Origin of the sequence: Acidocella aromatica (assembly GCF_014201825.1) — a bacterium.
Classification (GTDB): Bacteria; Pseudomonadota; Alphaproteobacteria; order Acetobacterales; family Acetobacteraceae; genus Acidocella; species Acidocella aromatica.
This window is the reverse complement of the sequence record NZ_JACHFJ010000012.1, coordinates 1-55,316: the sequence shown is the minus strand read 5'-3', so window position 1 is coordinate 55,316 and position 55,316 is coordinate 1. Positions and strand designations below refer to the sequence as shown.

At 65.5% G+C, this 55,316-nt stretch carries 50 protein-coding genes, 1 tRNA gene and 1 pseudogene (1 of these 52 running past the window's edge); 29 read left to right on the top strand and 23 right to left on the bottom strand.

Translation table 11 applies throughout. The annotated features are described in order from the left end of the window. Both purN and purM read right to left on the bottom strand, forming a co-directional pair. A protein-coding gene (gene purN, locus HNP71_RS11740) for a phosphoribosylglycinamide formyltransferase (RefSeq protein WP_183267119.1) crosses the window boundary here: on the bottom strand, positions 1–347 show its 5' portion. Its footprint begins 259 nt before the window's first position; 347 of the gene's 606 nt are visible here — the first part of the coding sequence; it begins with the start codon at positions 345–347; its stop codon lies beyond the left edge, outside the window. Then, complete coding sequence (purM, locus tag HNP71_RS11735; protein ID WP_183267118.1) at positions 344–1,375, bottom strand: phosphoribosylformylglycinamidine cyclo-ligase; 1,032 nt, start codon at positions 1,373–1,375, stop codon at positions 344–346. The genes purN and purM overlap by 4 nt, the downstream gene beginning before the upstream one ends. A 107-nt stretch (positions 1,376–1,482) precedes the next feature. On the opposite strand from purM, the gene HNP71_RS11730 reads away from it, so the two are divergent. Genes HNP71_RS11730 through HNP71_RS11720 form a run of 3 tightly spaced genes read left to right on the top strand, consistent with a single transcriptional unit; the run spans position 1,483 to position 5,469 of the window. Further along, positions 1,483–2,586: an AI-2E family transporter gene (locus HNP71_RS11730; RefSeq protein WP_183267117.1), complete on the top strand. Its 1,104-nt coding sequence runs from the start codon at positions 1,483–1,485 to the stop codon at positions 2,584–2,586. A gap of 10 nt (positions 2,587–2,596) precedes the next feature. Continuing rightward, entirely contained in the window at positions 2,597–3,253 is a 657-nt protein-coding gene (locus HNP71_RS11725) for a P-loop NTPase family protein (protein WP_183267116.1), read from the top strand. A 53-nt stretch (positions 3,254–3,306) separates the two neighbouring features. Continuing rightward, positions 3,307–5,469, top strand: coding sequence for an RNA degradosome polyphosphate kinase (locus HNP71_RS11720; protein WP_183267115.1), 2,163 nt, complete (start codon positions 3,307–3,309; stop codon positions 5,467–5,469). A gap of 14 nt (positions 5,470–5,483) precedes the next feature. Here the strand turns inward: HNP71_RS11720 and HNP71_RS11715 are convergent, their stop codons facing one another. After that, the gene (locus HNP71_RS11715; RefSeq protein WP_183267114.1) at positions 5,484–5,741 is read right to left on the bottom strand and encodes an usg protein; all 258 of its coding nucleotides are present in this window, start codon (positions 5,739–5,741) and stop codon (positions 5,484–5,486) included. A 266-nt stretch (positions 5,742–6,007) separates the two neighbouring features. Between HNP71_RS11715 and groES the strand changes: the two genes are divergently transcribed. The 3 genes from groES (at position 6,008) to HNP71_RS11700 (ending at position 9,168) form a co-directional block, all read left to right on the top strand. Further along, positions 6,008–6,301, top strand: a complete 294-nt coding sequence (gene groES, locus HNP71_RS11710; protein ID WP_183267113.1) for a co-chaperone GroES — start codon at positions 6,008–6,010, stop codon at positions 6,299–6,301. An 82-nt stretch (positions 6,302–6,383) separates the two neighbouring features. Beyond that, complete coding sequence (gene groL, locus HNP71_RS11705; RefSeq protein ID WP_183267112.1) at positions 6,384–8,030, top strand: chaperonin GroEL; 1,647 nt, start codon at positions 6,384–6,386, stop codon at positions 8,028–8,030. Between the two features lie 103 nt (positions 8,031–8,133). Continuing rightward, positions 8,134–9,168, top strand: coding sequence for a hypothetical protein (locus tag HNP71_RS11700; protein WP_183267111.1), 1,035 nt, complete (start codon positions 8,134–8,136; stop codon positions 9,166–9,168). A gap of 70 nt (positions 9,169–9,238) precedes the next feature. Here the strand turns inward: HNP71_RS11700 and HNP71_RS11695 are convergent, their stop codons facing one another. The 4 genes from HNP71_RS11695 to HNP71_RS11680 all read right to left on the bottom strand — a co-directional run bounded on the left by HNP71_RS11695 (position 9,239) and on the right by HNP71_RS11680 (position 14,443). Then, on the bottom strand, positions 9,239–10,198 hold the full coding sequence (locus tag HNP71_RS11695) for a CobW family GTP-binding protein (protein WP_183267110.1): 960 nt from the start codon (positions 10,196–10,198) through the stop codon (positions 9,239–9,241). Between the two features lie 17 nt (positions 10,199–10,215). Continuing rightward, a complete protein-coding gene (locus HNP71_RS11690) occupies positions 10,216–11,277 on the bottom strand; it encodes a glycosyltransferase family 4 protein (RefSeq protein WP_183267109.1) in 1,062 nt (353 codons plus the stop codon). Then, positions 11,270–12,535, bottom strand: coding sequence for an O-antigen ligase family protein (locus HNP71_RS11685; protein ID WP_183267108.1), 1,266 nt, complete (start codon positions 12,533–12,535; stop codon positions 11,270–11,272). The genes HNP71_RS11690 and HNP71_RS11685 overlap by 8 nt, the downstream gene beginning before the upstream one ends. Before the next feature lie 108 nt (positions 12,536–12,643). Beyond that, a complete protein-coding gene (locus HNP71_RS11680) occupies positions 12,644–14,443 on the bottom strand; it encodes a PHA/PHB synthase family protein (protein ID WP_183267107.1) in 1,800 nt (599 codons plus the stop codon). A gap of 224 nt (positions 14,444–14,667) precedes the next feature. Here HNP71_RS11680 and HNP71_RS11675 point away from each other — a divergent pair, with 224 nt between their 5' ends. From HNP71_RS11675 to glpX, 4 genes are read left to right on the top strand one after another with little or no spacing between them, the layout of a single operon-like run. Beyond that, positions 14,668–15,174: an OmpA family protein gene (locus HNP71_RS11675; RefSeq protein ID WP_183267106.1), complete on the top strand. Its 507-nt coding sequence runs from the start codon at positions 14,668–14,670 to the stop codon at positions 15,172–15,174. Positions 15,175–15,206: 32 nt separating this feature from the next. Further along, complete coding sequence (locus HNP71_RS11670) at positions 15,207–16,421, top strand: LL-diaminopimelate aminotransferase (protein WP_183267105.1); 1,215 nt, start codon at positions 15,207–15,209, stop codon at positions 16,419–16,421. Beyond that, positions 16,421–17,710 (top strand): homoserine dehydrogenase, encoded by a 1,290-nt coding sequence (locus tag HNP71_RS11665; RefSeq protein WP_221246839.1) that lies wholly within the window; start codon positions 16,421–16,423, stop codon positions 17,708–17,710. The genes HNP71_RS11670 and HNP71_RS11665 overlap by 1 nt, the downstream gene beginning before the upstream one ends. 11 nt (positions 17,711–17,721) lie before the next feature. Beyond that, positions 17,722–18,708: a class II fructose-bisphosphatase gene (glpX, locus tag HNP71_RS11660; protein ID WP_183267104.1), complete on the top strand. Its 987-nt coding sequence runs from the start codon at positions 17,722–17,724 to the stop codon at positions 18,706–18,708. Positions 18,709–18,744: 36 nt separating this feature from the next. On the opposite strand, the gene mscL is transcribed toward glpX, so the two are convergent. Continuing rightward, entirely contained in the window at positions 18,745–19,200 is a 456-nt protein-coding gene (mscL, locus tag HNP71_RS11655) for a large conductance mechanosensitive channel protein MscL (RefSeq protein ID WP_183267103.1), read from the bottom strand. A 138-nt stretch (positions 19,201–19,338) separates the two neighbouring features. Here mscL and HNP71_RS11650 point away from each other — a divergent pair, with 138 nt between their 5' ends. Continuing rightward, positions 19,339–20,292 carry an acetyl-CoA carboxylase carboxyltransferase subunit alpha gene (locus HNP71_RS11650; protein WP_183267102.1) on the top strand — a complete coding sequence of 318 codons (954 nt, stop codon included), beginning with the start codon at positions 19,339–19,341 and terminating at the stop codon, positions 20,290–20,292. Here HNP71_RS11650 and HNP71_RS11645 read toward each other — a convergent pair. Further along, on the bottom strand, positions 20,289–20,675 hold the full coding sequence (locus HNP71_RS11645) for a hypothetical protein (protein WP_183267101.1): 387 nt from the start codon (positions 20,673–20,675) through the stop codon (positions 20,289–20,291). The genes HNP71_RS11650 and HNP71_RS11645 overlap by 4 nt on opposite strands. A gap of 87 nt (positions 20,676–20,762) precedes the next feature. Between HNP71_RS11645 and HNP71_RS11640 the strand changes: the two genes are divergently transcribed. The 3 genes from HNP71_RS11640 to ppdK are packed head-to-tail and all read left to right on the top strand — an operon-like array spanning position 20,763 to position 26,322. Beyond that, positions 20,763–21,635, top strand: coding sequence for a glycine--tRNA ligase subunit alpha (locus HNP71_RS11640; RefSeq protein ID WP_183267100.1), 873 nt, complete (start codon positions 20,763–20,765; stop codon positions 21,633–21,635). A 1-nt stretch (position 21,636) separates the two neighbouring features. Beyond that, positions 21,637–23,640 (top strand): glycine--tRNA ligase subunit beta, encoded by a 2,004-nt coding sequence (gene glyS / locus HNP71_RS11635; protein WP_183267099.1) that lies wholly within the window; start codon positions 21,637–21,639, stop codon positions 23,638–23,640. A 9-nt stretch (positions 23,641–23,649) separates the two neighbouring features. After that, entirely contained in the window at positions 23,650–26,322 is a 2,673-nt protein-coding gene (ppdK, locus tag HNP71_RS11630) for a pyruvate, phosphate dikinase (RefSeq protein WP_183267098.1), read from the top strand. A 58-nt stretch (positions 26,323–26,380) separates the two neighbouring features. On the opposite strand, the gene HNP71_RS11625 is transcribed toward ppdK, so the two are convergent. Further along, on the bottom strand, positions 26,381–27,142 hold the full coding sequence (locus HNP71_RS11625; RefSeq protein WP_183267097.1) for a DeoR/GlpR family DNA-binding transcription regulator: 762 nt from the start codon (positions 27,140–27,142) through the stop codon (positions 26,381–26,383). A gap of 107 nt (positions 27,143–27,249) precedes the next feature. Here HNP71_RS11625 and fabG point away from each other — a divergent pair, with 107 nt between their 5' ends. After that, positions 27,250–28,023: a 3-oxoacyl-ACP reductase FabG gene (gene fabG / locus HNP71_RS11620; RefSeq protein WP_183267096.1), complete on the top strand. Its 774-nt coding sequence runs from the start codon at positions 27,250–27,252 to the stop codon at positions 28,021–28,023. Here fabG and HNP71_RS11615 read toward each other — a convergent pair. Continuing rightward, entirely contained in the window at positions 28,020–29,201 is a 1,182-nt protein-coding gene (locus HNP71_RS11615) for an MFS transporter (RefSeq protein WP_183267095.1), read from the bottom strand. The genes fabG and HNP71_RS11615 overlap by 4 nt on opposite strands. Before the next feature lie 75 nt (positions 29,202–29,276). Beyond that, a complete protein-coding gene (locus HNP71_RS11610) occupies positions 29,277–29,831 on the bottom strand; it encodes a polysaccharide biosynthesis/export family protein (RefSeq protein WP_343062399.1) in 555 nt (184 codons plus the stop codon). A 108-nt stretch (positions 29,832–29,939) separates the two neighbouring features. On the opposite strand from HNP71_RS11610, the gene HNP71_RS11605 reads away from it, so the two are divergent. Both HNP71_RS11605 and HNP71_RS11600 read left to right on the top strand, forming a co-directional pair. Then, positions 29,940–30,797 (top strand): hypothetical protein, encoded by an 858-nt coding sequence (locus HNP71_RS11605; RefSeq protein WP_183267094.1) that lies wholly within the window; start codon positions 29,940–29,942, stop codon positions 30,795–30,797. Further along, positions 30,797–31,438 (top strand): class II aldolase/adducin family protein, encoded by a 642-nt coding sequence (locus HNP71_RS11600; RefSeq protein ID WP_183267093.1) that lies wholly within the window; start codon positions 30,797–30,799, stop codon positions 31,436–31,438. Before HNP71_RS11605 ends, HNP71_RS11600 begins: the two co-directional genes overlap by 1 nt. On the opposite strand, the gene HNP71_RS11595 is transcribed toward HNP71_RS11600, so the two are convergent. The 4 genes from HNP71_RS11595 to folP form a co-directional block, all read right to left on the bottom strand. Continuing rightward, complete coding sequence (locus HNP71_RS11595; protein ID WP_246344201.1) at positions 31,435–32,943, bottom strand: globin-coupled sensor protein; 1,509 nt, start codon at positions 32,941–32,943, stop codon at positions 31,435–31,437. The genes HNP71_RS11600 and HNP71_RS11595 overlap by 4 nt on opposite strands. A 65-nt stretch (positions 32,944–33,008) precedes the next feature. Further along, complete coding sequence (thiD, locus tag HNP71_RS11590) at positions 33,009–33,788, bottom strand: bifunctional hydroxymethylpyrimidine kinase/phosphomethylpyrimidine kinase (RefSeq protein ID WP_183267092.1); 780 nt, start codon at positions 33,786–33,788, stop codon at positions 33,009–33,011. Positions 33,789–33,831: 43 nt separating this feature from the next. After that, positions 33,832–35,199 (bottom strand): phosphoglucosamine mutase, encoded by a 1,368-nt coding sequence (gene glmM / locus HNP71_RS11585; RefSeq protein WP_183267091.1) that lies wholly within the window; start codon positions 35,197–35,199, stop codon positions 33,832–33,834. Then, positions 35,192–36,034 carry a dihydropteroate synthase gene (folP, locus tag HNP71_RS11580; protein ID WP_183267090.1) on the bottom strand — a complete coding sequence of 281 codons (843 nt, stop codon included), beginning with the start codon at positions 36,032–36,034 and terminating at the stop codon, positions 35,192–35,194. Before folP ends, glmM begins: the two co-directional genes overlap by 8 nt. A gap of 127 nt (positions 36,035–36,161) precedes the next feature. Here folP and HNP71_RS11575 point away from each other — a divergent pair, with 127 nt between their 5' ends. From HNP71_RS11575 to HNP71_RS14375, 6 genes are all read left to right on the top strand, one after another. Continuing rightward, on the top strand, positions 36,162–36,869 hold the full coding sequence (locus HNP71_RS11575; protein ID WP_183267089.1) for a hypothetical protein: 708 nt from the start codon (positions 36,162–36,164) through the stop codon (positions 36,867–36,869). A 66-nt stretch (positions 36,870–36,935) separates the two neighbouring features. Continuing rightward, entirely contained in the window at positions 36,936–37,592 is a 657-nt protein-coding gene (locus HNP71_RS11570; RefSeq protein WP_183267088.1) for a glutathione S-transferase, read from the top strand. After that, the gene (locus HNP71_RS11565; RefSeq protein ID WP_183267087.1) at positions 37,589–38,008 is read left to right on the top strand and encodes a copper chaperone PCu(A)C; all 420 of its coding nucleotides are present in this window, start codon (positions 37,589–37,591) and stop codon (positions 38,006–38,008) included. The genes HNP71_RS11570 and HNP71_RS11565 overlap by 4 nt, the downstream gene beginning before the upstream one ends. After that, positions 38,005–39,621, top strand: coding sequence for a glycosyltransferase family protein (locus HNP71_RS11560; RefSeq protein WP_183267086.1), 1,617 nt, complete (start codon positions 38,005–38,007; stop codon positions 39,619–39,621). Before HNP71_RS11565 ends, HNP71_RS11560 begins: the two co-directional genes overlap by 4 nt. Then, positions 39,618–40,877, top strand: coding sequence for a glycosyltransferase family 4 protein (locus tag HNP71_RS11555; RefSeq protein WP_183267085.1), 1,260 nt, complete (start codon positions 39,618–39,620; stop codon positions 40,875–40,877). The genes HNP71_RS11560 and HNP71_RS11555 overlap by 4 nt, the downstream gene beginning before the upstream one ends. Continuing rightward, positions 40,878–42,857: a glycosyltransferase 61 family protein gene (locus tag HNP71_RS14375; protein WP_183267084.1), complete on the top strand. Its 1,980-nt coding sequence runs from the start codon at positions 40,878–40,880 to the stop codon at positions 42,855–42,857. It abuts the gene before it with no gap. Positions 42,858–43,124: 267 nt separating this feature from the next. Here the strand turns inward: HNP71_RS14375 and HNP71_RS11545 are convergent, their stop codons facing one another. From HNP71_RS11545 to HNP71_RS11535, 3 genes are read right to left on the bottom strand one after another with little or no spacing between them, the layout of a single operon-like run. Beyond that, positions 43,125–43,799 carry a TVP38/TMEM64 family protein gene (locus HNP71_RS11545; protein ID WP_183267083.1) on the bottom strand — a complete coding sequence of 225 codons (675 nt, stop codon included), beginning with the start codon at positions 43,797–43,799 and terminating at the stop codon, positions 43,125–43,127. Continuing rightward, positions 43,796–44,569, bottom strand: a complete 774-nt coding sequence (locus HNP71_RS11540) for a glycosyltransferase family 2 protein (protein ID WP_183267082.1) — start codon at positions 44,567–44,569, stop codon at positions 43,796–43,798. Before HNP71_RS11540 ends, HNP71_RS11545 begins: the two co-directional genes overlap by 4 nt. A gap of 4 nt (positions 44,570–44,573) precedes the next feature. Continuing rightward, positions 44,574–45,653, bottom strand: a complete 1,080-nt coding sequence (locus HNP71_RS11535) for a nucleotide-binding domain containing protein (protein ID WP_183267081.1) — start codon at positions 45,651–45,653, stop codon at positions 44,574–44,576. 207 nt (positions 45,654–45,860) lie between these two features. On the opposite strand from HNP71_RS11535, the gene dksA reads away from it, so the two are divergent. Further along, complete coding sequence (dksA, locus tag HNP71_RS11530) at positions 45,861–46,277, top strand: RNA polymerase-binding protein DksA (protein ID WP_183267080.1); 417 nt, start codon at positions 45,861–45,863, stop codon at positions 46,275–46,277. 33 nt (positions 46,278–46,310) lie between these two features. On the opposite strand, the gene rpoH is transcribed toward dksA, so the two are convergent. Then, positions 46,311–47,213: an RNA polymerase sigma factor RpoH gene (rpoH, locus tag HNP71_RS11525; RefSeq protein WP_183267079.1), complete on the bottom strand. Its 903-nt coding sequence runs from the start codon at positions 47,211–47,213 to the stop codon at positions 46,311–46,313. Positions 47,214–47,449: 236 nt separating this feature from the next. Then, positions 47,450–48,436: an RluA family pseudouridine synthase gene (locus HNP71_RS11520; RefSeq protein ID WP_183267078.1), complete on the bottom strand. Its 987-nt coding sequence runs from the start codon at positions 48,434–48,436 to the stop codon at positions 47,450–47,452. Here HNP71_RS11520 and HNP71_RS11515 point away from each other — a divergent pair. Then, positions 48,421–48,786, top strand: coding sequence for a hypothetical protein (locus HNP71_RS11515; protein ID WP_183267077.1), 366 nt, complete (start codon positions 48,421–48,423; stop codon positions 48,784–48,786). The two genes, HNP71_RS11520 and HNP71_RS11515, sit on opposite strands and share 16 nt — an antisense overlap. Positions 48,787–48,859: 73 nt before the next feature. Further along, positions 48,860–48,935 (top strand) — tRNA-Glu (locus HNP71_RS11510). Positions 48,936–49,464: 529 nt separating this feature from the next. Here the strand turns inward: HNP71_RS11510 and HNP71_RS11505 are convergent. Next, positions 49,465–51,459, bottom strand: a complete 1,995-nt coding sequence (locus HNP71_RS11505; RefSeq protein ID WP_183267076.1) for an FUSC family protein — start codon at positions 51,457–51,459, stop codon at positions 49,465–49,467. A gap of 165 nt (positions 51,460–51,624) precedes the next feature. Beyond that, positions 51,625–52,395, bottom strand: coding sequence for an SDR family NAD(P)-dependent oxidoreductase (locus HNP71_RS11500; protein WP_221246837.1), 771 nt, complete (start codon positions 52,393–52,395; stop codon positions 51,625–51,627). 305 nt (positions 52,396–52,700) lie between these two features. On the opposite strand from HNP71_RS11500, the gene HNP71_RS11495 reads away from it, so the two are divergent. The 3 genes and pseudogenes from HNP71_RS11495 (at position 52,701) to HNP71_RS11490 (ending at position 55,124) form a co-directional block, all read left to right on the top strand. Continuing rightward, positions 52,701–53,723: a zinc-binding dehydrogenase gene (locus HNP71_RS11495; protein WP_183267074.1), complete on the top strand. Its 1,023-nt coding sequence runs from the start codon at positions 52,701–52,703 to the stop codon at positions 53,721–53,723. A gap of 73 nt (positions 53,724–53,796) precedes the next feature. Next, positions 53,797–53,939, top strand: a pseudogene (locus tag HNP71_RS14245) (cytosine deaminase); the annotation flags it as partial. A gap of 246 nt (positions 53,940–54,185) precedes the next feature. Next, positions 54,186–55,124 (top strand): ParB/RepB/Spo0J family partition protein, encoded by a 939-nt coding sequence (locus HNP71_RS11490; protein WP_183267073.1) that lies wholly within the window; start codon positions 54,186–54,188, stop codon positions 55,122–55,124. Positions 55,125–55,316 lie beyond the last annotated feature (192 nt).

The window sequence follows — 55,316 nt, the reverse complement described above, 5'->3', positions numbered from 1 at the left end:
AGCAGGCTGGGGTGGATGTTGAGCATCCGCCCGGCCCAGCGGTTGACCAGATACGGGGTGAGCAACCGCATATAGCCGGCGAGGCAGACGATCTCGACGCCCGCCTCTTGCAGCTTGGCGTCCAGCGCGCGCTCATGGGCCTCGCGGTCCTTGCCGAAGGGCTTGGCGGGCACGGCTTCCGCCGCCACGCCGAGGGCGCGGGCAATCTCCAGCCCCGCCGCCTCGGGCTTGTTGGAGAGCACGAGTACGATCTCGGCCGGGAAATCCGGGGCTTTCGCCGCCTTGATCAGCGCCTCCATGTTGGAGCCGCGGCCCGAGATGAGTACGCCGACGCGGGGTTTGCTCATGCGAAGAGTTTTTCCGTGCCCTCGATGACGATGCCCGGCTTATCCGACACATGGCCGAGCAGGAAGGGCTGCTCGCCCGCCTCGCGCAGCACCTTGGTGGCGGCTTCGGCGTCGGAGACGATCAGCGTCATGCCCACGCCGCAGTTGAACACGCGGAGCATTTCCTCGGGCGCGACATTCGCGGTCTTCGCCAGGAAGGGGAAGATTTCCGGCATCGCCCAGGGGCCGGTGAGGGCGGCGCCGGTGCCTTCGGGCAGGGCGCGCGGCAAATTGCCGGGCAGGCCGCCGCCGGTGATGTGCGCCGCCCCCTTGAGCAGCCCGGCCTTGTGCAGGGCCAGCATCGGGCGGACATAGATGCGCGTCGGCGTCATCAGCACATCGGCGGCGCGCTTGCCGCCCAGGATCTCGGAGTCCCAGGAGAGCCCGGCATCGGCGAAGATGCGGCGGACCAAAGAGAAGCCGTTGGAATGCACGCCGGAGGAGGGCAGGGCCAGGATGGCGTCGCCAGGGCGGACATTGGCGGGCAGCAGGTTGTTGCGCTCCGCCGCACCCACCGAGAACCCGGCGAGGTCGTAATCGCCATGCGCGTACATGCCGGGCATTTCGGCGGTCTCGCCGCCCACCAGGGCGCAATCGGCCTGTTTGCAGCCCTCGGCGATGCCCGCGATGATCCGCTTGGCGGCATCCACATCCAGCGCGCCGGTGGCGAAGTAATCCAGGAAGAACAGCGGGGCCGCGCCCTGCACCACGAGGTCGTTGACGCACATGGCCACGAGGTCGATGCCGACATAGTCGTGAATGCCGGTCTCGATGGCGATCTTCAGCTTGGTGCCGACGCCATCGGTGGTGGAGACCAGCACGGGGTCGGTGAAGCCCGCCGCTTTCAGGTCGAACAGCGCGCCGAAGCCGCCCAGGCCGCCCATGACTCCGGCGCGGGTCGTGGCCTTGGCCAGCGGCTTGATCGCCTCGACGAGCGCATCCCCTGCCTCGATATCAACCCCGGCATCCCGGTATGTCACGCTAGTCATATAAGCCCCCGATGCGCTAAGCCATGAGTCATGGCGTTGCTCTGTCCTCAAACACCGTCGCGTTTCATCACAGGCGGTTGCCCCGTGCAATCGCCGAAGGCACGGCAATGAGCGAATTTGGCGTAGATAGGCGCCGCGCCACCCGTGTGCACTGGCAGCGCCTGGGGCTGCTGGGGGCGTTTCTGGTCGGGCTGTGGCTGTTCTTCCATCTGTTCTCGCCGATTCTGCTGCCCTTCGTGGTGGCGGCGGGGCTGGCCTATTTCCTCGATCCGGCGGTGAGCCGCCTGGAGCAGTTGGGCGTGCGGCGCTGGCTTGGCACGCTGGTGCTGCTGTTTGCGCTTGGCATCCTCGTGGTATTGTTCATCCTGCAGCTTTACCCCGTCATCGCCGATCAGGCGGCGGCGCTGGCGCAGAGCCTGCCCGGCTATATCGGTACGGCGCAGAAGGATTTCGGGCATCTGATCAACGATTTGCAGGAGCGGCTCGGGCCTGGGCAGGTGAGCGCCAAGCTGCGTGACATTGCCGCCAATCAGGCCGGGGCGATTGTCTCCTTCGCTGGAACGGCGGTGACGAACATCATCGGCAGCGGATTTGCCGTGGTGAACGTGCTGACGCTGCTGATCGTCACCCCCATCGTCACCTTTTACCTACTGCGCGACTGGCCCTCGATCATCCGCCATGTGGATAACTGGCTGCCGCGCCCGTATGAGGCGGTGATCCGCGCCCAGGCGATGGAGGTGAACCGCGTGCTGGCCGCCTGGATTCGCGGGCAGGCGATCTGCTGCCTCGTGCTGGCGCTGGTCTATGCCCTGGGGCTGACGCTGGTGGGGCTGGATTTCGGGCTGATCGTCGGCCTCGCGGCGGGGCTGCTTTCCTTTATCCCCTATGTTGGCACGCTGCTGGGGGGCATTACCGCCATCCTCATCTCGCTCAACCAGAATCCGGGCTGGCACGGCATTCTCATGGTGCTCATCGTGTTCGGCTGCGGGCAGGCGTTCAACGACTACGTCATCCAGCCGCGCTTTCTGGGCGACCGCCTCGGCCTGCCCGCCGTGTGGGTGATCTTCTCGCTGTTCGCGGGCGGGGCGGTGTTCGGGTTCCTCGGCATCATGCTGGCGGTGCCGGTGACCGCCACGCTGGGCGCGCTCACGCGCTTCTGGCTGCGGCGCTACCTGCAATCGCCGCTCTACCTCGACCCCGCGCCGGAGTGAGCTGGGCCGCATGAAGCAATTATCGCTGCCGTTTGTTGAGGAGCAGGATTTCGCTCCCGAGGATTTCTGCCCGGCCCCTTCCAACGCCCAGGCGCGGGAATGGCTCGCCCGCCCGGACGCCTGGAGCAATGGCCGCCTTGTACTCTGGGGCGAGGCGGGCTGCGGCAAGACGCATCTGCTGCATCTCTGGGCCAAGGCGAATGGCGCGACCATCGTGGAGGGAGCGCGGCTGCAAGGGCTGATCCGCCCCACCGGGCCGGTGGCGGTGGACGATGCCGAGCTGGTGCCGGAGCCGCGCGCGCTGCTGCACCTGCTCAACGCCGCCGCCGAGGCGGGGTTTCCGGTGCTGATGGCCTCGCGCCTGCCGCCGATGCGCATGTCCTACAAGCTGGCCGACCTCACCAGCCGGTTGCGCGCCGCGCAGAGCGTGGAGATCATGCCGCCCGAGGACGAACTGCTGGAAATGCTGCTGAGCCGGCTCTGTGCTGCGCGCCAGCTCCAACTCAGCGTGCCGGTGCGTAATTTATTGTTACTCTATCTGCCCCGCGCCCCGGCCTATTACCGCGAAGCCGTGGCCAGGCTTGACCGCGCGGCGCTGGACAAGGGAGCGCGCATCACCCGTGTGCTGGTCATGGAGATACTGGAGGGCTTGGCCGAAGACGAGTAACTGTTGCAAACTCGTCACGCAGGGCAGACTGCGTTACTGCTAAGGAGCACGGCATGGACCAGATTCATTCGGCGGAAGTGCCGCATATCGGCCTGGATGACCCGGCCCGCTTCATCAACCGCGAACTTTCCTGGCTGGATTTCAATTTCCGCGTGGTCGGCGAGGCTTGCAACCCCCGCCATCCGCTGCTGGAGCGGCTGCGCTTCGTCTCCATCAGCGCCTCCAACCTCGATGAATTCTACTCCGTGCGCGTGGCTGGACTCATCGGCCAGGAACGCGCGGGCGTGCTGGAGCGCTCGGCCGATGGGCTGAGCCCGGCGCAGCAGCTTCATGCCATAAACACCCATGCGCGCGAGCTGATCGGCGCACAGCAGGCGGCCTATGCCGAGCTGCGAGGGCTGCTGGCCCAGGCCGGGCTGGTGGTATGCACCGCCGCCGAGCTGACCTCGGACGATGCCACCTTCCTCGATTCCTATTTTATGGAGCGTGTGTTCCCGGTGCTCACCCCGCTGGCGGTGGACCCGGCACATCCCTTCCCGTTCATCCCCAATATGGGGCTGGTGATGGCGCTCACCCTCTCGCGCGATGACGACAAGGGCCAGATGTCCGCGCTGATCCCGCTGCCCAGCCAGATCGAGCGTTTCGTGCGCCTGCCCGCGGGTGCGGGGCCGATCCGCTTCATCATGCTCGAAGAGTTGGTGGCGATGAACATGGGCCGCCTGTTCCCCGGTTTCACCGTGGAGGGCTCGGGCCTGTTCCGTGTGATCCGCGATACCGATGTGGAGTTCGAGGAAGAGGCGGAAGACCTCGTCCGCTCCTACGAGACCGCGCTGAAGCGCCGTCGCCGTGGTGTGGCCATCCAGCTCACCATCCAGGCGGACATGCCGGCGGATCTGCGCGAGCTGGTGATCGACGCGATCGAGGCCCCGGTGGACGAGGTGTTCAGCGAGAGCGGTTTTGTCGGGCTGGTGGATGTGAAGCAGCTGATCGTCGATGACCGGCCGGATTTGCTGTTCACCCCCTACACCCCGCGCTTCCCCGAGCGCATCCGCGACTTCGCGGGGGATTGCTTCGCCGCCATCCGCGCCAAGGACATTCTGGTCCACCACCCGTTCGAGAGCTTCGACGTGGTGGTGCAGTTCCTGCGTCAAGCGGCCATGGACCCGGCGGTGGTGGCGATTAAGCAGACGCTCTACCGCACCAGCCGCGACTCACCCATCGTGGGGGCGCTGATCGAGGCGGCCGAGGCGGGCAAATCCGTCACCGCCATGGTGGAGTTGCGCGCGCGCTTCGACGAGGAGGCCAATATCCGCCTCGCCCGTGCGCTGGAAGCCGCTGGCGTGCAGGTGGTCTATGGTTTCGTGGGGCTCAAGACCCATGCCAAGGTGAGCTACGTGGTCCGCCGCGAGGCCAGCGCCCTGCGCGCCTATGTGCATTTCGGCACCGGCAACTACCATCCGATTACAGCGCGCATCTATACCGATCTCAGCTTCTTCACTTGCGACCCGGCGCTGACGCGCGATGCGGCGCGGCTGTTCAACTACATGACCGGCTATGCCCGGCCGGAGGCGATGGAGCAGCTCGCCTTCTCGCCGCTGACCACGCGCAAGACCATCGGCACGCTGATCGACACCGAGATCGCCAACGCCAAGCATGGCAAGCCCTCGGGCATATGGCTGAAGATGAACTCGCTGGTCGATGACAAGCTGATCGACCATCTTTACGAGGCCTCTCGCGCGGGCGTGCCTGTTTCCATCGTGGTGCGCGGCATTTGCTGCCTGCGCCCGGGCGTGCCGGGGCTTTCCGAGCATATCCGGGTGAAGTCCATCGTTGGGCGCTTCCTGGAGCATGCGCGCGTCTGCGTGTTTGCCGATGGGCATCCACTGCCCTCGCGCGAGAACAAGGTGTTCATCTCCAGCGCCGACTGGATGGGGCGCAACATGGATTACCGGGTGGAGACCTTCGTGCCCATCCATAACCCCACGGTGCATGCGCAGATCCTCGACCAGATCATGGTCGTGAACCTGCGTGACGACGCGCAAAGCTCCGTGCTGCACCCCGACGGCACTTGGCATCGCGTGCAGCCCGGCGATCCGCCGGCCTCGGCGCATGACTATTTCATGACCAACCCGTCCCTCTCGGGCCGCGGCTCCGCCCTGCATGGAGGGTTGGCGGCCGAGCGGCCCAAGCCGAAATACAAGCGCCGGGTGGATTGACCCGGCGCAGTCTCTCAGTTGAGCGTGTACAGCGTGCCTGCTTTCCATTGCGCCGGAGTGATGATGTCCGCCGCGCCGACGCGCACGGAATGGAGCTTGCCGTCCAGGTTGTGCTCCCAGAAATCCAGGAACTTATGCAGCGCTGGGAATTTCGGCGCGAGGTCCAGCTCCTGCCAGATATAGGTCTGCAGCAGGCCCGGATGGTCCGGCATATGGTAGAGGATCTCCGCCGTGGTCAGGCGGTAGTCGCGCATTTGCAAGGCTAGATTCATGCTGGGCTCCTCCTTCTACAAGAACGGTCCGGCCCCGGGGTTTCATCAGATTGCCATCAAACGCGGCGGCAAAAGCAAGATATAAATGAGGGATTCCAGCAACTTGGCACTCGGCCCCGGGGAGTGCTGCGTTTTCTTGACTTCACGCTCCGCCGCCGCTACACCCGTGGCACTCCCGCCATGGGAGTGCTAACAGCCGCGGTGCCGCGTGCCGGGCCGGACAGGCTGGAAAGCTTTTAAGACTGTAACGTTTAGGAGCGATCATCATGGCGAATTTCCGCCCCCTGCACGACCGCGTCGTCGTCCGCCGCATCACCGCCGAGGAAAAGACCGCGGGCGGCATCATCATCCCCGACACCGCCAAGGAAAAGCCGCAGGAAGGTGAAGTTGTCGCTGCTGGCCCCGGTGCTCGCAACGAAGCCGGCGCCCTGGTGGCCCTGGATGTGAAGGCTGGCGACCGCGTGCTGTTCGGCAAGTGGTCCGGCACCGAGGTCAAGATCGGCGGCGAAGACCTGCTGATCATGAAGGAATCCGACATTCTCGGCATCATCGCCGCCTAATTGCCGCGCCCCGATGACGGAGCGGCTTTAGCCGCGAAGTCTGAATCGGGCCGCTCAAACATCATTTTAAGGAGCTACACACATGGCTGCTAAAGAAGTCCGCTTCGGCTCTGACGCCCGCGACCGCATGCTGCGCGGCGTCGACACCCTCGCCAACGCCGTCAAGGTGACCCTGGGCCCGAAGGGCCGTAACGTCGTCATCGAGAAGTCCTTCGGCGCGCCGCGCATCACCAAGGACGGCGTGTCCGTCGCCAAGGAAATCGAGCTGTCCGACAAGTTCGAGAACCTGGGCGCGCAGCTGATCCGCGAAGTCGCTTCCAAGACCAACGACCTGGCCGGTGACGGCACCACCACCGCGACCGTGCTGGCCCAGGCCATCGTGCGCGAGGGCGTGAAGGCCGTTGCTGCTGGCCTGAACCCGATGGACCTGCGCCGCGGCATCGACAAGGCCGTGCAGGCCGTTGTCGAGGAGCTGAAGGGCCGCGCCAAGAAGATCACCACCCCGGCCGAGACCGCCCAGGTTGGCACCATCTCCGCCAATGGCGAGTCCGAGATCGGCGCGATGATCTCCGAAGCCATGGGCAAGGTTGGCAACGAGGGCGTGATCACGGTTGAGGAAGCCAAGGGCATCCAGACCGAGCTGAACGTGGTCGAGGGCATGCAGTTCGACCGCGGCTACGTCTCCCCGTACTTCATCACCAACCCGGAGAAGATGGTTGCGGACCTCGACAGCCCGTACATCCTGATCTTCGAGAAGAAGCTCTCCCAGCTGCAGCCGCTGCTGCCGCTGCTGGAAGCCGTGGTGCAGACCGGCAAGCCGCTGCTGATCATCGCCGAGGACGTTGAGGGCGAGGCCCTGGCGACCCTGGTTGTGAACAAGCTGCGTGGCGGCCTGAAGATCGCCGCCGTGAAGGCTCCGGGCTTCGGCGACCGCCGCAAGGCCATGCTGGAAGACATCGCCATCCTCACCGGTGGTCAGGTCATCTCCGAGGATCTGGGCATCAAGCTCGACACCGTGACCCTGCCGATGCTGGGCCGTGCGAAGCGCGTGCTCATCGAGAAGGAAAACACCACGATCATCGAGGGTGTGGGCGCCGCCGACGACATCAAGGGCCGCGTCAACCAGATCCGCGCGCAGATCGAGGAGACCACCTCCGACTACGACCGTGAGAAGCTGCAGGAGCGTCTGGCCAAGCTGGCTGGCGGTGTTGCCGTGATCCGCGTTGGCGGGGCTTCCGAGGTTGAGGTGAAGGAGCGCAAGGACCGCGTGGACGACGCGCTGCACGCGACCCGCGCCGCCGTTGAGGAAGGCATTGTGCCGGGTGGCGGTGTCGCCCTGGCCCGCGCCTCACTGATCCTGGCCAACCTGAAGGCCGAGAACAACGACCAGCAGACCGGTATCGAGATCATCCGCCGCGCCATCCAGGTGCCGCTGCGCCAGATCTCCGAGAACGCCGGTGAAGACGGCGCCGTGATCGCGGGCAAGGTGCTCGACAACGGCACCTACACCTTCGGCTTCGATGCCCAGTCCGGCGAGTTCAAGGACATGGTCCAGGCTGGCATCATCGACCCGGCGAAGGTCGTGCGCACCGCCCTGCAGGACGCCGCTTCCGTGGCCTCTCTGATCATCACCACCGAGGCTGGTGTGACCGAGAAGCCGGAGAAGAAGGCTGCCATGGGCGCCCCCGACATGGGCGGCATGGGTGGCATGGGCGGCATGGATTTCTAATCCAGGCCCTTCAGCCAAACGAAAGAGGCCCCGGGGGAAACCCCGGGGCTTTTTTGTTGGGCCGCGCCATAAAGCCACCGCAAAGACTGGGGAAATAGTTGGTATGTATAGTGAATCGGATCTCGACGCGGCTGTGGCCGCGGGCAAGTTGAATGCGGAGGAGGCGGCGAAGTTCCGCGCCTTCATCGCGGCGCAGAAGACCGCTCCGGCGGTGGACGAGGAATATGTCCGCCTGCTGACCGGGTTTAATGATATTTTCGTCAGTATCGCGCTGGTGCTGGTGCTGGTGGCGCTGGGCTTTTTGGCGGCACCCACGGGGGCGTCCGGCCTGTGCGTGGCGGCGGCGAGCTGGGGGCTAGCGGAGTATTTCACCCGCAAGCGGCGCATGGCGCTGCCGAGTATTTTGCTCCTGGTGTTCTACACGGTTGGCGTCAGCTCCAGCCTGATCTGGATGATCGGCCTGAATTTCGGCACCGGGCTCGCGCTGGCGGCGGGGAATTTCGTGCCGGGGGCGGTCTCGGGCACGCTGCTGCTCTGTCCGGCGCTGATCGGGGCGGCGGCCTACCTGCATTGGCGGCGCTTTCATGTGCCCATTACGCCTGCTGCCGGGGCGGGGGGCATCATCTTCTTCGGCATGGCCATGCTGATGGGGCTGGTGCCGAGCCTGCGGCCGTTCTGGTCCTGGCTGTTGCTGGGCTCCGGGCTGGGCGTGTTCGCCCTGGGGCTGCGCTGGGATATCTCGGACCTCGCCCGCACCACGCGGCGCACCGATGTCGCCTTCTGGCTGCATCTGCTGGCAGCACCGCTGATCGTGCATCCGCTGTTCCACATGCTCGGGCTGCTGAATGGCGGCGCTGGCGGCGGCGGCGCGATCGTGGCGATTGGCGTGTATCTGGCGCTGGGCGTGGTGGCGCTGCTGGTGGACAGGCGCGCGCTGCTGGTCTCGGCGCTGGGCTATGTGATCTACGCGCTGTCCTTCGTGCTGAAGCACTCGGGCGTTATCGGCTCGGATCTGTCCTACACCGCGCTGGTGGCGGGCATGGCGCTGCTGATGCTCTCGGCCTTTTGGCATAAGGCGCGTGAGGGCTTGCTGGCACTGACGCCGCTTGGTGTCCGCCAAGCGCTGCCGCCAGTCTAGGCGGAAACGAATAGAAGTTTTTGCGGGTGTGGGGGCTTTTTCCAAAAAGCCCCCACATTGCTTTTGGCCCTTAAGCCGCGCAGCTCTCAAACCCGCGCCGCAGTTGCGGGCGGTTGAGGTCGCGCCCGATGAACACGATGCGGCTGACGCGCTTCTCGCCGTCCTTCCAAGGGGCGAGGAAATCGCCATCGGCGATCATGTGCACGGCCTGGAAGCCGAAGCGCTTGTCCTCGCCTTTGTAAGCCAGGATGCCCTTGGTGCGCAGGATGTTCTGGCCCTGGGTTTGCAGGATATGCCCGATCCAGGCGTTGAACTTCTCGGCGGCCAGTTCTTTGTCCGTGGAGAGGCTGATGCTGGTCAGGTGCTCGTTATGGGTGTGGGAGTCTTCCTCCAGGAAGTCCGGCACGTTCTCCAGCACGCGCTTGAGGTCGAAGGCGTTCAGGCCCAGCAGCTGGTCGGCGGGGATGTCGCCGCGCGTGGCCTTGTGGATGACGGCGTAGGGGTTGATCGACTTGATCTTCGCCTCCACCGCCGCGACCTCCTCGGGCGTGGCGAGGTCGAGCTTGTTCAGCACGATCACATCCGCGAAGGCGACCTGATCGGCGGCTTCGGGGGAGTCTTCCAGCCGGGTGAGGAAGTGCTTGGCGTCCACCAAGGTCACGATGGCGTCCAGACGCGTCTTGGCCTTCACGTCCTCGTCCACGAAGAAAGTCTGCGCCACCGGGGCCGGGTTGGCGAGGCCGGTGGTCTCCACGATGATGCCATCCAGCTTGCCGGCGCGCTTCATCAACCCGCTGATGATGCGGATGAGGTCGCCGCGCACCGTGCAGCAGATGCAACCATTGTTCATCTCGAACACTTCCTCGTCGGAATCCACCACGAGGTCGTTATCCACCCCCAGCTCGCCGAACTCGTTGATCACCACGGCGTATTTCTTGCCGTGGGTGCCGGTGAGCAGGTGGTTGAGCAGGGTGGTCTTGCCGGCGCCAAGATAGCCGGTGAGGACGGTGACGGGAATCAGATCGGGCATTGAGTTATCCATTGGAACTATTTGGAGACAGGATTTAGCGATCCCGCCTCGCCCCGCAAGGCCTGGAGCTGGGCGGCGAGCAATGGCGTGTCGAAACCGCTCGCTCTCGCCCGCCCGGCTTCGCTCAGCGCCGCGCGGGCGGCGTCATCGCGTGCCAGATGCAGGATCGCGTTGGTCAGGGCCGCGGGATCGTTGGGTGGGACATAGAGCGCCGCCTCGCCCGAGACCTCGCACAGGCCGCCCTGGCCGGTGCTGATCAGCGCGGCGCCACTGGCCAGCGCCTCTAATGCCGTGAGGCCAAAGGGTTCCGCCCACCGGCTCGGCACCACCACGATGGCGGCGCGCGCCATGGTCTCCAGCACCTCGTGGTGTGAGCGGACGCCCCGGAACTCCACCCCTGCCACCGCCGCTGCCGCGCGCATGGCGGCAACGAAGCAGGTTTCCGGGCTGTCGGGGCCGAAGCGGTCGCCGCCGATCATCCGGGCCGACCAGCCTGGGAGCTGGGGCAAGGCGGCCGCGCACGCGGCGATGAAGACATCCGGCGCCTTGGTCTCGACGACCCGCCCCACGAACAGGATCAGTTGCTCCTTGGGGCAGGGGGGCGGCAGTTCGGACAGGGTGAGCGGGTTGTGCAGGAATTCCGGTGTCTGGCGCAGCCCGGTGGCGTAGCGGTCCCGCAAATGGGCCGAAACGCAGACCACGCGATGCATGCGCTCCAGGGCAAGGGCGCGGGCGGCGGCGGATTTCAGGCCGCGCATGGTCAACGGGTCGTTGTGCAGGAACAGCTGCACCCGCGCCTGGGGGAACAGATAGGTGAGGGCCAGCGCCAGCCGGGGGCGCTGGTGGACGTCGATGACCTGCGGGCGCAGCGTTGCCAAGGCCCGGATGATGGCCCACGCCTCGCGCGCCTCGATGAATGGTATGCCCGGAAAGCGGTTGCTCCCGCCCTGGCCAAGCACCACGCTGCCCGGCACTGCCAGGGCGAAGCGCCGTGCCACCATGGCGATGGCGCCTGCCGCTTCCGGCGAGAAGGTCTCGCCCCGTGGCAGGACGATGGCGGTGCGGAGCGGTTCAGCCATGCCGCGTCCTGCCCGGCGCCAGCGCCAGACCGAAGCCGAGCAGCAGGAACAGCCAGCCCAGCATGTAGAGGGTGGGAAAAGCGTCGGTGGAGCCGATGGGCCAGAGATAGGTGAGCACGGCGATGAACAGCCCGAGGCGCAGCGGCTCCGGCTGATGCCACAGACCCGTGCCCAAAGCGCGCAGCCAGCTCAGGGCCATGGCCACGAAGAGCAGCAGGCCGGGGAAGCCGGAATCGGTGAGGGCCTGCATGTAGTAGTTATGCGGGTGCAGGTTGCACGCCCCCAGCCCAAGCTGGGTGGGCGCAATGCCGAGGGAGGGGAAGCCGCCATCGAAGCGCGGCAGGGAGCAGGCCGTCCGGAAACCGTTATAGCCCCAGCCATGCCAGGGCGATTGCAGGGTCATCGCGGCCGCGCGGGTGTAGAGTTCGCCGTAGGGGCTGAGCAGGAAGTGGTCGAGATTCTTCGCCGTCTCCTGCACCAGCTTGGCGTAGGTGGGCGGCGAGATGACCGGCGTGAGCGCCACCGCCAGCGCCGCCACGGCGAAGGTGGCTATGGCGATGCCGCGCAACTGCCGCACGAACAGTGCCGCCACGGCAAGGCCGAAGCCGGTGAGCGCCACCCCCATGCGCTGGCCGATGAGCACCGAAGTGAGCACGCCCAAAACCGCCAGGGCCAAGCCGCCCAGCCGCGCGGCGCGGCCGGGGCGGGTGAGCAGGGCCAACACCGGCGGCAGCAAGGCGGGGTAGAGCAGATGCATGTAGAGCGCCCCGGCGCGGGGCTTCCAGAACGGGCCGGTGAGCGCGCCGTCGGCCCAGCGCGGGTCGCCGAAGATATTCCGCCCGGTGAGATATTGCTGCCAGCTCTCCAGCCCGATCCACGCCGCGCAGAGCGCCAGCGCCCACCAGGCGGCGCGCTGGGCGCCTTGTGTGGTCAGCACCCAGTTTTGCAGCGCGGCGGTGAACAGCAGCAGGCGGATGATGACGAAAGCCTGCACAAACCCATTGCCCCAGCCCGCCACGCCGAACCCGGCGAGCGGCAGCGGCGTGGAGCACAGCAGCAGCCAGCCCCACCAGAGCAGGGCCAGTACCACCCAGCCTTGGCGCATCCAGGCGAAGTCCCGCCGCCGGGCGCATTCGGCGAGGAAGAGCACATCGACCGCGCCGATGCCGATTTCCGCCAGCACGAAGGCATGCAGCAGCCCCAGCGGCACCAGCAGTGCCGCCGCCAGCGCGATCTGGCGCGGGCGCTCAGCCCGCATGCTGGGCCGGGGTGAGGGTATGAAAGCCGTGCATGACGAAACTCCGAGCGTACAAACTCAACCAGAAAGCGAGGAGGATTAAGCCTGAACGCCCGATGGCGCCAAGAGTTAGATTCTTACCTTTACATAAGATCCAGGCGCGTCTTCGATCATCTTGATCCCCCGCGCCTTGCCGGGGATGCGGGCGGGAACCTGCGTGGCGTCGAAGCCCGTGGCCCAGCGCTGCCAGTCCAGCCACCAGGAGCCCGCCACCTCGGTCGCGCCCTCGAACCATTGCTCGGGGGTTTCCGGCATCTCGGTGTTGATGAAATGGTTGTACTTACCGCCAGGCGGGTTGATCACCCCGGCGATATGCCCTGAAGCCGCGAGCACGAAGCGCACCGGCCCGCCGAAATTCTTCGCGCCCTTATAGGTGCTGGTCCAGGGGGCGATATGGTCCTCGCGGCAGGAGAGGAAGTAGCAGGGGATTTTCACCTGGCGCAGGTCGATGGGCACGCCCTTCATCGTGATCCCGCCTGGCTGGGCCAGCAGGTTCTTCTGGTACATGTTGCGCAGGTAGAAGCTGTGCATGGCGGGCGGCATGCGCGTGGCGTCCGAGTTCCAGTACAGCAGGTCGAACGGGAAGGGCTCCTGGCCCAGCAGGTAGTTGTTGACGACGAAGCTCCAGATGAGGTCGTTGGCGCGGAGCATGTTGAAGGTGGTGGCCATGTCCGTGCCTTCGAGGAAGCCGCGCCGGTGCATCCTCTCCTCCAGCGCGCTCAGCTGTTCCTCATCGATGAACACGCCCAGCTCCCCGGAATCGGTGAAATCCGTGAGCGTGACGAAGAAGGTGGCGGATTTGATGCGGTCATCGCCTTTGGCCGCCATGTAGCCCAACGTGGAGGCCAGCAGCGTGCCGCCCAGGCAGTAGCCGATGGCATTCACCTCGCGCTGGCCGGTCGCCTTCTCGATGGCCTCCAGCGCGGCGAACACGCCCTCGACCATGTAGTCGTCGAAATTCTTCGAGGCGAGGTTCTCATCCGGGTTGACCCAGCTCACCATGAACACCGTGTGCCCCTGGGAGACGAGGTAGCGCACCCAGGAGTTCTTGGGCCGCAGATCTAGGATGTAGAATTTGTTGATCCAGGGCGGCAGGATCAGCACCGGGCGGGCGTACACGTTTTCGGTCGCCGGGCTGTACTGGATGAGCTGCATCAACTCGTTCTGGTAGATCACCTTGCCCTCGGAGACGGCGATGTTTTCGCCGACCTTGAAGGCGTCCGTATCGGTCATCTTGATGCGCAGATTGCCGCGCCCATGCTCCAGGTCCGCCAGCAGATTGCTCAGGCCCTTCACCAGATTCTCGCCGCCGGTCTCGCGGGTTTTGCGCAGCACCTCGGGGTTGGTGAGGGCGAAATTGCTGGGGCTGAGGGCGTTGATGAACTGGCGGGCGTAGAAATCCACCTTCTGCGCGGTCTTGGGCTCCAGCCCGTCCACGTGGGTCACCACGTCGTTGATGTAGCGCGCGGAGAGGAGATAGGACTGCTTGATGAAGTCGAACACCTCATTCTGCTTCCAGGCCGGGTCGGCGAAGCGCTTGTCCTTGGGGTCATGGGCGATGACCGGCGCCGGTTCCTCGCCGGACCAGATGCGCCGGGCGGTGTTCTGCCAAAGAGTGAGGTAGTCCCGCCACAGGCCGAACTGCGCCTCGACCAGATGCCCCGGGTTGGAGAGCAGTTTGGCGGTCATCTCGATGAAGGCGTTGCCCACGTTCAGCGGGTCCATGTCCACGCCCTCGCTCGCCTGGCGCTTCAGCCAATCGGTGACGATGCGCTGGCTGCGCGCCGCGATATCGGCCATCGAGCGGCCGATCAGCTCGGCATCGGGCAGCTTGATATCGGGTTCCTTGGGCGACTCGGCTTGCGACATACTGGACGATCCTTTCCGTGGCGGCAGTTCTCAGGCAAACAGGCTCTGGCCGGAGAAGCCGGCAGATTCTGGAGGCGGGTTTGATGTTACGGCGGCGTTGCGGAGCGGCATTCTCGGTGGTCTTGGCGTTTTCTCTTTGTGGCTGTTCTGCGCCGGTTGGCCTGTATCACAGTTTCGAAGGTGGCGCGATTGCGCAGAACCGGCAAGCCCCTCCCGGAGCAAACTTGCCGTATCCCAACCTGGCCGATGTGCCAGCCGCCACCCAAGCCACCCCGGCAGGGGCGCAGGAGGCCATCGCGGCCCAGGCGCATACGGGCGTTTCCGCGCCCTCGCCCGGCGCGCTGGCGGGGCTGACCCTGCCCGCTGCCGCGCCGCCCGTGCCCAGCGTGCCGGGGCTGAGCCTCACCGCCCCGCCGCCTGCCGCCGCGGCGCCCGCGCCGGTTGCTCCCGCCCCCGCGCCCAAGCCGCCCGGCCCGCCGCAGGACGTGGCCTTCCGGCCAAGCTCGGCCTTGCTGCCGCCGGAGCAGGCCAAGCTGCTCAAGACATTCGCCGCCAAGCGCGCCGGAGCGCAGGTCCGCGTGGTTGGGTTCGGCGAGGGCAACCTGCCCCTGGCCCTCTCCCGCGCCCGGCGCATCGCCGACGCGCTGACCGCCGACGGCGTGCCGTCCGCCGATATCCGCGTCGCCGCCCAGGCGTCAGGTTCTGGCGGCTTCGCGCAATTGGTATATTAAGCCTGCATCGTCCACCCGAGTCCGAGTTGAAAATGTCCGAAGAATTTCATCGCATCCGCCGCCTGCCCCCTTACGTCTTCGCCGAGGTGAATGCCGCCAAGGCCAAGGCGCGCGCCGCGGCTGAGGATATTATCGACCTCGGCATGGGCAACCCGGACAGCCCCACCCCGCCGCACATCGTGGCCAAGCTGGTGGAAACCGTGCAGGACCCGCGCAGCCACCGCTATTCCACCAGCCGTGGCATCCCCGGCCTGCGCCGCGCCCAGGCGGCGTATTACGAGCGCCGGTTCGGCGTGAAGCTGGACCCGGAGACCGAGGTGATCGCGACCCTCGGCTCCAAGGAAGGCCTCGCCAACCTCGCCGCCGCCATCACCTCGCCGGGCGACACCATTCTGGTGCCAAACCCGTCCTACCCGATCCACCAGTTCGGCTTCATCATCGCGGGAGCGTCCGTGCGCTCCATCCCGGCGCATCCGGGCGAGGACATGCTGCGCGCCATCGACCAAGCGGTGCGCCACTCCGTGCCCAAGCCGACCGCGCTGATCGTGAACTTCCCCAGCAACCCCACCGCCTACATGGCCGACCTTGATTTCTACAAGGAGCTGGTGGCGCTGGCGAGGAAGAACGAGATCTTCATCATCTCGGACATCGCCTATGCGGAGATCTACTTCGACGGCAATCCGCCGCCTTCCGTGCTGCAGGTGGAAGGGGCGAAGGATATCGCCATCGAGTTCACCTCGATGTCCAAGACCTATTCCATGCCCGGCTGGCGCATGGGTTTTGGCGTGGGCAATCCGCGCCTTGTGAAGGCGCTGGCGCGGATGAAGTCTTATCTGGACTACGGCGCGTTCACGCCGATCCAGGTGGCGGCCACGGCGGCGCTGAATGGCCCGCAGGATTGCGTCGAGGAAATGCGCAATCTCTACCGCGAGCGGCGCGATGTGCTGATCAAGGGCCTGCACGCGGCCGGGTGGGATGTGCCGTCCCCCAACGGCTCGATGTTCGCCTGGGCGCCGATCCCCGAGCGTTACCGACATCTTGGCAGTCTGGAATTCTCCAAGCTGCTGATGGCCAAGGCCAAGGTGGCCGTGGCGCCGGGCGTCGGCTTCGGCGAATATGGCGACGGCCATGTGCGTATCGCCCTGGTTGAGAACACCCACCGGCTGCGTCAGGCGCTGCGGAATATCCGCACCTTCCTGGCGGCCGATAATGCCGCCCCGGCGGAAGACGATCTGGAGAGCAAATAATGAAACCGTTGCGCGTCGGCATTGCCGGGCTGGGCACCGTTGGTGCCGGTGTGGTCAAGCTTCTGGCCCAGCAGGCGGAGCTAATCACCGCCCGCGCCGGCCGGCCGATCACCGTGACCGCCGTTTCCGCCCGCGACCGCAACCGCGACCGTGGGGTCTCGCTGGACGGGCTGATCTGGCACGACGACCCGCTGGCCCTGGCCTGGGACGAGAATGTGGACGTGGTGGTGGAGTTGATCGGCGGGTCGGACGGCCCGGCCAAGGCCCTGGCCGAGAAGGCGCTGGCCGCAGGCCGCCCGCTGGTGACCGCCAACAAGGCACTGCTGGCCCTGCACGGCACGGCGCTGGCCCAGGCGGCGGAAGATGCCTCCCTGCCGCTGGCTTATGAGGCGGCGGTGGCCGGTGGCATCCCCGTGATCAAGGTGCTGCGCGAGGGGCTGGCGGCGAACCGCGTGTCCCGCGTCGCCGGTATCCTCAACGGCACCTGCAATTACATTCTTACCATCATGCGCGAGGAGAAGCGCGACTTCGGCGACGTGCTGGCCGACGCCCAGCGTCTGGGCTACGCCGAGGCCGATCCCTCCTTCGATATCGACGGCGTGGACGCCGCGCATAAGCTCGCCATCCTGGCGGGGCTGGCGTTCGGGCAGAAGATCGACTTTTCCTCGCTCCATGTGGAGGGCATCCGCCGCATCTCCGCGCTGGACATCGTCTTTGCCCAGGAGCTGGGCTATCGCATAAAGCTGCTGGGCATCGCCGAGCGCACCGAGGCGGGGATTTCGCTCCGCGTGCATCCGGCCATGGTGCCGGTGAGCAAGCCCATCGCCACTGTGGACGGCGTGTTCAACGCCGTGCTGCTGGAGGGCGATTTCTCCGGCCCGGTGTTCCTGCAAGGCCGTGGCGCGGGCGAGGGGCCGACGGCCTCCGCCGTGGTGGCTGACCTCATCGACATCGCCCGTGGCAACCAGATCCCGGTCTGGGGCATGGCGCAGAGCAAGCTGGCCGAGGCCCGCGTGGTGCCGATGGCGCATCTCACAAGCGCCTATTTCCTCCGCCTGATGGTGGTGGACCAGCCGGGTGTGCTGGCGGATGTCACCGCCATTCTGCGCGACCACGGCATCTCGCTTGAATCCATGCTCCAGCACGGGCGCAAGCCGGGCGAGGCCGTGCCCATCGTGCTGGTGACCCATGAGACAAGGGAGGACGCGGTGAACGCCGCGCTCGCCCGCATCTCCATGCTGGAATCCGTGCTGGAAGCCCCGGCGCTGATCCGTATCGAACCCAAGTAAGGACGAATCCCATGCCTGAATCCCGCCGCCTCGGCGAAGTTTCCGACCGCAACCTGGCGCTGGAGCTGGTCCGCGTGACCGAGGCCGCCGCCATCGCCGCCGCGCGCTGGATCGGCCGCGGCAAGAAGAACGACGCCGACGGCGCCGCCGTGGAAGCCATGCGCAAGGCCTTCGACACCGTGGCCATCGACGGCACGGTGGTGATTGGCGAGGGCGAGATGGACGAGGCGCCGATGCTCTATATCGGCGAGAAAGTGGGCTGCGGCGGCCCGGCGATGGATATCGCCGTGGACCCGCTGGAGGGCACCTCCATCACCGCCAAGGGCGGGGCGAACTCCATCGCCACCGTGGCGCTGGCCGAGCGCGGCAACTTCCTGCACGCGCCGGATATCTACATGGAGAAGATCGCCGTCGGCGGCGGGCTGCCGGAGGGTGTGGTCTCGCTCGACGCGCCGGTGAAGGAGAACCTCAGGAACCTCGCTCTGGCCAAGGGGCTGGAGGTTGAGGAGCTGATGGTTTGCATGCTGGACCGTGACCGCCATGCCGAGATGATCGCCAAGATCCGCGAAGCCGGGGCGCGTATCATGCTCATCGGCGATGGTGACGTGGCGGGCGTGATTGCCGCCAGCCAGCCCAATACGGGCGTGGACATGTATCTCGGCTCCGGCGGCGCGCCCGAGGGCGTGCTTTCCGCCGCGGCGCTGCGCTGCATCGGTGGGCAGATGCAGGGCAAGCTGCTGTTCGAGGATGACGCGCAGATTGAGCGCGCGCGCACCATGGGCATCACCGACCCGAACCGTATCTACAGCATCGAGGAAATGGCCAAGGGCGACGTGATGTTCGCCGCCACGGGCGTGACCTCCGGCCCGATGCTGAACGGCGTGCGCCGTGTGGGCCATGGGGCGGTGACGCATTCCATCGTGATGCGCTCCAAATCCGGCACGGTGCGCTATATCGAGGCGCACCATAACTTCGCCAAGAAGAACCTGGACGCCTGATAAAAAGACCGGGGCCTTTTGGCCCCGGTTTTCGTTTCAGCCCTTGGCCTTCAGCAGATCGCGGATTTCGGCCAGCAGCGTCTCGCTGGCCGTGGGCGCGGGGGCAGCGGCGGCGGGGGCTTTGTGGAGCTTTTCGAGCAGCCGCACCATCCAGAAGATCGCCGCGGCGATGATCAGGAAGTTGATCACGGCGTTGAGGAATACGCCGTAATTGATGGTCACATCTCCGGCCTTCTGCGCGTCCGCCAGCGTGGCCGCCGCCGTGCCCTTGAGGATGAGGAAGTGGTTGGAGAAATCCACACCGCCGGTAATCAGCCCGATGACCGGGGTGATGATGTCCTTCACCAGCGAGTTGACGATGCCGGTGAAGGCCGCGCCGATGACCACACCGACCGCCAGATCGACGACATTGCCGCGCATGACGAAGGCCTTGAAATCGTCGAGCCAGCCCGGCTTTTTCAGGGTGAGCGGGGATTTCAGCAGGTCGGACATTTGTGTCTCCTCAGGGGTTTAGGGCGATCCTAGAATCCCCTTCCGGCTTCGCCAACAGGTTTGTTCCGGGGAGCTGTGTATCCGGCGTGCCGGGCGCGGCCTTTTCTCGGCGCGGATATGTGCTAAAGGCCAATGCCCATGCGCCAGTACCTCGAATTTGAAAAACCCGTGGCCGAGCTCGAAGCCAAGATCGACGAGCTGCGGCGGATGCCTGCCTCCGGTGAGATCAACATCGCCGAGGAGGTGGCGCGCCTCTCCGCCAAGGCGGACGCCCAACTCAAGGGCATCTACGCCAAGCTAACCCCCTGGCAGAAGACCCAGGTGGCCCGCCATGCCGAGCGGCCCAAGGCGGCGGGCGTCATCGCCGCGCTGATCGAGGATTTCATCCCGCTCGCGGGCGACCGCGCCTTTGCCGACGATGCCGCGATCATCGGCGGCATGGGCCGTTTCCGTGGTACGCCGGTGATGGTGATCGGCACCGAGAAGGGTACCGATACCGAGACCCGCATCAAGCATAATTTCGGCATGGCCAAGCCCGAGGGCTACCGCAAGGCCAAGCGCCTGATGGAGCTGGCCGGGCGCTTCAACCTGCCGATTCTTACCTTTGTGGACACGTCCGGCGCGTTCCCCGGCATTGAGGCCGAGGCCCGTGGCCAGGCCGAGGCCATTGCGCGCGGTATCGAGGCCTGCCTCTCCGCCCCGGTGCCGCTGGTGGCGACCATCATCGGCGAGGGCGGCTCGGGCGGCGCGATTGCTCTGGCCGCTGGCAATGCCGTGCTGATGTACGAGCACGCGATCTATTCGGTGATCTCGCCGGAAGGCTGCGCGTCCATCCTGTGGCGCGACTCGGCCCAGGCCCCGGTGGCCGCCGAGGCCATGCGCATCACCGCCCAGGACCTCAAGAAGCTCGGGCTGATCGACGAGATCGTGCAGGAGCCGCTGGGTGGCGCGCACCGCGACCCGGAAGCCGCCCTGGCGGCATTGGGCGACGAGGTGGAGCGCCAGCTTGCTCCGCTGAAGGACCTCTCCCCCGAGGCGCTTAAGGCGAAGCGGCGCGAGAAGTTCCTGGCGATGGGGAAGGTGGGGCTTTAACCCCGCCAGCCGGGGCGGTTTGAGATGACGCTGCCCCAGGCCATCAGCCCCAGCGCCGCGCCAATGATGCCCTGGGTGGCGTTGTAATTCACCACCGAGGCGATGCCCGCCCCCAGCGCCAGCGCCGCCAGCACGCGGCTACCCAAGAAGAACGCGGCCAGCCCCAAAGCGAGGCCGGACCAGCCCCAGGCATCGTAATACTGGCCGAGGAGCATCCAGTGGCGCGGGGTGCAGAAGGCGGGGGCGTTGGCGGCGGCGCATTGGCCGACCGTGGAGACCGGCACCACCGTGAACCAGCGGAACGCGAACACGCCACCGCCGATCAGCCCGCTCAGGGCGAGGCATAGCCAGTCCGTAGCGCCCCATTTCGTGGTTTTGCTCATGTCTTGGCGTCCTCTGTGGTTGCTCTTCGCCGTTCGGGGCCGTATTGCTGCGCCGCGACAGGCTTTTTATACTTTAATCAAGGGTCCATGACAGTCCATACCGCCCAGGGGCGCCCGAAAAGTTTCCAGGATATCATCCTGACATTGCACAGGTTTTGGGCGGAGCAAGGCTGCGTCATCCTGCAGCCTTATGATGTCGAGATGGGAGCGGGGACCTTCCACCCGGCCACGACCCTGCGCGCCCTGGGGCCGAAGCCCTGGAAGGCGGCCTATGTGCAGCCTTCGCGCCGCCCGTCCGACGGGCGCTATGGCGAGAACCCGAATCGCTTGCAGCATTATTACCAGTATCAGGCGCTGCTGAAGCCGAGCCCGGAGAATATCCAGGAACTGCTGCTGCAATCCTACGACGCCATCGGCCTCGATCGCCGGACGCACGATATCCGTTTTGTCGAGGATGACTGGGAAAGCCCGACTCTGGGCGCCTGGGGCCTGGGCTGGGAAGTCTGGTGCGATGGCATGGAGGTGACGCAGTTCACCTATTTCCAGCAGGTGGGCGGCATTGCCTGCGTGGCGCCGAGCGCCGAGCTGACCTACGGGCTGGAGCGCCTCGCCATGTATGTGCAGGGCGTGGAGAATGTGTACGACCTGGACTTCAACGGCCAAGGCGTGACCTATGGCGACGTGTTCCTCCGCGCCGAGCGGGACTACTCGAAGCATAACTTCGAGCTGGCCAATACCGAGATGCTGGCCCGGCACTTCGAGGATGCGGAGAAGGAATGCGCGGCCCTGGTGGCGGCGGGCGTGGCCCAGCCGGCTTATGACCAGTGCATCAAGGCCAGCCATCTGTTCAATCTGCTGGATGCGCGGGGCGTGATCTCGGTGGCTGAGCGCGCCGCCTACATTGGCCGGGTGCGTAATCTGGCCAAGGCCTGCGCCGAAGCCTGGATCGCGGGTGAGTAAGATGGCCGAATTTTTCATCGAACTGTTTTCCGAGGAGATCCCGGCGCGCATGCAGGCCGGGGCGTCCGGGCATCTGGAGGCGATCTGCACCCAGGCGCTGCAAAAGCTGGGGGTCAAGGTCGAGCAGACCTATTATGGCCCAAGGCGTATTGCGCTGAAGGCCGATGTGGCGGCGGAAGTGCCTGCCAGCACCATCTCCGAGCGCGGCCCGCGCGCGAGCGCGCCGGAGCAGGCGCTGGCCGGGTTCCTGCGCAAGCATGGGGCGGAGAAGGCCGATCTGACCCAGGAAGGCGATTTTTGGGTGCTGAACAAGCAGAATCCGAGCCAGCCCGCGAAGGATTTCATCGCCGCCGTGCTGCCCGAGGCGCTGGCCAAGCTGCCCTGGCCGAAATCCATGCGCTGGGGCACGGCCGGTGAGTTCACCTGGGTGCGCCCGCTGCGCCGCGTCGTCTGCCTGCTGGATGGCGAGGTGATCCCCTTCACCCTCGGTCCCGTGACGGCGGGCAATGAAACCGAGGGGCACCGCGTGCTTGGGCCGGGGGCGGTTGCCGTTTCCTCCGCCGCCGTGTGGGAAGAGACGCTGCGCGAGCGCCGCGTTATCGCGGCACAGGGCGAGCGCAAGGCGAAGATCGCCGCCGGTATGGCCGAGAAGGCTGCTGCCCTGAACCTCACCGTGGCGCCGGACGAGGCGCTGCTGGATGAGGTGACCGGGCTGGTGGAATGGCCGGTGCCGCTGATTGGCAAGATCGACGATGCCTTCATGGGCCTGCCGCACGAGGTGCGCGAGCTCTCCATGAAGATCAACCAGAAATACTTCGCGCTGCGCGATGCCTCGGGTAAGCCCGCGCCGTATTTCGCCTTTGCCGCCAATCTGGAGGCCGAGGATGGCGGGGCGGCGATTGTGGCGGGCAATGAGCGCGTGCTGCGCGCCCGTCTCTCCGATGCGCGGCATTTCTGGGAGCTGGACCTCAAGACCCCGCTGGATCAGCTGCTGCCGAAGCTGGAGAAGATCACCTTTCACGCCAAGATCGGCACCCAGCGCGCCCGCGCGGACCGCATCGCCGCTCTGGCCGGGGATATCGCCGGGCTGCTGGGCGGCACGCCGGAGCAGGTGGGGCAGGCGGCGGAGGCCGGGCTGCTGGCCAAGGCCGATCTCGTCACCGGCATGGTGGGCGAGTTCCCCGAACTTCAGGGCATCATGGGGGGCTACTACGCCGCCCGCACGCGTGGCGCCGCCGTGGGCGGGGCGATCTCGACGCATTATCAGCCCAAGGGGCCGTCCGATGACGTGCCGACGGGTGTGGTCGCCGTCTCCGTGGCGCTGGCCGATAAGCTGGACACGCTGCGCGAGTTCTTCCGCATCGGCGAGAAGCCGACAGGCTCGGGCGACCCCTATGCGCTGCGCCGCTGCGCGCTGGGGGTGATCCGCATCGTGCTGGAAAACGGGCTGCGGCTGGGGCTGAAGGCGCTGATCGGCGGGGATGAGGAGCTGTTTGGCTTCATCGTCGAGCGCCTGCGCGTGAAGCTGCGCGGCGAGGGCAAGCGGTTCGACGTGCTGGACGCCGTGCTGGCGGCGGGTGCGGATGACGACCTCGTGCGGCTGATGAAGCGCGTGGACGCGCTGGGCGAGATGCTGGCCACCGAGGATGGCAAGAGCCTGCACGCCGCGTATAAGCGCGCCGCGAACATCCTCCGCATCGAGGATGCCAAGGACGGGCCGCATGAGGGGCTGAAGGTGGAGGGTGAACTGCCTTTGCCGGAAGAAAACGCCTTCCGCGACCGGTTGGATGCGGTGCAAAGCGAGGCCGCCGGGCTGCTCGCGGCCGAGGATTTCACCGCCGCGATGCAGGCTTTGGCCTCGCTGCGTGGCGTGGTGGACGCGTTCTTTGAAAAAGTTACGGTTAACGCGGAATTGCCTGAATTGCGCCTTAATCGTTTGCGACTGCTCGCCCGCTTCCGCGGCACGGTCAATCAAATAGCTGATTTCTCCAGGGTTGAAGGTTAGGAGTTGGGTATGACGAAATGGGTTTATAACTTCGGCGCAGGGGTGAATGATGGCAATGCCTCGCTCCGCAACCTGCTGGGCGGCAAGGGTGCCAACCTCGCCGAGATGGCCAGCATCAATCTGCCCGTGCCCCCCGGCTTCACCATCACCACCGAAGTCTGCACCGCGTATTACGATAACGACCGCAACTATCCCGCCGAGCTGAAGGCGCAGGTGGATGCCGCCCTGGCCCGCATCGAAGAGGCGGTCGGCCGCAAGTTCGGCGACAAGGACAAGCCGTTGCTGGTTTCCGTGCGCTCGGGCGCGCGCGTCTCCATGCCGGGCATGATGGACACCGTGCTGAACCTCGGCCTGAACGACGTCACCGTGCTCGGCCTCGCCGCCGGGTCGGGCGATGCGCGTTTCGCCTGGGACTCCTACCGCCGCTTCATCCAGATGTACGGCTCCGTGGTGCTGGGCGTGGACCATCACCGCTTCGAGGAGATCATCGAGCACGTGAAGCTGGATGCCGACGTGATCGAGGACACCGCGCTGACGCCGGAGCACTGGCAGCGCGTGGTGGAAGGCTACAAGGCGATGGTCGCCGAAGAGATCGGCAAGCCCTTCCCGCAGGACCCGCAGGACCAGCTCTGGGGCGCGATCGGCGCCGTGTTCGGTTCCTGGATGAACCCGCGCGCCAACGTGTACCGTCGTCTGCATGACATCCCGGCCAACTGGGGCACGGCGGTGAACGTGCAGGCCATGGTGTTCGGCAATATGGGCGAGGATTGCGCCACCGGCGTGTGCTTCACCCGCGACCCTTCCACCGGCCTCAACGAGTTCTATGGCGAGTACCTCGTCAACGCCCAGGGCGAGGACGTGGTGGCCGGCATCCGCACCCCGCGCCCGCTCTCCCAGGTTTACGCCAAGCCGGGCGAAGTGAGCATGGAAGCCGCGCTGCCGGAGGCCTATGCCGAGCTGAAGAATGTCCGCTCGATCCTTGAGAAGCACTACAAGGATATGCAGGACATCGAGTTCACCGTGCAGCAAAACAAGCTGTACATGCTGCAGACCCGCTCCGGTAAGCGTTCCGCCGCTGCCTCGCTGCGCATTGCCGTCGAGATGGCCGAGGAAGGGCTGATCGACCGCAACACCGCCGTGATGCGCGTGAACCCCGCTGCGCTCGACCAGCTGCTGCACCCGACCCTGGACCCGAAGGCCGCCAAGACCCAGTTCGCCAAGGGCCTGCCTGCCTCGCCGGGTGCCGCTTCCGGTGCCGTGGTGTTCTCGGCTGACGAGGCCGAGCTGCGTGCGCAGAAGGGTGAGTCGGTGATCCTGGTTCGTATCGAGACCAGCCCGGAAGACATTCACGGCATGCACGCCGCCCGTGGCGTTCTCACCACCCGCGGCGGTATGACCAGCCACGCGGCCGTGGTGGCGCGTGGCATGGGCCGGCCCTGCGTGGCCGGTGCCGGCAGCATTTCCATCGATTACGGCGCGCAGACGCTCTCCGCCAATGGCGTGACCATCCGCGCGGGTGAGATCCTGACCATCGATGGCGCCACCGGCGAGGTGTTCGCGGGGTCCGTGAAGATGATCGAGCCGCAGCTCTCCGGCGATTTCGGCACCCTCATGGGCTGGGCCGACGAGATCCGCCGCCTGAAGGTGCGCACCAACGCCGAGACCCCGCTGGACGCCGAGACCGCCCGCAAATTCGGCGCCGAGGGCATCGGCCTGTGCCGTACCGAGCACATGTTCTTCGACCCGCAGCGCATCGGCGCCGTGCGTCAGATGATCATGGCCAAGGACGAGGCCGGCCGCCGCACGGCGCTGGCCAAGCTGCTGCCGTTCCAGCGCGAGGACTTCGTCTCGCTGTTCAAGATCATGGAAGGCCTGCCGGTCACCATCCGCCTGCTCGACCCGCCGCTGCACGAGTTCCTGCCGCATGGCGAGGCTGAGCTGAAGGAAGTGGCCGACGCGCTGGGTATGGATGCCGCCACGATCAAGGAGCGCGCGGAAGAGCTGTCCGAAGCCAACCCGATGCTTGGCCATCGCGGCTGCCGCCTGGGCGTGACCTACCCGGAGATCTACGAGATGCAGGCCCGCGCCATCTTCGAGGCGGCGGTCGAGGTCTCGAAGACCGCGAAGGCCCCGGTGCCGGAGATCATGATCCCGCTCGTCGGCACCAAGCGCGAGCTGGACATCACCCGCGCCCAGGTGGAGCGGATGGCCAAGGCCGTATTCGAGGAAACCGGCAAGACGGTGGAATACTCGATCGGCACCATGATCGAGCTGCCGCGCGCGGCGCTTACCGCCGACCAGATTGCGGAATCGGCGGACTTCTTCTCCTTCGGCACCAACGACCTGACGCAGACCGTGTTTGGCCTCTCGCGTGACGACGCCGGCAAGTTCCTGCCCGCCTATGTCGAGCAGGGCATTCTGCCGAAGGATCCGTTCGTGTCCATCGACGTGGACGGCGTGGGTGGTCTCGTGCGCATCGCCGCCGAGAAGGGCCGGGCGAAGAAGCCGAACCTGAAGCTAGGCATCTGCGGCGAGCATGGCGGCGACCCGGCCTCCATCGCGTTCTGCGAGTCCGTGGGCCTCGACTATGTCTCCTGCTCGCCCTACCGCGTGCCGGTGGCGCGCTTGGCTGCCGCGCAGGCGGCCATCGAGGCGAAGGAAACCCATTTCCGCGACAAGTAAGCGGAACCTTCCGTAAGACTGCAAACGGCCGGAGCGCGATGCGTTCCGGCCGTTTTTGTTAGCCCAGCACCACTTGCGTGCCGCTAAGCTGGAGCTGGGTGGCCATGGCGCCCTCGGGGGCCTGATCCGTGACCAGATGGCCGATGCGCCGCCAATCGGCATAGCGAGCCGTGAACAGCCGGTTGAACTTGGAATGGTCGGCCACCACCACGCTGCGCGCCGCCCGTGCCGCCATGGTGCTGTAAACCGCCGCACTTTCGGGCAGCGCGTCGGTGGGGCCTTCCTCAGAGAGGCCGCTGGCACCGAGTATCGTGCAGTCGGCATAGAGATCCTGCAGGAAGGCGATGGTGTGGCCGCCGAGCAGCGTGCCTTCGCCCGCGTGGTACTCGCCGGGGAGCAGCAGCGTCTTGATCGTGGGGTTGGCGGAGAGAGCCGCCGCCACGCCGAAGGAGTGGGTGATGACCATGAGATCCTTCAGCTTGGCCGCGATCTCATGAGCCACATGCACCGTGGTGGAGCCGGAGCCGAGGATCAGCACCCGCGCGTCGCGCAGCAATGGCAGGGTGGCGCGAGCGATTCGCTGGCGTTCGGTCACGAACATGGTGTGGCGTTCGGCAACCGTCGGCTCGGAATGCAGGGGGCGGACCGCGCCGCCATAGGTGCGGTTGAGCAGCCCGGCGCTGGTCATCTGGTCGAGGTCGCGGCGGATGGTCTCGGTGGAAACGCCCAGAGTTTGCGCCAGTTCCGCCACGCGCAGGCTGGGGGAGGTTTCCAGCGCCGCCATAATTTTTCCCTGCCGGGCCGATTTATCTGGTTTCATGCGCTGGCGCCTCCCGCAAATTCCGCTTGATTATGGATGTTGGGCCTGCATCATACATATGTTGGAGTTACAACATTTATGCGGGCCGCACAGCCTCGGGAGTTCGTATGCTGAAATCGTTGCAAGGTAAAACCGTCATTGTCACCGGTGCGACGCGCGGGATTGGGCGCGGCATCGCGCTGCGTTTCGGGCGGGCGGGGATCAATGTGCTGGCGGTTTCGCGCAGCCAGGCGGATGCCGACAAGGTGGCGGCCGAGATCGGCCCGCATGCGGCGGGGTTCGCGGCGGATGTGGCCACGCCCGAGGGCTGCACGGCCATGGCCGAGGCGGCGGTGAGCAAGTTCGGGGGCATCGACATCCTCTGCGCCAATGCGGGCATCTTTCCCGCGGCCAAGCTCTCCGAGATGACTCCGGCGGAGTTCGACCATGTCATCAACACCAATCTGCGCAGCACGTTTCTCTCGGTCTCGGCGGTGCTGCCGGCCATGACCAAGGTGGGGAGCGGGCGGATCATCCTTACCTCGTCCATCACGGGGCCGATCACGGGTTATCCGGGCTGGGCGCATTATGGGGCCTCCAAGGCCGGGCAGTTGGGGTTCATGCGCACGGCCGCGATTGAGCTGGCGCCGAAGAAGATCACTGTGAACGCGGTGCTGCCGGGGAATATCTTTACCGAGGGGCTGGAGGGGAACGGGCCGGACTATCTCGCGGCGATGGAAGCCTCGATCCCGATGAAGCGGCTGGGCACGCCGGAGGATATCGCCAATACGGCGTTGTTCCTGGCCTCCGAGGAGGCGGCTTACATCACCGGCCAGAGCATCGCCGTGGATGGCGGGCAGATCCTACCCGAGTCGCTGGGCGCGCTGGAGGCGATGGGCTAGGCGCGCGGCCCCAGCGGGCGCCAGAACAGCATGGCGACGGCGAAGGCCAGGAGCTGCATCGCGGCGGTGACCGCGACGCAGCCCGGCCAACCATGGCTGTGCCACACTCCGGCGGGCAGCGTGCCTCCGATGCTGCCGCCGACGTAATAGCAGGTGACATACAGCCCCACGGCGGTGGATTTGGCCGTGCGGGCGGAGAGGCTGGTATAGCCGGTGGCGATGGATTGCTGGGTGAACAGCCCGCAGCAGATGAGCAGCAGCCCCAGCCCGATGGCCCAGAGCGGCTGCGCCAAAGTGAGCGCCAGCCCGGCGAAGACCGGCAGCAGAGCGCCCGCCATCACCGGGCGGTGGCCGTATTGGGCGGCGAGCCGCCCGGCCACGGGGCTAATGGCCACACCGCCGAGATACACCACGAAGATGCCGCCCAAAGCCGCCGGACCGAGATTATAGGGGGCTTCGGCGAGGCGGAAATTGATGAAGGTGAACACCGTGACCAGGCTGAACAGCACGCCGAACCCCACCACATAGGTGGCGAGCAGACGCGGGTTGCTCAGATGCGTGGGGAAGGAGCGCAGCGCCCCGCCAATGCCGCGCACGGGGTTGAAGTTGCGCTCCTTGGGCAGCAGGGCGGAGACCACCAGGGCCATTACCAGCGTGACCAGCCCGATACAGACAAAGGCCGCGCGCCAGCCGAAGGCCTCCGTGGCCAGCCCAGCGATGAATCGGCCCGAGAAGCCGCCCAGGATGGTGCCCGCCGTGTAGATGCCCGCGAGCCGGGTGACGGCCATGCCCGCCAGCTCGTCACCCATATAGGCGATGGTGACGATGAAGATGAACGGCAGCAGCAGCCCCTGGGCGAAGCGGCAGGCGATGAGCATGGGCAGGTTGACCGAGGCCGCCGCCAGCAGCGTGGGAATGACCAGCAGCAGCGCCGCCCCGGCGATGAAGCGCTTGCGTCCGAAGCGGTCGGAAATGGCGCCGATGAGCGGGGCCATGGCGGCGGTGGCGGCGAGCGGGGCGGTGACGGTGAGGCCTGTTTGCGCCGGGGTGGCGTGCAGCGCCGTGCCAAGTACCGGCAGCAGGGCCTGGGTGCACCACATGTTGGTGAAGGTGAGAAAACCTGCGGCGGCGGCCGCTAGGGTGATCTGCCTAGACCATGATTGCCTTGCGTCGATCATGGTCTAGCTTTGTCTTTGCGATTAATTTCATTGGCTTGGATCGAATCTGGTGATTCGATCCAAGCCAATATCGATCTAGAACCGCCGCTCAAATACCGTGATGACATCGCCGGGCTGTGCCAATGCAAAAAGTGGGGCGCGATATTGGGCAGCAGCGCTGCCGGTATTGCGCGTCACTCCCACATAGTCTTGGCAAGCCCGGTAGGTGAAGCCTCCGGCGATGGAAATCGCGGTCAGAGCCGTCATTCCCGGGCGGAATGGGTACTGGCCGGGGGTGTTCACCTCGCCCAGTATGTAAAAGGGGCGGTAGGTGGTGATTTCCACCGCCACGCTCGGATGCAGGATCAGCCCGCCGCTTTGCAGCGCGGAGGCGATGGCGGCGGAGAGATCGTCGGTGCTGCGGCCCTGGGCGCGGATCAGCCCGAGCAAAGGCAGGCTGATATTGCCGCTATCGTCCACATTATAGGAACCGGAGAGCTGCGGCTGGTTGTAGATGCGCAGATTTAGCACATCGCCGGGGCCGAGGCGGTAGGGGCCGGGTGGCAACGGGGGCAGGGGCGGGAGGTCGGAGCCCGGGGCGCGCAGTGAGGCGCAGGCCGAGAGGGTGCTCAAGGTGCCAAGCAGCAGCACGCGCCTGTGGATAATTTTCCGTCTCCGCCAAAACCCTGGATTGTGGTGATATTTACCCGGCTTTGGAAAAAGGGCAAATGCCAAACGAATCGCTGTTCGGAGGGTTCCATGAAGCGCCTGGTCGTTTTGCTCCTGCTCCTAATCGCCATCGGCGTGGGGGCGTATAAGTTCTGGCCTCGGCATGGCGGGGAGAGCCAGCCCGGTGTGGCGGTGAATTTCGACCCGCGCGGGCTGACCGGTGATGAGCAGGCGGCGTTCCTGCCGCTGGTGTGCGGTGGGGCTGCGGCTGGGTCGGACGGCTACGCCCATAACTGCCAGAGCCTGCCGGGCTATCCGAGCCAGGATTACGGCGGGGCGGGCATGGGGATTGGTATTACGCTCACCGATGTCATCTATGGCCACCTGACCGGCGCGGATGCGGATGAGGCTTATGTTTCCTACCAGGGCAGCTTCGAGCCGCATGCCACAAATTTCGGCGGCGGTATCCTGTTCCACAAGAACGGCAATGGCTGGGTGCTCTCGCGCTGGTATCCGGGGGGGGCGATGGAGCATTGCCTCTCGCTGAACCCGCAGGGGCGGGCGCGGTTCCTCTGCCTGTACGGCTATACCGGCCAGGGGGAGACGGATACGTCGCTCTTCCTCGCCTCCATTCCCTCGGGTGGGCAGATCAGCCTCTCGCCGGTGCTGAAGGCCAGCGATCTGCGCCAGACCCTGGACCCGAACGCGAATTGCGGGCTGCGCAAGGCGGATCAGGCGGTGTTGCTGGGGATCGACTCGCTGGTGCGCGGCGGCGGCTTTGCCACGGCGCAGGTGGAGTATGTGCCCGCCGACAAGGCCGATGCCGCCTGCAAGGCCAAGGCTTTTGCCAATGCCGCCACGCAGAAGGCCGTGCTGAGCCTGGGCTGGGATGGCAGTTCGGTGAGCATCTCGCCGGAGATGCATTTTGCTCCGGCCGAGGCGAATTGATGCTCGCGCCGCGTGAGCAACTGATCGAGGCGGCACGGGCCATGGCGGCGCGGGGGCTTTCGGCGGGGACCTCGGGCAATGTGTCCCTGCGCACCGAGGAGGGGATTCTCATCACCCCCTCGGCCACGCCCTATGAGGCCCTAACCCCGGAGATGATCCCGCTGCTCAAGCTGGATGGTTCCTATGAGGGGCGGTATCGTCCGTCATCAGAATGGCGGTTCCATTTGGACATTTACCTGGCCCGGCCGGAAGTTGGCGGTGTGGTGCATCACCATGCCCCCTACACCACCGCGCTCGCCATGGCGCGGCGCGAGATCCCGGCTTGCCACTACATGATCGCCCGGTTCGGCGGCGCGCCGCTGCGCTGCGCGGCTTATGCGCTGTTTGGCACGGCGGAGCTTTCAACCAACGTGCTCAAGGCGCTGGAGGGGCGGACCGCCTGCCTGATGGAGAACCATGGCGGCATCGCCACCGGGCGGGACGTGAACGCCGCCCTGGCCGCCGCCACGGAGCTTGAGGTGCTGGCGCAGCAATACACGCTCTCTCTGGCGGCGGGCGGGCCGGTATTGCTCTCCGAGGCCGAGATCGAGAATGCGATCCGGCAATTCGCTACCGCCTACCGGCCGAATATCGCCTCTTAGCTCACCAGCTCGCGGAACTCGCCAATCGCGGCGGGCGGGCTCTGCCGGGACGCCGGTGCCTGTGCGAGCTTGAAGGCGGCGATGGCGCGGTTAAATGAGACGATCTCGCCGCGCAGCGAATGGATGGAGGCATTGGTCTCCTCCACCATGGCGGCGTTCTGCTGCACTGCATGGCTCATCTGGGCCACGGCCTCGTTCACTTGGGCCAGCCCTGCCGATTGGCTCCGTGCATTGCCGGCAATGCCGGAGACCAGTTCATCGATCTCGGTGATATTGCTGCCAATGCCCTTCAGCGACTGGCCGCTGCGCCGGACCAGATCGACACCCTGCTCCACCTGCGCCGAGGAGGTGGAGATGAGTGTCTTGATGGCCTTGGCGGCATCGGCGGAGCGTTGCGCCAGGGCCCGCACCTCCGAGGCAACGACCGCGAAGCCCCGCCCGGCATCGCCCGCGCGTGCGGCCTCGACCCCGGCATTCAGCGCCAGAAGATTGGTCTGGAAGGCGATTTCGTCGATCAGCCCGATGATCTTGCCGATTTCGCGCGAGGAGCCTTCGATTTGGCCCATCGCCGAGCCAGCCTCGGTCACCACGTTATGCGATTCCGCCGCACCGGCATTCGAGGCCTTCACCGCGTTGCTCACTTGCGCGGCGCCCTCGGCGGTCTGCCGCACCGCCGCCGTCAACTCGTTAAGCGCCGCCGTGCTTTGCTCCAGGCTGGCGGCTTGGCCTTCCGTCCGGCGGGACATGTCGTCCGCGGCGGCGGCGATATCGTCGATGCTGGTGTCGATGGCGTGGGACGTGGCCTGTAACTCCACCATCGTGCGGGAGAGCTTCTCCAGGGCATCGTTGAAGCTGGTGCGCAGCTGCGCGTATTGCGGCGGGATGTTGTCGCCCACGCGGTGGGTGAGGTCGCCTTTGGCTAGGGCGGTGGCGGCGGCATCCATGGCGGCGATGATGCCCTGCGCCGCCGCGTGGGCCTGCTCCTCGGCTTCACGGCGGCGGGTTTCGCACGCATCGAGATAGACGGAAATCGCCATGTCCATGTCCAGGAAGGTGACGCGGACGAGGGTGGCGATTTCCTCGGTTAGTGCCGTTGCGGTTGTGGGCCGGCCAAACCTGGATTTGGGCCAGCGCGCGGCGATGAGGGCGCCGATTAGCCGCTCCAGCACCATGGTGTAGCCGCCGATATACCAGCGTGGCTCCAGCCCGATGCGCGCATGCACCTCGCCCACATGCGTCACGGCCTGGGCGTAGCGTTCATCCAACTGGCCATCGGTGATGAGGTCCCAATGCCCGTGTTGCTTGCCCTTGGCGTGGCGCATCAGCGCTTCGTTGGGGAAGAATTTCGCCGTTTCCGGCACGCTGCGCATCTTGGCGTAAAAGGTGTCCAGCGCTCCTGGCAGTGCGGACATGACGACGGATTTCATCCCCCGCAGCCGGGCTTGCGCCTGCGGCCCGAGATTGAGGAAATTCAGCCGGTCGGAAAGGGATTTCGGGTTGGACATGCGCCGGGACAGCCTTGTGCAAAGGAAAGTTGCCCGGGTGTTACTGGGAAGGGTTTAACTGCGGGTTAAGCCAGTTGCGCCAGATGGTTGACCGGCCCATGTCCGGCGCCGAAGCCTGGGGCGGTGCGGATGGCCTCCTGCAAATAATGCCGGGCGCGGCGCGTGGCATCCGGCAGCGTCATGCCCTGGGCCAGCCCCGTGGCGATGGCCGAGGCCATGGTGCAGCCGGTGCCGTGGGTGTTGCGGCTGTGCAGCCGAGGCAAGGAGATGGCCTCCACGCTGTCCGCCGTCACCAGATAATCGGTCAGCATCTCGCCGCCGCCATGGCCGCCTTTGACCAGCGCCGCCTTGGCGCCCAGGGCCAGCAGCGCCCGTCCGGCGGCGATGCGCTCCTCCTCGGTCTCCACATTCAGCCCAGTGAGCTTGGCGGCTTCCGGCAGATTCGGCGTGACCACCGTGGCGCGGGGCAGCAATTCGGTCTTCAGTGCGTCGATGGCGGCGTCCGGCAGCAGCACGGCGCCGGAGGTGGCGACCATCACAGGGTCCAGCACCACGGGGATGTTCGCGGGCAGCACGGAGGCCACGGCGCGGATGATCGCCTCGTTGGTCAGCATGCCGAGCTTGACCGCGTCCACGCCGATATCGGCCAGCACGGTCTCGATGCAAAGCTTTACGAACGGGGCGGGGACCGGATGCACGTCCGCGACGCCCAGCGTATTCTGGGCGGTGAGGGCGGTGATGGCCGTGCAGGCATAGGCGCCGAGGGCCGAGATGGTCTTGATGTCCGCCTCGATGCCAGCGCCCCCGCCGGAATCGGATCCGGCGATGGTTAAAACACGTTTCATTGGTTTTTGTCGGCGCGCGGCCGTCCCGCCAGCCCCGCGCTCATCACGCGGCGTGTTCCGTGGCCTGGGCGATGGTCTCGCACAGCCCGATGACGATTTCGTTGATCAGCCCGGAATCCTCGCCCTCGGCCATCACACGGATCAGCGGCTCGGTGCCCGAGGGGCGGATGAGCACGCGGCCGGTATTGCCCAGGCGTTCCTCGGCGGTGGCGATGGCGGATTTGATGTGCGGCAGGCCGAGCGGGGAGGCTCCGGCATAGCGCACATTGCGCAGAAGCTGCGGCAGCGGGGCGAAGACGCGGCAGGCCTCCGAGGCGCGCTTGCCAGAGCGCACCAGCACCGCGAGCACTTGCAGGGCAGCCACCAGACCGTCGCCCGTGGTGGCGAAATCCGAGAGGATGACATGGCCCGATTGCTCGCCGCCCAGATTTATGCCCATCTCGCGCATCGCCTCGGCCACGTAGCGGTCGCCCACCTTGGTACGGTGCAGGCGCAGGCCAAGGCTGGCCAGGAACCGCTCCAGCCCCAAATTGGACATCACAGTGGCGACGATGCCATCGCCGGTGAGCCGCCTTTGGGCGTGCATGTCCCGCGCGATGAGGCCGAGGATCTGGTCGCCGTCGATGATTTCGCCCTGTTCGTCGGCCAGGATCACGCGGTCGGCGTCTCCGTCCAGCGCGATGCCGATATCCGCGCCGTGCTCCAGCACAGCCTCGCAGAGCTGGCGTGGCGCGGTGGAGCCGGCCTCGCGGTTGATGTTGAAGCCGTCCGGCGAGACGCCGAGGGGGATGACTTCCGCCCCCAGTTCGAACAATGCCGCCGGAGCTACCTTATAAGCCGCGCCGTTCGCGCAATCGAGCACGATGCGCAGGCCGTCCAGCCGCAGGCCGCGCTCCAGCGAGGATTTCGCCGCCTCGATATAGCGGCCGGGCGCGTCCACCAGGCGGGAGGCGCGGCCGAGCTTGGCGGGCGGGGCGAGGCGGTCCGAGAGATCCTGCGCCATCAGCGCCTCGATCTCCAGCTCCATCTCGTCGGAAAGTTTGTTGCCGTCCGGGCCAAAGAGCTTGATGCCGTTATCCTCGTAAGGGTTGTGCGAGGCGGAGATGACCACGCCGAGGTCCAGCCGCAGCGAGCGGGTGAGCATGGCGATGGCGGGCGTGGGCAGCGGGCCGGCGAGGGTGACGTTCATGCCCGCAGAGATGAACCCGGCGGTGAGGGCGGGTTCCAGCATGTAGCCGGAAAGCCGCGTGTCCTTGCCGATGATGACGCGGTGGCGATGATTGCCGCGCGTGAACAGCAGCCCGGCGGCTTGGCCGAGCTTGAGGGCCATCTCCGGCGTCATCGGCGCGGTGTTGGCCGTGCCGCGAATTCCGTCCGTGCCGAAGAGCCGGCGCTTTACCTTGTCAGTCATCATCTCTCGCATTCAACGCTGCCCAGACGCGCAAGCCCCGCACGGTGCCCGCCACGTCATGGACCCGCAGTATATGCGCGCCCCGCTGCACGGCAAACAACCCCGCCGTCAGCGACTCAGGGTCGCGCCTTGCCGCCTCCGCTTCGCCGCTGACCTCGCCCAGGAAGCGCTTGCGCGAGAGCGCCACGAGCAGAGGGTGGCCGAGCTTGGCGAGACGGCTCGTGGCGCGCAGCAGTTCCACATTTTGCGCCCCGCGCTTGGCGAAGCCGAGGCCCGGGTCCAGGCAGATATTTTCCGGCTTTACCCCGGTGGCCAGGGCGGCATCGCGCGCGGCCAGCAGTTCGGCGATCACCTCGTCCGCCACGTCATTGTACACGGCGAAGTCGTTCATCGTGTCCGGCGTGCCGCGCATATGCATCAGGATCACCGGGCAGTTGCGCGCCGCCACCAGGGGCAGGGCGGCCGGGTCGTGAAGCAGGGCGGAGACGTCGTTGATGATTCGCGCCCCGGCATCCAGCGCCGCCGCCATGGTGAGCGCGTTGCGGGTGTCCACCGAGATTACCGCGCCCGCCGCCGCCAAAGCGCGGATGACGGGCTGGATGCGGGCGATTTCCGCTTCGGGTGGCACGGCGGCGGAACCGGGGCGGGTGCTCTCGCCGCCGATGTCCAGGATATCCGCGCCTTCGGCCAGCATTTGCCGCCCCGCCGCGATGGCGGCCTCGGTGGAGAAATGGCGCCCGCCATCGGAGAAGGAATCGGGCGTGACGTTGAGAATGCCCATGATGAGCGGGCGGGCGAGGGAGAGGCCGGCCCAGGTGGCGGAGGCTGTAAGCATGCGGGCAGCTACCACGCGCCGCGACGACTGGCCAAGCCCGTGCTACTTGCGGTGGAGCTTGGTGGAGATATTATGAAGAAAGAATAATTTTTGAGGTTCAACGATGTGGCGAGGTCTGGGGAGCGGGATGCTTTATCCCGTGGCTGGTGTGATGGTTTGTGCCACGCTGGTGGGCTGTACGCCCCCGCCGCTGGCGGCCACGGTCGTCTATGACCATACGGGTGGAAAGGTCATCGACCTGCCAACGCCTTATGCGCCCGATCAAGTGGCGTTGGAGTCGATGACGCCCATCACGACAGCTGGCACTGTGGGGGTATTGTTTGGACCGCTGGGAGGGGCGTTGGGCGCGGCTTATGATCAGTCCGTGCAGCAGAAGCGTCAGGCTGCGTTCGACACGCAGCTTGCCCAGCGTGGATTTGTCACCGCCGCGTTGTTGCAACAACAGATCACGCGGCAATTGCAGGCCGAGGGGTATACCGTGGTGCCGGAGAGTGTGACCCGTCCCAAGGGGAATTTCCTCGACAGCTATCCGGCCGCCACGCCGGCGGCGCCACAGTTGGATGTCGTGCTGGAGATGTTTGGCTATCTGACGGCCGGCATGTCGTCACCGTATCAGCCGATGGTGGAAATGAAATACCGCCTTGTGGGGCAAGGCGGGAAGACGTTGGCGCAGGGGGCGTTCCAGTATTCGTGCCTGCGGGGCGAGCAGAAGCCGGACCCTAGCTATGATTATCAGACGTACAGCGCCTTGGCCGCTGATCCCAGCTTGGCCATGAAGGGGCTGACGGATGGGCTGAACCGGGCGGCGGGGGCTGTGGCCAAGAGGCTGAACTAGCAGGGGCAGCTAGGCGCTGGCGCGGGGTTCATGTTAGGCCGGATTGCAATCAGAGGGCTGAATAAAATGGCGGCGAAACTTTATCTTGGTACGGCGCGTTATTCCTCTTGGTCCATGCGCGGTTGGCTGATGGTCCACCTTGCGGGGCTGGTGGCGGAGGAGGTGTTCGTGCCGCTTGCGGGCGGCAATTCCCCGGCGGTGAAGGCGGTCTCGCCTTCGGGCACGGTGCCGTATCTGGAGCATGAGGGGGCCAGGGTGTGGGAGAGCCTCGCCATTGCCGAATATTGCGCCGAGATCAATCCGGCTTTGTGGCCCGAGGATCGCATTGCACGCGCGCATGCCCGTGCTATCGCTTCCGAGATGCACGCCGGGTTCCGCAATCTGCGCATCGCCATGCCGATGAACCTGGGCCGCGACTATGCCGGGCTGGGGCAGACGCCGGAGAGTCTGGCGGATGTCGCCCGCATCGAGGCGATCTGGACCGAGACCCGCGAAAGCTTCGGCGCCAGCGGGCCGTATCTGTTTGGCGCCACCTTCAACGCCGCTGACGCGATGTTTGCGCCGATCGTGGCGCGGTTCATCACCTTCGCGCCGCCTTTGGGTGAAACCACGAAGGCCTATTGCGCCGCCGTGCGGGCGCATCCGCTGGTTGCCAAATGGTACGACCTCGCGGCAAAAGAACCGGTATCCTGGCAACTCGAAAAATACGAGACACTGGCATGAAGCTTCGCCCCCTCCTTCTGGCGCTGCCGCTGCTGGCAAGCCCCGGATTGGCCTTCGCCGAAATCGACGTGACGCTGGACCATGGTTCCGTCTGGCAGACCAAAAAAGTTAACGTGCGGACTGAAGGCTTCATCCAGATTCACAACAAGGGCAACGCCGTTGATGTGCTGACCGGGGCTAATTGCAGCATCGCGGGCAGTACCGAACTGGTGGGTGCCGATGGCAAGGATCTGGACAGCCTGACCATACAGCCCGGGCAGACGCTCACGCTCTCCGCCGATGGGCCGCATCTGCTTATGCGGCATCTGAGCTACACCGTGGATTACGGCAGCATCCTGCCCTGCTCTTTCACCTTCCAGGAGGCGGGGGATTTGCTTGGTTACCTCAACGCCACGCCCGCGCCGGCGAAGAAATGACGATACCGCCGGCATCCGGGCAGGATCAGGCCGCCGTTTTCGACGAGGAAATTTACCTGCGCTTGAACCCTGATGTGCTGGTGGCCGTGGCGGCGGGCAAGTTTGGCTCCGGGCGGGAGCATTACGAGCGGTTTGGCCGCGCCGAGGGGCGGCAGATTTCGGCGCCCGGCGTGATGCCGCGGGGGCGTGTGATCATGACCGCCCAGCCGGACCAGGTGGCCGAGCAGCCGCGTGCGCCCGTGGGATCGCTCGATGCCATCCGCATTTCCCCGGCGGGCGGGATTTATGTCGTCGGCTGGGTGAATGACGCGCAGGACCGGCTGGACAGTATCGACTTGTTTTTTGCCGGTTGGTCTGTCTCCTTCGATGGCGCCAGCCTCGCGCGCATCCGGCGCCCGGATGTCGAGAGCGCGATGGGACTGGGGGGCTCCCATGCCTACGGTTTCTGGGGCTTTCTCTACGCCGCGCGGCGGCTCTCGGGTGGCTCTTGCAATGTCGTGCTGCGTCTGAAGTCCGGGGCTGAGCGTTCGGTGATGGTGACGGCGGATAGTGCCGACGATTACACGATGCGCGATATCGCGCTGGGGCAGGTGGCGCAGGCGCAATATCTGGGCAAGGCCTATTATGCCGCCAGCGCCTCGGTGGAGGGGGGGATCGGTGAGCAGCTCATCGATTTCAACCAGATGCTCTCGCGCCGCGCGGTGAACGCGCCCTATGTGGAACGCTTCGGCCGCCAGGGGGCGAGCTACAAGGCGTCGATCATCGTGTGCCTGTACGGCAAGCCGGAATATCTGTTTTTGCAGCAGGCGCTGTTCTCGCGCCATCCGGCGATGCGCGATTACGAGTTCATCTATGTCTCCAACAGCCCCGAGATCGCGGGCACGCTGCTCGCCGAGGCGAAGCGCTGCTCGTTGATCTACGGGCTGGACATGACGCTGGTGCTGCTCAACGCCAATGCCGGGTTCGGGGCCGCCAACAACGTCGCCGCGCAATATGCCTCCAGCCCGCGTTTGATCGTCATGAACCCCGACGTGTTGCCCTATGACCAGGATTGGGCGGCGAAGCATATCGCCGTGCTGGAGGGAGGGGCGGCGGAGCGCACAAGGCTCTTTGGCGTGCCGCTGTACTACGATGACGGCTCGCTGATGCATGCGGGGATGTATTTCGAGGTCGATACCGCGCCGGAGCTGGCGCCCGGGCGAAGGCCCGAGACGAGCCTTGTGCGTGTGGAGCATTACGGCAAGGGCGCGCCGCCCGAGACGCCGCGCTTCCTGCGTCCGCGCCCGGTACCGGCGGTAACCGGCGCGTTCATCTCCGTTGCGCGGGACTGGTTCGAGGAACTGGGCGGCTTCACCGAGGATTACATCTTCGGCCATTACGAGGATGCGGATTTGTGTCTGAAGAGCCTGGAGGCCGGGTGTGTGCCCTGGCTGCACGATGTGCGGCTGTATCATCTGGAGGGCAAAGGCTCGATCCGCCAGCCGGTGCATGAAGGCGGCTCCGCCGTGAACCGCTGGCTGTTCACCAAAACCTGGGGCGAGATGGTGCGTGCCGAACTGCTCGGGCCAGCGCCCGCGCATCCGGCGCTACGCGCGGCGGAGGTGCCGGCATGAAGGTTCTGATCGTCAGCCTGTATCATCCGGAGCTGGTGCGCGGTGGAGCGCAGCAGATTGCCTTCGAGCTGTTCGAGGGGCTGAAGCAGAGGCCGGATGTGGAGGCGTATCTACTCGCCTCGGCGGACCATAACAGCCCCGCCCTGTTCAAGAGTGGGGCGCGCATCACCGGCTTCGATGGGCGGCCCAATGAGTTTCTGTTCCTCTCCTATGACTACGACCATGCCTGGGAGAAGGGCGGCAATGTGGTGCTTATCGAGGCGTTCAAGGAATTCCTCGAACTCATCCAGCCGGATGTGGTGCATTTCCACCATTTTCTCACCCTTGGCATCGATCTGCTGACGCTGACGCGCCGGGTGCTGCCAGAGGTGAAGATCGTCTTCACCGCGCATGAGTTCCTCGCCATCTGCCCGGCCAACGGACACATGGTGCGGCGTACCGATGCCTCGCTCTGCACGCGCGCTTCCGCCGTGCGCTGCCACCAATGCCGGCCCGAGCATCCGCCCGAGCATTATTTCATGCGCGAGATGTGGATGAAGCGGCATCTCGAGGCGGTGGACGTGTTCACCACGCCGAGCCGATTCATGATTTCGCATTATGCGGCATGGGGGCTGGATGAATCGAAATTCGTGCATGTCACGAATGGGCTGCTGCCGCGTTCCATGCAATTGCCAGCGGCCTCGAAGGGGGAGCGGCGCAACCGGTTTGGCTTCTTCGCCCAGCTGGTGGATGCCAAGGGGCTGCAGGTGCTGTTGCGGGCGGTAACGCTGCTGCGCGCCGGCGGGTTCACGGATTTCGCCGTGGAGATCAACGGCGACAACATCCACTTTGCCACGCCGGAATGCCGCGCCGAGATCGAGGCGTTCCTGGCCGAGGAGGAGAAACTGCCTCTGGGCGAGCGCAACGTGGTGTTCAACGGCTCCTATCACCACGACCAGTTGCGCGCGCGCATGGCGCGGGTGGATTGGGTGGTGGTGCCCTCCGTGTGGTGGGAGATTTTCTGCCTGGTGATCTCGGAGGCGTGGAGTTTCGGGCGGCCGGTGATTGCGTCCAACGCGGGCGGCCCGGCGGAGCGCATCAGCGATGGCGTGGATGGGTTGCTGTTCGAGCTGGGCGATGTGCGCGCCTTGGCCGACGCCATCTACCGCGCCTGCACCGAGGAGGGGCTGTGGGATAATCTGGTCCAGGGGATAAAGCCGCCAGCGCGCCGCGATGAGATGGTGGATGGGTTCCTGGCGGTGTATGGGGCGGCGTAGGTGAAAAAAGTTGCCGTTATCACGGACGCGACCTCCGCCGGGTTCTTCTTTCCGGCATGGTACCGTTATTACGGCGGGCAGTTTGGCGCCGCGAACCTGCATGTTGTCACCTACGAAGGCATGAAGCCGCTTTTTGGCGGGTTCGAGCTTGGTAATTTGTGGGAGATCAACGCCAAATACGACGATACGCTGCGGGCCGGAGTGATCTCCGATCTGGTCGGCGTGCTGCTGCGTAGCCACGACGTTGTGCTGCGCTGCGATGTCGATGAGTTTTTGATTCCCGATCCGGCGCGGGCGAGGGATTTGAGATCGTATGTGGAAAGAAACGATCTACCCTATGTGACGGCGCACGGGATCGATGTGGTCGAGGTGGAGGAGGAAGCGCCGCTCGATATGAGCCAGCCGCTGCTGGACGGGCAGCGCCGTTTTGGCATGCGGGCCGCGGCGCTGAGTAAAACGGCGCTGATCACCGTGCCAATGCGCTGGGCCGAGGGCTTCCATGGCGCCACCGTGCCGCCGGTATTCGCGGGCCTGTACAACCTGCACATGAAATTCGCCGACATCAAAAGCCGGGTTTCCTGGTTCGAGTTGATGCGGGAGGGCATTGAGCCCGGGACGAATGCGCATCGGTATTTCTCCGTCGGCGATGAGCATCTGGCCTCCGTGCATAAATTCCTGGAGAGCAGGCCGCGGCAGGAGGAGGAAACCGAAGCGGCGTTCGAGGCGCGGTTCCTGGCCTCCGTGCGGCGGAACGAGGCGAATGGCATCTACCAGGGCGAGTTCTTCAGGCAGGATTTTCTGATTCGGCTGGATCGGTTTTTGTCAGGCGGCGATTTGCTGCGCGCTTACGATGGCGCCGCCATGGCCGATCCGTCACCGGAGATGGGGAGGCTGCGGACGATTGAGCCGCCGTCCGTCGTGCCGCATGTGGCGCCCGCGTTTATCGCGGATTTCTCCGGCCAGGGATTGAACCTGCCGCCCTTTCCGTATCTGGACGTGCATGGCAGCGATCTGGTGCGGCGCGAGGATGTGCTGCTGTTCGGGCCGAACAATCTGGTGACCAGGGAGGGGGATTGGTCCTGCGAGGCGCGCGGTGGGAAAGAGGGCTTCCTCAAGTTTTACACCGCGCCGTTCTACGATCAGGTATTTCCTGGTCCGAAGCCGCGCATCCGGCGCGGGCCGGAGGGGATGCGGCTGGATGTGGCGCATCTGGCGGAACAGGACGTCACCCTTATCGACGAGCCGGTATTTCTGGCGACACCGCTCGAACCCGCGATCTGGGGGCGGTGGATCACCTGCGTCACCGCCAAGATCACGGCCTATAAGGCGTATGGCGAAGGGCGGAAGTTCATGTGCCATGTCACGCAGGATTGGGAAAAAGCCTTCCTGAGGCTCTGGGGCGTGCCGGAGGAGGCGATCCTGCCGCATGATCCGGGCCGGACATATTTGCTGCGCGACGTGATGACGGTGGAGTTCTCCGAGGCGGATTTGCGCGTGAGCGCCAAGGAGCGCGGCGGCTTCTACGAGATGGTGGCGAAGCACTGGGACAGCACGCCCCGCCCCAGGAGGATCTTCGTGTCGCGCCTCTCCCGCGTGCGCAAATACCCGGATTACCGGGTGCTGCGGAACGAGGCGGAGCTTGCGGCCATGCTGGAGGTGATGGGGTTCACGGTCTTTGAGCCGGAGCAGTTCCCGCTGGAGACGCAGATCGCCGCCTTTGCCGCCGCTGAGCAGGTCGTGTTCATGGGCGGGTCGGGCATTTTCAACGCGGCGTTCTGCGCACCGGATGCGCGGGTCGTGAGCATCGAATCATCCGCCCGCTATGCAGGGGGCCACGCGGCGTTCTTCTCGTCGCTTGGCTTACGCCATGGCGTCATCTTCGGCCGGGAGGATGAGAGCGATCCGGCGGACCATAAGCGGTGGGATCTCGACCTTGCGCGGACCAGGGAGGCTTTGGCGGCGTTTTTCGCAGGCAGTTAGGCAAGCCGGTTAAGGGCGGCCTGCGCGCCGAACAGCTTGCCGCGCTCGGTCATGACCACCACCGCCAAGCCAGTGATGCCGCAAAGGCCGAAGCCCAGCACGAAGCTGGTGATGCCCCATTGCCGCCCAGATGCATGGCCTGGGCGATCTGCCCCAAAGCTGGGATCATCATGTCTATGGCGAGCGCCACCACGGTTTGGATCAGTGCCACCATGGTGACGAAGGCGCGAAAACTCAGGCCGGGATGTGGCTCGGGATGAGAGGCCGTCACGCCGTGGGGCGGGCGCGGCGGAACAGGAGGACCCCGAGCGCGGCGGAGGCCAGGAACATGCCGCAGCCGATGAGTAGCAGATGCGCATGGCTGGGGGCGCTGCCCTTGCCGAACAGGGCGAACACCACGGTCTGCGGTACGAAGCCGATGGCCGAGGCGGCGAGGAAGGGCAGTAGCCGCACCGAGGTGAGGCCCGCCAGCAGGTTGAGCACCAAATTATTGCCCACGGGCATCAGCCGCAGCGTGAGCGTGGTGATGAAGGGGTGGGTGGAGAGTGTGGCGTCGATGCGCGAGAGGCGGGCGCCGAAGCGGCGGCGGATGAAGGACTGGCCGATGGCGCGGGCCCAGATGAAGTCCAGACTGCAGGCCAGAACCTGGGAGACGAGCGCAATGGCCGTGCCGTAAACCGGGCCGAAGGCGTATCCGGCGGCGAAGGCCGGGATCTGGCGCGGCAGGCCGATGGCGGTGAGGAAAGTGGCCAGCAGCAGAAAGAGACTCTGCCCGCGCACACCGCCTTGGGCCAAGGTGTTTGCCAATTCCGTTTGCGCGGCGCCGTTGCTCACGAGGGGCAGGGCGGCGGCGAGGGCGATTAGCCCGCCCGCCATCAATGCCGGTTTCAGGGCCTTGGCGGCGACGGTCGCGGTGGCGGCGCGGGGCAGGAATTGGCTCATTCGGTGGGCTCGATCTGTGGCACCTTCCAGCGCCGTTGCAGCCAGGCGACACCGAAGAGGTCCACAATACCGACCTTGAGGCGCTGCCAGTTATTGTAATGCGAGGCGCCGTGCGCGCGCGCGTGGTGGCGTACCGGCACGGAGACGACATGCCCGCCCGCGCGGATGAACAGTGCCGGGAGGAAGCGGTGGATATGGTCGAAATGCGGAAGCTCGAGGAACGCCTGGCGGCGGAACAGCTTGAGGCCGCAGCCGGTATCCGGTGTGGCGTCCTGCAGTAGATAGGAGCGCACGCGGTTGGCGATGCGCGAGCCGATGCGCTTGGAACTGCTGTCGCGCCGGTTTACGCGGTGGCCCGCGATCAGCACCGGCAGGGGGCCGCGCTCTTCGGCGTCGCGCGCGGCGGCGAGCATGGCGGGGATGTCGGCTGGGTCGTTTTGGCCGTCGCCGTCCAGCGTGGCGACATAGACGCCGCGCGCCGCCTTCACCCCGGTGATGACCGCGGCACTCTGGCCGCAGCTCCGCTTGTGGCGCACCCGCACCAGGGTGGGGGTGGTGGTGGCAAGTTCGGCTAGGACCTTTGGGGTTGTGTCGGAACTGCCGTCATCGACATAGACGATCTCGTGTTCCACCCCGGCGAGCGCCGCGCCGATGGCGGTGATCAGCGGCTTGAGGTTCGGCGCCTCGTTATGCACAGGCACCACCACGGAGATCAGCGGGGCGCCGGCATTGGAGAGGGCCTGGGTCTGGAAACGGGTCTCGATGTTCATGTTATTATTCAGCCGCGTTATTAAGGCGTATCTGTGGCCCAAATCCGCCGAGGAAAAGATGTTGCCGGCCGTAGCCGCCGGGTTTGAGTAAAAATTTGTAACCGCCGCCGTGCAGCCAGGGTAAACCTTCCCACTCGCCCGAGATGGTTAGTGTGCGAACGGCCAGGCGGCGAAGGACGATGGCGGCCGTGTCGTTGCCGGCGATGGCGAAATGCTCCACCCCCTGGGCGGCGAGACCGGCTGCGATTTCGGCCAGGGCGTCGGCCGCCAGTGTCGTGGCCGGGCCGCGCCTGTCGGGCGGAGCGGAGGTGGAGACGATGAAGTTCCGCTCCTGCGCCGCCGCCCAGGCGAGAGCGCCAGCGACATCCGGGGCTTGCGGGTCGATCTGGCGCAGGGGCAGTTTTTCGCGCGCGATGCCGAGTTGGAACAGGGTTTGGCGGTCCAGCGCGCCGGAGAGAATGGCGGTGCGTCCGCCCGGGGGTTCCAGTGTGGCGGCGGGGGCGGGCAGGCCGGCCGCCCAGGCGGGGCCGCCCGCGCAAAGCTGGGCAGAGAGCAGGGGCGCGAGGGCGGCGCATTGGGTTTCGTCCACGGCGTCCAGCAGTGCCAAGGAAGCGCCTTGCTCGCGCACCGCGCTGATGCGCCGGGTGAGTGTGGCGCCGCCCGCGGCTACGGACTCGTAGGGGATGACAACCGAGCGGCCGGACAGATGTGGCATCAGGGCCCGTGGCAGATCCGCGACGAGTTGGCCTTGCTGGAACAGATGGCCCTGATAGACGAAGCGGCCAAAGCCGGGCTCGGCCAGACAGGCGAGCATGAAGCCGGTGCCGGATTGTTCGGCGATTTCGTCGATCGCTGCGGCCAGAGGTTCAATCTCGGGGAAGGCGGCTTGATTGCCGAAGCTGAAAAAATAGCGCGAGGCCGGGGCGAGGGCGTCGCGCGCCTCTTGCGGGGTAAGGGCGAGGCCCGAGGGGGCGATGATGTCCGCTTCCGCCGCCGGGCCCAGTGCCAGCCGCGTGCCGGGGCCTGCGGCTTGGCCGAGCGCCACGGCGTCCCGCAACGTGAAGCCCACCCCCCGCATGCTCATGTGAAAGCGGCTGTCATGATTTGGTCATCGAGCATGGGTGCTTCATGCCATGTCCTGGCGGGCTCGGCCAGATAGCTTGAGGGCATGACGGGCCATTGTTCTGCTGGCGTTGCCGTCTTGGCGAGGGCGGGCGGCATCGCTATAAGCCCGCTCAACCTCAGAGGCCGCCAGTGTTGGCGGCCGCAAGATATTGAAGGAACGGACGGCATGCTCATTTCTTTGCCACCCGACTACCGCCCATCGGACGATGAGGAATTCATGAATCCGATGCAGACGGAGTATTTTCGGCAGAAACTGCTGCGTTGGCGAGGCGATCTGGTGAAGGAGGCGAATGGCACGCTGGCTTCGCTCGGAGAGGGCGGCATCCTGGAAGCCGACATCACCGACCGCGCCAGCGTGGAGACGGATCGCGCCCTGGAGCTGCGGACCCGTGACCGCGCCCGTAAGCTAATCGGCAAGATCGACCAGGCGTTGCAGCGGATCGAGAACGGGACCTACGGCTATTGCGAGGAGACGGGCGAGCCGATCGGCCTGAAGCGCCTTGAGGCGCGGCCTATCGCGACCCTTTCCATCGAGGCGCAGGAGCGCCACGAGCGCATGGAAAAAGTCCACCGCGACGACTGAGTATGGGAACGGGGCGCCGGAGCGCCCCGTTTTTTATGCGAACTGTAAAGCCCGCGCAGCAGCGGCTTGCCGCTGCTGGGCCACCTGCGCCTTCATCGATTGCTGTAGCTTCTCGAAGCCACGGACCTCGATCTGGCGAACGCGCTCGCGCGAGATGCTGTACTGCTGCGACAGTTCCTCCAGCGTGGCGGGGTTATCTTTCAGCCGGCGCTCGGTGATGATGTGCCGCTCGCGTGGGGTGAGGGTCTCCAGCGCCGTGGCCAGCAGGGCCTTGCGCCCGGTCAGCTCCTCGCGCTCGGCCATGGTGGTTTCCTGGCTCTCGGAGTCGTCCACCAGCCAGTCCTGCCACTCGCCTTCACCTTCCATCTTGATGGGGGCGTTGAGGCTGCTATCGGCCGCGGACAGGCGGCGGTTCATGTTCACCACATCCTCTTCCGGCACGTCCAGCAGATGCGCGATACGCTCCACCTGTTCAGGCTGCAGGTCGCCGTCCTCGATGGCCTGCATCTGGCCTTTCAGCCGGCGCAGGTTGAAGAACAGCTTCTTCTGCGCGGCGGTGGTGCCCATTTTCACCAGCGACCAGCTATGCAGGATGTATTCCTGGATGGCGGCGCGGATCCACCACATGGCGTAGGTGGAGAGGCGGAAGCCGCGCTCCGGGTCGAAGCGCTTGACCGCCTGCATCATGCCGACATTGCCTTCGGAGATCAGCTCGGCCACCGGCAGGCCGTAGCCGCGATAGCCCATCGCGATCTTCGCCACGAGGCGCAGATGCGAGTTGACCAGCTTGTGCGCTGCCTCGTTATCGCCCTGGTCGCGCCAAGCGCGGGCGAGGCGCTCTTCCTCCTCATGCGTCAGCATCGGGTATTTGCGGATTTCCTGCATATACCTTGTCAGGCTGGCATCGGGGGCCAAGGTTGAAACGGTTGAGGCCATAAAACGGATTCCCCAATATATTCCAGCTCCACGCGGAGCCGGCAGTATTGGCGGCACGGCGCGGGGCAAGCGTGTGGCCACCGCCAGAGCTTGGAAGCTAGCACCACGGGCCAGAGATACCCCTTAAAAAGGCGGTAAGGTTCCGGCCATACGGCTAGGCCCCTCGGGTGGATTCGAAGGGAAGCTTAGGAGCCCCGGCTGGGGTAGTCAACAAAAAGGACTACAGCGGTCCCGATTCAGGCGCATGCGAGCAATGCGTCTGCGAGGGCCAGGAAATCCGCCGGCGGCGGCACGGTGAAGCGCAGGGCCTCGCCGGTGATGGGATGGGCGAAGCCGAGCGTTTCCGCGTGCAGGGCTTGGCGAGGGAAATCCAGCGCCAGGCCGCGTGCGGGTTCTGACAGGTACTTGGCGGCGGCGGGGCGGCGTTTCAAGTACACCGGGTCGCCGATCAGCGGGTGGCCGATATGGGCGCAATGAACGCGGATTTGGTGCGTGCGCCCGGTGGCGAGGCGGCAGGCGAGCAGGGCGGCGGCTTGGCCGAACACGTGCAGCACGCGGTAATTGGTGAGGGCGTGCTTGCCGTTGCGGGTGACGACGGCCATGCGTTTACGGTCGCGCGGGTCGCGGCCGATATCGCCCTCGATGCCGCCGGTGGAGGTGGCGGGCACGCCCCAGCAGATGGCCTTGTATTCGCGCTCAAGATCGCGCGTGGCGAAGGCGGTGGAGAGGCGGGTGTGGGCCAGCTCCGTCTTGGCCACGACCATGACGCCGGAAGTGTCCTTGTCCAGCCGGTGGACGATGCCGGGGCGCTTTTCGCCGCCGATGCCGGTGAGGCTGTCACCGCAATGGGCGATGAGGGCGTTGACCAGCGTGCCGTCCGGGTTGCCGGGGGCGGGGTGCACGACCATGCCGGCGGGCTTGTTAAGCACCAGCAGGTGGGCGTCTTCGTATAATATATCGAGCCCGATATCCTCACCCTGCGGGGTGGCGGGCTCCGGGGCGGGTGGGGTAAGGCGGTATGTGGCGCCCGGCTGCACGCTCTCCGACGGGTCTTTCGTCACCGTGCCCGCGCGTGTCACATGGCCATCCAAGATCAGGGCCTTGACGCGGGAGCGCGATAGCGTGCCGATGCGGGCGGCCAGGAACGAGTCGAGCCTGGTGCCGGTCTCTTCGGGGCCGGGCGTGAGGATGAAGTCGGGGGATGGAGATGCAGGGTCAGCCACAGGATTTGCGGGGGTTGAAGGCGGTGGTCGGGATCATGGGCGTGCTGATTATCATCGGCACCACGGTGGTCGTCGGCACGGTCATCCACCGGCTTTATGCCAGGTTTGCCGCGCCGTCGATTCCCGCAGCGCCACTGGCCGCGCCCATGGCCCCGGTGGCGGGAAATGCGGTGATGCCCGCGGCACCGGCGGCGGTGGCCGCCGAGCTGGCGCCGGGCGAGCATATCGCCGGAATCGCCGCCGCTGGGCCGGATGTGGCTGTATGGGTGAGCGGGCCCAAGGGAGAGCGCGTGCTGCTGCTGGACCCCGCGAATGGCACCGTGCGGGTGGGGCTGCAAACCGCGCCGTGAGGGGGCAGGAAAAATACAGCCCCGATGGGCTTGAATTAATCCGCCCCGTGGCTTAAGGGGGCCAACGCCTTTAGTCCCGTTCGTCTAGAGGCCTAGGACACCGCCCTTTCACGGCGGCGACACGGGTTCGAATCCCGTACGGGACGCCATTGATTTTCTTCAATGATTTCACTTTTTCTGCAGCCGCTGTAGCGGCTTTCCGGCAAATTTACGGCCTATGCGGTGCAGGTCGGTATGGGCTTCGGCCTTTTTGCCTCGTTTTAACCCTTGTAAGGACTGTTACCCGCGAAGGGCGGTGCGGCTTTCCTGAGGGGCTTCGTGAAAAAGGCCTACCCCCCCCTACTGCGGGCTTCTTGGCAGTTGTCGCGCGACGACAGCATTCGCTTCCCGGATCGCGCGGGCTTCATCGCCCGTTCGGTCCAGGCATTCGTTTGCGACCTTCACCCAAAGCTCCTTCAAAGCCCGGGTGGTTGCCTTGTGCGTATGCCTTTCGGCGTCGTCCACAGTCCATGGCATTTCATAAGCCTCCGGCAAACGGTTGGCGCTTGAAGGCCTGCATCGTATGCCGCCTCACGAGAAGACGCGATGCCGGCGCAACTCCTTCGGAAGCCAAAAGAGGCTTTCTTGGGTCGTGTCCAGGGCGGGGTGTCAGCCCGCAAATCAAGGGCTGACGTACGGTTATCTTGCCGGTAGTAGTGTGGTGGAAAGATCCGGCGGCGGCGAGTCGGCAAACAATAAGCTACGCAATCCCGACAATTCCATCAGAGGTTCTGCGTCTGATGCCGCCGCCAACATAGCCCTGTCGATTGCATCGCGGATGTCTGTTGGAAAGGGGATCCGGGGATTATTGCGGTAATGTGCCGCGATGCCCGCGAGGATTTCGGCCACGGCAGTCTGCGCGACTGCCGGAAACCGGGCTCGAAACCGCTGCACCCCGATTACGTTCAAGCCCACGCGCAAATCTCTCATTAATAGAGTTGCGGGAAAATCTCCCCCAGCCGAGACTGTCGCCAGGCGGGGCATCATCAATCCCAGGCGGTCCGTCATCCGCCCTGTCAGGATGGCGCGGTCCTGCGGGCCGGTCGCGGTCGCGGCTGCGGCGATGTCCTTCCAGCCAGCGCGCAACAGGCGCTGAACGCTCCACTCCACGCCCACCGAGCGGATCAGCCGGGTAACGACCAAGGCGGCCGCAAGGCCAAACAACAAGCCAATCGAGCTGTTGAGATAGACCGCGAATTGCCCCGTATAGCCATTGTTCAGGGCCATTTGGGTCGAGCCATTGGCCCCGATGACCATGCCGGTAGCGAAAGTAGCGGGCCGGGACACCAGCACGCCGACAATCAGGCCGGCCGGCAGCAAGGCCAGCATCAACTCCGTAAAGGTTGTGACCCGCGGTAAAACCAAAAAGGTGTAAAACGCAATGCCCAGGCAGGCGATCCCCGAGTTGATCAGCATCCGGCGGATGGCGGGGGCAGGGTCGTCCTGGACCGCAAAAAACGAGCACGCGACCGCGACCATGATCGCAGCCCCCGCCCCGGCTGGCCAGGCGGTGAAAATCCAGATGGCGCAGACCAGCAGCACGGCGATGCCGGCGGCGAGCGCTGAGAGCAGCGCCATGCCATGGTCGTTGAGCTGTGTGGCGGCGGCAACGAATTCCGCGTCCGCCAAGGCGCTGCCGGGCGCGGCGTCGCCGTTGAAAACATGGCGGCGGATGGCGCGCGCATGGCGTATGATACTGACCAGCTCGGCCAGCCGCACCGCCAAGCTGGCGCGCAGCAAGCCGGGCCAGGAGGGTTCGGTTTCCTCCAGCGCGATGATTTGCGCGTGCAGCTCATCGGCATGTTCCGGCCCGCCCGCTTGGACCCATTTATAGGTTGCATCCAGAGCGTCCTGCAGCTGGGGGGTGATGCCGTTCAGTTCCCGCAACTGGCTGACCCGGTCGTTGATCGAGCTGAGTACGGGCATCAGGCTGAGCACGTAAATGCGCAGCCGCGTAATATACTGTACCGCTGTTTGTAGGTGCGAGGTGTCGTAGGCCAAGTGGGAAATCATCATGGCTACATCGTGCGCCTCGACGGCCAGTTTGCGCCGGGCGGCGGAGATCTCGGTGCTGTCTTCCTGACCGGTCAGGGCCGCGCTCGCCCAGTTGATGCCCGGGCGGACCCAGCTTGCAATCCGCTGTGCCAGAACCGGACCGATGGCGCGCGGGAAGATCAAGGTCCCGATAGTGGTCGTACAGGTGATGCCAAGAAGGATCTCCTCGACCCTGGTCACGGCGGTCTGGAAGACCATGCCCGGCGTCATGACGCTGGGAAAGCCGATGATCCCCGCCGTGTAGCCCGCCAGCATGAAGGCGTAGGCCCGGGGGGAGCGGTCCAGCAGCGAGATATAGAGGCATAACCCAATCCAGCAGGCCAGCCCCAGGCTGAGCAGCAGCGGGGCATTCACCATATTTGGCACCAGGATGACCGCCATGGTGCCGCCAACGAGCGTGCCTATGCCACGGTATACTGCTTTGGAGCGCATTGCGCCGGTGAGCGGCTGGGCCACGATGAAGGCGGTCGCCATCGCCCAATAGGGGTCGTCCAGCCCCAGCCAGAATGCCAAATAGAGAGCCGCCATCGCCCCGAAGAAGGTTTTTAGGGCAAATACGACTTCATCGACCTTAGGCAATTTTGGCTCCTCTTCAGACAATATACGTTATAGTATATGTCCTAATATGGCCACATGCCCGCTGTGGGTCCAGTCGATCGCGCTGTCAGTGGGATGAAACCAAGGCCATGTTATAGGCCGGCTCAGGGATGCAGCCGATTGCGCAGCGGACCGGAGCAGGAATCCTCAAAGATGCGGATGAATGCCGCCCGAGACGGCAATGATTTCGCCCGTCACGAAGCGCGCGGATTCCGAGGTGAAAAAGGCCACCGCCTCGGCGATCTCTCCGGGCTCGGCCATGCGGCGGTTGAAGGCGCCCGCGACAAGCCGCACCGCCTCGGCCTCGGGCATGTTCTGAGTGACCGACGTGCGTGTCAGCCCCGGCGCCACCGCGTTCACGGTGACGTGCGGGGCGAGTTCCGCCGCCAGCGAGCGGGTGAGCGAGGCCACCCCCGCCTTTGCCGCGGCGTAGTCGGCCTGACCGTACTCGCCGCCGAAGACGATGGTGGCGAAGTTGACGATCCGCCCCGCCCCGCGCTCCAACATGCCGGGCGCGAAGGCGCGGGTTAGATGAAAGCATCCCATCAGGTTCAGATCGAAGGTGGCGCGCCACTGCTCCTCGGTCATCTCGAGCATCGGCGTATAGAGCTGTTTCGCGCGCAGCCCTCCCACCGTGTTCACCAGCACGTCGATGCCGCCGAGGCCGGCGAGTGCGGCCGAGGCGAAGGCCCCGGCCTCATCGGCGCGGGTCATGTCGCCGCGCAGGCTGACGATCTCGAGGCCGGGGAACTCGGCTCCCAGCAGGGCCGCGCTCTCGCCGAGCCGCGTGCCTGAGATGTCGGTCAGCGCGAGGCCGCATGCACCCGCCTGTGCGAGGCGTCGTGCGATGGTGAGGCCCATGGGGCCGCCAGCACCGGTGACCGTGACACGAGGCGTCGTCAGGAGCTTGCCGCTCATTTGTTCTTCTCCCTGGATTCGACTTTGAGTTTGTTGTGCTGCTCGCATTGTGGCCATGTCACCTGGCGCGAGGAGCTGTGCTCATGGACGAAGTGGTGCGGTGTTGCTGTTCAAATGTTCCGGAGACAAGCGCCATCACATCCCTCATTTTATTTTAAGGAAATATATTTACATATATCCGCGAGGGTGTACCCAGACAAGCTAAAAGCCGGTTTGTGCTAAAAAAGGAAAAAGCGGCGGGCGAGCCGGCAGCTTGTTCGCAGCTTTATGGCAATATATTTTCTTTTCGGAGGGGAGAGCATTTCATGAAAGCCATGGTTCTGCACGAACGCGGCCGCGCGGGTGTTGCTTTGCGCGAGATGCCGGCACCGGACTGCCCGCCCGGCTGGGCGCGCGTCCGGATGGTTGCGGCGTCGGTCAACCGGGTTGATCTCTATATGCGCGATAGTGGCGCGGGCATCACCCACGATCTGCCGCTCATCATGGGCGTCGATGGGGTTGGCGAGGTCATCGACGCCCCTGGCCAGCCGCACCTCGCGCCGGGCGATAAGGTTATTCTCTACCCCTATGAATTCTGCGGCCACTGCCGCGCCTGCCTCGCGGGTGACCAGCCGCTTTGCCACTCGGCCCGAATCCTCGGCGAACATCGCCACGGCACTTTCGCTGAGGAGGTCGCTTTGCCAGCCCGTGCGCTTGTTAAGCTCGCGCCCGAGGCCGATATGGAGCGGGCAGCGGTGCTGGGGGTCGCTTATCTAACGGCTTGGCGAATGGTCTTCGGCAAGGCGCCGGTAGGGCCGGGCTCGGTTGTCATGATTCAAGGGGCTGGGGGCGGCGTCTCCTATGCAGCGGTGCAACTGGCACGGATGGCCGGGGCGCGGGTGATCGCGACGACGAGCGGCGCCGACAAGCTGGCACATTTCCGCGCGCGCGGGATCGAGGTGATCGACTATCGGAGCGAGGATGTTCCCAAGACGGTGCTGCGCCTGACGGGTGGCGAGGGCGCCGATCTTGTCGTCGACAACGTTGGCGAAGCGACCTGGGGCGCCTCGCTGCGCAGCGTTGCGCGCGGAGGTCATCTGGTAACCTGTGGCGCGACCACCGGCGCGCATCCTTCTGCTGACATCCAGCGGCTCTTTGTGCGTCAGATCTCGATTCACGGCTCGACCATGGGGTCGATGGATGAGTTCCGGCGCCTGATCCGCGCCTGGGAAGCGGGCGGCTTCACCCCGCTTATCGACCGCGCCTTTTCGCTCGCGGAGGTGCCGGAGGCCTTCGCCCATCTCGAAGACCCCGCCCGCATGGGCAAGATCCTGATCCGTATTTCCTGAGGGTTAAAGAGTCATCGCCGCCGCCGCGGGCGGCCCGGCGGCGGTTCTGCGCGGTACAAAATAAGAGAGATCGCCCTGGCGGCGCGGCCTGATTCGTGCGGAGGAGCTACGGATGGCGGGTGTGCCCATGGCGTTTGGGCATGATTGCGTGATGGCCCCCTGGTATGCCTTGGCAGTCACGACATGCTGGAGGTGGCCGGCATGGGTCTGCATGTCGGCTAGATGTGGCCATTCTCGGGCGGCAGTCGGCTAAACGCAGCCCCTGCTGCCCAAGCCGTCCTGGTTTAGCCAAATGTTGGGGATTTTGGCCCTTTTTCATATGCGCATGGCGCGGGGGGACGTTTAAGAAGGTTTTTGGGCCGGCATCGGCAGCTTGCAGGATGTGGAGTGATCTGCAACCTTTGCGTGCTGATGTGGCGGGAAATACGCCTTTCGCGTTCAATAATTTAATGGTGGTCGTTCATGGCATTCGTTATCAAGCCGCTGAAAACCTTTACGGCAGAGCCGCAAGGCCAGGATAACAAGAAGTTATATCTATACCAGATCGACCCCATGCTCATCGAGGAAGAGGACGGGTTCAACCTGCGTTATTATGAGGATCTGAGGGTCGTCGCGCATATCGAGGCGTTTTGTGCCTCTTATATGGAGGGGCGTTATGTCCCGCCGATGGTTGTCAGGGCTCTGGATGATGGGCGGATCGTGGTTATCGAGGGCCATTGCCGCCGGCGCGCTATAAGGCAAGCGCTTGAGCGTGGAGCGCATATACCGCTTGTCAGCGTCATCCCCTTCCAGGGCAACGATGCCGAGCGCGTTGAGCTGATGCTGCGCTCGGCCCAGGGGCTGAAGCTGGAGACGTTGGACATCGCGCGGGGGTATTTGCGGCTGCTGGGCATGGGGTTCGCTCCAGCGGACATCGCGGCCTCGCAGAGCAAGACGGTTGCCCGTGTCGAGCAATTGCTGGCCCTTGCCAGGGCTGACGACGATGTGCAGGGGCTGGTGCGCAGTGGGCTCGTCTCCCCCGATGCCGCGATAGAGGCGGTGCAGGCGCATGGTGAGAATGCGGCGGAAGAACTTACCCGGAAGCTGGATACCGCTAGGCGGGAGGGGCGCCAGCGGGTCGCGAAGACCACGGGGCGCGCGCCCGCGGTGCCACGCAAGACTGTCGAGGCTGTGTTTGCCCAGGTGGAGGCGGCAATCGCCAGGGTGCCGGCGGAATTGCGCGATCATGCCGCGGCGCTGAACACGCTGCCTTCGGACCAGCGCGCCGCCACTAGGGTAGAGGTGGAGGCGGAAGTCCTCGTCGGGCTTATCCTGGCGGCGAATGAGATTGAGGCCATGAAGGTGAAGTTGGCCAAGAAGCTGGCCCGCCGTGAGGGGAAGCTGGCGGAGGCACGGGGGTGATGCGTCAGTTTCACTGACGTTAATTTAAAAATTATTTTTTTAATTCAATGAATTAATACTTTTTTGTGGTAAAGTTCAGTTTTGTGAGGCTTCCCTGGTTGACGGTGTTTGATTGATTGAATAGAAGCTGCTCCACCGACGGCGTTTGGACTTGAAACTGAACGGTTGGTTGGTTAGACTGGTTGGCCTTCG

What these genes read in the sequence shown, in the direction of transcription:
- purM (WP_183267118.1), bottom strand. Translation starts at nt 1,375, where the DNA reads ATGACTAGCGTGACATACCGGGATGCCGGGGTTGATATCGAGGCAGGG.
- HNP71_RS11730 (WP_183267117.1), top strand. Translation starts at nt 1,483, where the DNA reads ATGAGCGAATTTGGCGTAGATAGGCGCCGCGCCACCCGTGTGCACTGG.
- HNP71_RS11725 (WP_183267116.1), top strand. Translation starts at nt 2,597, where the DNA reads ATGAAGCAATTATCGCTGCCGTTTGTTGAGGAGCAGGATTTCGCTCCC.
- HNP71_RS11720 (WP_183267115.1), top strand. Translation starts at nt 3,307, where the DNA reads ATGGACCAGATTCATTCGGCGGAAGTGCCGCATATCGGCCTGGATGAC.
- HNP71_RS11715 (WP_183267114.1), bottom strand. Translation starts at nt 5,741, where the DNA reads ATGAATCTAGCCTTGCAAATGCGCGACTACCGCCTGACCACGGCGGAG.
- groES (WP_183267113.1), top strand. Translation starts at nt 6,008, where the DNA reads ATGGCGAATTTCCGCCCCCTGCACGACCGCGTCGTCGTCCGCCGCATC.
- groL (WP_183267112.1), top strand. Translation starts at nt 6,384, where the DNA reads ATGGCTGCTAAAGAAGTCCGCTTCGGCTCTGACGCCCGCGACCGCATG.
- HNP71_RS11700 (WP_183267111.1), top strand. Translation starts at nt 8,134, where the DNA reads ATGTATAGTGAATCGGATCTCGACGCGGCTGTGGCCGCGGGCAAGTTG.
- HNP71_RS11695 (WP_183267110.1), bottom strand. Translation starts at nt 10,198, where the DNA reads ATGCCCGATCTGATTCCCGTCACCGTCCTCACCGGCTATCTTGGCGCC.
- HNP71_RS11690 (WP_183267109.1), bottom strand. Translation starts at nt 11,277, where the DNA reads ATGGCTGAACCGCTCCGCACCGCCATCGTCCTGCCACGGGGCGAGACC.
- HNP71_RS11685 (WP_183267108.1), bottom strand. Translation starts at nt 12,535, where the DNA reads ATGCGGGCTGAGCGCCCGCGCCAGATCGCGCTGGCGGCGGCACTGCTG.
- HNP71_RS11680 (WP_183267107.1), bottom strand. Translation starts at nt 14,443, where the DNA reads ATGTCGCAAGCCGAGTCGCCCAAGGAACCCGATATCAAGCTGCCCGAT.
- HNP71_RS11670 (WP_183267105.1), top strand. Translation starts at nt 15,207, where the DNA reads ATGTCCGAAGAATTTCATCGCATCCGCCGCCTGCCCCCTTACGTCTTC.
- HNP71_RS11665 (WP_221246839.1), top strand. Translation starts at nt 16,421, where the DNA reads ATGAAACCGTTGCGCGTCGGCATTGCCGGGCTGGGCACCGTTGGTGCC.
- glpX (WP_183267104.1), top strand. Translation starts at nt 17,722, where the DNA reads ATGCCTGAATCCCGCCGCCTCGGCGAAGTTTCCGACCGCAACCTGGCG.
- mscL (WP_183267103.1), bottom strand. Translation starts at nt 19,200, where the DNA reads ATGTCCGACCTGCTGAAATCCCCGCTCACCCTGAAAAAGCCGGGCTGG.
- HNP71_RS11650 (WP_183267102.1), top strand. Translation starts at nt 19,339, where the DNA reads ATGCGCCAGTACCTCGAATTTGAAAAACCCGTGGCCGAGCTCGAAGCC.
- HNP71_RS11645 (WP_183267101.1), bottom strand. Translation starts at nt 20,675, where the DNA reads ATGAGCAAAACCACGAAATGGGGCGCTACGGACTGGCTATGCCTCGCC.
- HNP71_RS11640 (WP_183267100.1), top strand. Translation starts at nt 20,763, where the DNA reads ATGACAGTCCATACCGCCCAGGGGCGCCCGAAAAGTTTCCAGGATATC.
- glyS (WP_183267099.1), top strand. Translation starts at nt 21,637, where the DNA reads ATGGCCGAATTTTTCATCGAACTGTTTTCCGAGGAGATCCCGGCGCGC.
- ppdK (WP_183267098.1), top strand. Translation starts at nt 23,650, where the DNA reads ATGACGAAATGGGTTTATAACTTCGGCGCAGGGGTGAATGATGGCAAT.
- HNP71_RS11625 (WP_183267097.1), bottom strand. Translation starts at nt 27,142, where the DNA reads ATGAAACCAGATAAATCGGCCCGGCAGGGAAAAATTATGGCGGCGCTG.
- fabG (WP_183267096.1), top strand. Translation starts at nt 27,250, where the DNA reads ATGCTGAAATCGTTGCAAGGTAAAACCGTCATTGTCACCGGTGCGACG.
- HNP71_RS11615 (WP_183267095.1), bottom strand. Translation starts at nt 29,201, where the DNA reads ATGATCGACGCAAGGCAATCATGGTCTAGGCAGATCACCCTAGCGGCC.
- HNP71_RS11605 (WP_183267094.1), top strand. Translation starts at nt 29,940, where the DNA reads ATGAAGCGCCTGGTCGTTTTGCTCCTGCTCCTAATCGCCATCGGCGTG.
- HNP71_RS11600 (WP_183267093.1), top strand. Translation starts at nt 30,797, where the DNA reads ATGCTCGCGCCGCGTGAGCAACTGATCGAGGCGGCACGGGCCATGGCG.
- HNP71_RS11595 (WP_246344201.1), bottom strand. Translation starts at nt 32,943, where the DNA reads ATGTCCAACCCGAAATCCCTTTCCGACCGGCTGAATTTCCTCAATCTC.
- thiD (WP_183267092.1), bottom strand. Translation starts at nt 33,788, where the DNA reads ATGAAACGTGTTTTAACCATCGCCGGATCCGATTCCGGCGGGGGCGCT.
- glmM (WP_183267091.1), bottom strand. Translation starts at nt 35,199, where the DNA reads ATGACTGACAAGGTAAAGCGCCGGCTCTTCGGCACGGACGGAATTCGC.
- folP (WP_183267090.1), bottom strand. Translation starts at nt 36,034, where the DNA reads ATGCTTACAGCCTCCGCCACCTGGGCCGGCCTCTCCCTCGCCCGCCCG.
- HNP71_RS11575 (WP_183267089.1), top strand. Translation starts at nt 36,162, where the DNA reads ATGCTTTATCCCGTGGCTGGTGTGATGGTTTGTGCCACGCTGGTGGGC.
- HNP71_RS11570 (WP_183267088.1), top strand. Translation starts at nt 36,936, where the DNA reads ATGGCGGCGAAACTTTATCTTGGTACGGCGCGTTATTCCTCTTGGTCC.
- HNP71_RS11565 (WP_183267087.1), top strand. Translation starts at nt 37,589, where the DNA reads ATGAAGCTTCGCCCCCTCCTTCTGGCGCTGCCGCTGCTGGCAAGCCCC.
- HNP71_RS11560 (WP_183267086.1), top strand. Translation starts at nt 38,005, where the DNA reads ATGACGATACCGCCGGCATCCGGGCAGGATCAGGCCGCCGTTTTCGAC.
- HNP71_RS11555 (WP_183267085.1), top strand. Translation starts at nt 39,618, where the DNA reads ATGAAGGTTCTGATCGTCAGCCTGTATCATCCGGAGCTGGTGCGCGGT.
- HNP71_RS11545 (WP_183267083.1), bottom strand. Translation starts at nt 43,799, where the DNA reads ATGAGCCAATTCCTGCCCCGCGCCGCCACCGCGACCGTCGCCGCCAAG.
- HNP71_RS11540 (WP_183267082.1), bottom strand. Translation starts at nt 44,569, where the DNA reads ATGAACATCGAGACCCGTTTCCAGACCCAGGCCCTCTCCAATGCCGGC.
- HNP71_RS11535 (WP_183267081.1), bottom strand. Translation starts at nt 45,653, where the DNA reads ATGAGCATGCGGGGGGTGGGCTTCACGTTGCGGGACGCCGTGGCGCTC.
- dksA (WP_183267080.1), top strand. Translation starts at nt 45,861, where the DNA reads ATGCTCATTTCTTTGCCACCCGACTACCGCCCATCGGACGATGAGGAA.
- rpoH (WP_183267079.1), bottom strand. Translation starts at nt 47,213, where the DNA reads ATGGCCTCAACCGTTTCAACCTTGGCCCCCGATGCCAGCCTGACAAGG.
- HNP71_RS11515 (WP_183267077.1), top strand. Translation starts at nt 48,421, where the DNA reads ATGCAGGGTCAGCCACAGGATTTGCGGGGGTTGAAGGCGGTGGTCGGG.
- HNP71_RS11500 (WP_221246837.1), bottom strand. Translation starts at nt 52,395, where the DNA reads ATGAGCGGCAAGCTCCTGACGACGCCTCGTGTCACGGTCACCGGTGCT.
- HNP71_RS11495 (WP_183267074.1), top strand. Translation starts at nt 52,701, where the DNA reads ATGAAAGCCATGGTTCTGCACGAACGCGGCCGCGCGGGTGTTGCTTTG.
- HNP71_RS11490 (WP_183267073.1), top strand. Translation starts at nt 54,186, where the DNA reads ATGGCATTCGTTATCAAGCCGCTGAAAACCTTTACGGCAGAGCCGCAA.